We start from the raw sequence: 57,671 nt of genomic DNA on the forward strand, positions 1-57,671 counted from the left end.
GCCGTCCACCAATACTCCTGCCGCAAGCGCCCGTTCCTTAGCGGTTGGCGAAAGACGGCGGTAACGCTTGGCGCTAATGTAGTCGCCTTGCCAGTAAAGCAGTGGGAAGGCCTGCTTGCTCTGGTAGCGAATTGTCTGGGTCGGCACAAAGGGTTCCTTTCCCTTTTGGATGGCCCGTGGATTGGGCTGACCGCTATCATAGTTGATCACCGGGTCCGTGGCCTTGTCCATGAAGTAGCCAGCCGGGATTTTCGTTGCGTTCTTGCCGTTACTCTGCACGAAGAGGTATTTTACACCAAAGAAGTTGTTCATGATGCTTCGATCATCGGCCTGGCGGATGGGGATGTTCGCCTGGTACTGGTTGTTTTGCAAGCTGGTGTTGAACTGGCCCAGGTACTTATTTTGCAGGGAGTAATAGGAGTCAATATTATTAAGCCCGGACGTAAGGTCATTATCGAGGTTTGGCCCAAGGTCGTCGACACTCCCGCTGCTATTGATGATTTGGTTCTGACTGACGGTTGAAACCCGGTAGAATGGCTTTCCCGTTAGTCCCTGGTCGAGGCCGCCATAGCGGTTGGCGGTAATTGCCTGGTACTCCCCCCGGCTCAGCATATTTTTCGTGAAGTTTCCGTTATACGGGAAGGCGGAATAAACCGCGTTAAAAGCCGCGTTGAGGACGATTAAGCCGAGTAGCCAGCGGTCAGGCGATTGTGGGCGGTGCAGGTCAATCATCCACAGGGTCAGCAGTGAAACGATCAGGAAAATAACCGGCATGAAAATATCATCATTGTTCTCAAAGAAGAAGGTGACGATTAGAATCAGCAGGTAAACACCGGTGGCCCAGCTGAGGATCCAAAGGTCGCGGTGACTCAGCTGGGGAGCGTTCTGGACGAGAATGCAGACAGTCATTGCTAGTGGCAGGTAAATTAACAGTGTCCAGCGGTTGGAAGCCGACATCATTCCGTTAAAGAAGGCTCCCACAGCCGGGATGAGCAGCATGATTAGTGCCAAGGCAAGACTAATCGTCAAAAGGGGGTACTGCTTGGGCCGGCTGTAAATGTAGACTAGGGCCAGAAAGCCGATGGAGACGATCCCCAAGGCTGTCCAATACATGAAGTACCACTGTCCACCATTAATCAGCTGCTTAGGTAGAAAGAGGTAGTAGTAGAGAGGGTAGACCTTTAGACCGTTCGCAAATTCCGACCCAGTCCGGGTAGAGTTCATGACGGCAATCAGTTCCGGAACCAGCATGACCGCGGAAACTAGGATACTGCTAATCGTGGCAAAGGCCAGTTTGGCAAGCGTTTGCCAGTAGTTCAGCTTTGTCCGGTAATGGGTTGCAACGCGCAGGATCAGGTAGAGCACGGCGCCGATTCCCAGGACGAAGGCAAAGTAGTAATTACTGATCAGCATCCAGGTAAAGGCCCCCACCAGCGGCCAGGCACTTCTTCCCTGAAGGACCCGTTCTAGCTGAACCACGATTAACGGGAAGAGGATAAAGGGGGTCGTAAAAAAGGGCTGGGCAATACAAGCGTACAGGAGAAAAGCATTTACCATGTACGTTGCTGCTCCCGCTAAGATGACGTTATCACGAAAACGGAAGTGCTGGGCAAAGTAGACAAAGGCTAGGCCAACACAGTATAGCCGGATTACCGTGATTACCTGGTAGGCGAGGGTCATTTTAGCGGCCGGGAAGAGGAGGGCGAGGTAGGCAAAAACGTCACCGATTGTATAGTAGGAATAAACCTGAAAAGTATCAGTCCCCAGCCCCATCTTCCACGACCAGTACTGAAACTGCCCGGGGTGATGGAAAAAGTGGATTAAAGCTGCCCGGTAGTTTGCCATTAATGGCAAGTGCTGGTTGAGAGCATCCTTACTGAGGATAAAGGTATGCCCAGTCAGTAAGTACGTGCCAAAGATACAAACCGCCAGGAACACAAACATCACCGTGTATTTGAGGTAGAGCTGTTTTACCGACCGGCGGGTAAACGTGAAATTCATTGTTCAACTTCCCATCTTTACTTAATCAAATATCCTTATTTTAGCATTATGTCTGGCCCGTTGCGAATTTGCTTTGCTACTTTGTTGAATACTGGGCGTTTATGCTTTTTCGCTAAATTGACAGTCAACTGGCAGTGAATTAGAATGAAAAATTAAAGCAAAGAAAGGATTGAAATGATGACCAAACAAGTTCAAGGCCACTTTAGAGCAGTTACCAGCAGTCCCCAGGACTTAGCCCAGCTGGAAGCGATTATGCGGGAGACGTTTACGGATACCTTTGCTAGCGAACAGTCGGCAGAGGATTTAAACGCTTTCTTAGATAAAAATTATAATCAGCCGGTGCTGAAACGTGAATTGGCGGACCAGGACTCAGAAACGTTCTTTTATAAGGTTGACGGTCAGCCAGCAGCATATTTAAAGGTCAATTGGAACGCAGCTCAGACTGAAAAGCAATTTGAGAATGCATTGGAAATTCATATGAACATAATTTAAATGCCCAAGGTTTTTACCACCATTTTGGTTTTCAACGTGTCGGTCAGCACACGTTTACGGTGGGCATGGATCGCCAAACAGATTTTTTGCTGGCAAAGAAGTTGTAAAAGTTACGCTAACACACATTATTTATGGTTAAACAGCAAGGCAATCCAAATGACAAAAATTGCGGTTTCCGGGGGCTTTCTCAAAACAGTTGCACTAAAACTATAATTTTAATGACAGGTTGATTTTAAATGAAGGCCTGCCCTGTTTAGCTAATTATCCATAATAAAAATAAAATCCCTGGACAAAAATAACACTGTTCAGGGATTTTACTAGTTTATTCAAATGTAATGACCGGCTTGACGACCTTGCCGCTGGTGAAGTCGTCAAAGGCTTGGTTGACTTGGTCGAACGAGTAGAACTTCATCAGTTTATCAACGGGGAATTTGCCCTTTTTAGAATATTTGATGAGTTTGGGAATGGCGTCACCTTCAATCAGACCGATAATCTGCTTGGATTCACCCATGATGTCCATCCCGGTCAGGTCCAGTTTACCGGCAATCCCGATTAAACATAGCTTCTCATCGGTTCCCAACGAATGCAGCAAGTCTATGATTAGCGGCCCGTAGCCGATGGAATCAACGGCGTAATCTAAGCCAGCTGGCACGATTATTTCGCGGATGGCGGTCTCCACATCATCGACCTTAGCCGTGTTAATTACATCGGTCGTTACTTTTAGCATGAAAAAAGCCCAGCTGAGCAAGAACTCGCTGGACTTTAGAATGATTATTCTAGTGGAACTGCATCCCACCGTCGACTTCAAGGGTTTGACCGGTGATGTAATCAGAATCTGGACCAGCCAGGAAGGCAACGGCATTGGCAACGTCCTCTGGTTCGGAGAGCCGCTTCAGGGCGATATCCTTAGCAAAGGTCTGCATACCCCATTCATCACTCTTGCCGGCGTTTTGACCGACCTTGTGGGCAATGTCGTACATCATTGGCGTCTTAACGATTCCCGGAGCAAAGGCGTTCACGGTCGTCCCTTCTTCAGCCAGTTCACGAGCAACAACCTGGGTAATTCCCCGGATGGCAAACTTAGAGCTGGAGTAGACAGTCAGGTTCGGATTACCAACCACCCCAGCTTGGGAAGTGGCGTTGATAATCTTGCCGGGGTGACCGAGCTTCTTGAACATCTCGTGAGCGGCCTGGATTCCCCAGATGGTCCCGTAAACGTTGATCGTGTAAACGTAATCTAAGTCGTCCTTAGTAACGGTATCAATCGGCGTCGTTGGGGCAACCCCAGCGTTGTTAACAATTACATTGAAGTCCCCGTACTGGTCGACAGCCTTTTGAACTGCTGCGAAGACTTCTTCACGCTTGGAAACATCAGCGGTTACTGGGAATGCTTCCCCACCGTTCTTCTTAATTTCGTCGGCGACTTCCTGCAGTTTGTCCATGTGCCGGGCAACCAGCACTACTGAAAAGCCGTCCTTAGCCAACCGCTTGGCGATTGCTTCACCAATTCCTTGACCGGCACCGGTGACTAATGCTACTTTGTTTGCCATAATCAATTCTCCTTCATATGTTTGATTTTTCACTAACCGCAGTAATTATACCCTGATATGTTAAAAACTGTCAATGCGTAATTAGTGTAAATTGCCAGCACACCGCGGCAATTACTCATTGACCATGCTATAATAAGTTTTGCACTAACATGGAGGAGAGGGAAAATGGCAGAAGAAAACTATCAGAGTAATGAGCAGGAACCCGGGACGTTAGAACAGCCGGACGCTGACCGTTCTAGCTGGGAGCTGAAGAGCCTTGATTATGATGAAACACTGGCCGTCCTAAACGGTGAGCAGAAGGTTCGACCGGAATTTGCCTTTGCGGATGACGTGCTAGCGAAAATCAGAAAGGACAAGCCGGAGCTCAAAAGTGGCGAGGACCTGAACAGCGTCATTGAAGATAAGTACCAGCAAATTCTCTTGGCCCGCTACAATGTCGACCAGGAACAGAATGTTACCGTCAATAAAGATAAGTAAAGAACTCGGCACCATTGTCCCTTTAACAACTGGTGCCGAGTTTGTTCTCTCCCAAACAATAAGTGCTTTAGTAACAAAACCTCCCTAGTGTTCCCAAGCAGGCTTATTGTACACCGTTATGGGCGTTAAAGGTGCACTTTTCAGTAAATGGACGAATCTTTCAGTGACGGGCAGCTTTCATTACTTTAGCTGGTCGCACCCTCATGGTTATGTTGCCCTTCACCAACTCTAAGACAGCCACCCTCCCGCACTGCGAGTTGGTGGCTGTTTGTTATTGTAATTGGCTTAAGAAGCTGCTCCCATACCGTCCTGCCGGCAAGTTGAAGTTTTCCAGCACAGTGGCACCAAAGTCTGCAAAAGTCGCCCGGGTGCCAAGTGTCCCGTGGCCTTGCATTGATGGTGAGTACACGAGTAACGGGACATTTTCCCGTGTGTGATCCGTTCCCGTAAAGCCAGGGTCGTTGCCGTGGTCGGCGGTGATTACGAGCAGGTCGTCATCATGCAGCTGGTCCAGCACGGTTCCCAGTCGCTGGTCAAAGTCCATCAGGGCCTGACCAAAACCGATTGGATCTCGCCGGTGGCCGTGCATGGCGTCAAAGTCAACTAGATTGGTGAAGCAAAAGCCAGTAAAGTCCTGTCCCATTACCTCATCGACGTGATCCATCCCGTCCATGTTGCTCTCGTTATAGTAAACTTGTTCGAAGCCCCGACCCGAGAAAATATCGTTCGTTTTGCCGATTGCGATCGTATCCCAGCCAGCTTGGTGGAGTTGGTCAATGGCCGTTTCACCAGTCGGCTCGAGGCTAAAGTCCCGCCGGTTGGCAGTGCGAGTAAAGTGGTTCTTATCTGGGCCAATGTATGGTCGGGCAATCACCCGGCCAACAATGTTATCCGGTCCGTTCAGCAGGGTACGGGCATACTGGCAAATCCGGTATAGTTCAGCCAGTGGAATGACATCTTCGTGGGCGGCAATCTACATTACCGAATCACCGGAAGTATAAACAATCAGTGCACCGGTATCCATCTGCTGTTCGCCATAATCATGGATGACGTCCGTCCCCGAGTAAGGCCGGTTAACAATCACCTGCCGGCCGGAAAACTCTTCCAGCTTCCGGATAATCTCGGCTGGGAAACCCTGCGGAAAAGTTGCTAATGGCTGTTTGACCGGCAAGCCCATCATTTCCCAGTGACCGTCCATACTGTCTTTGCCAGCGGAAATCTTGGCAATCTTCCCCTGGTAACCAAGGGGCGCCTTTGCTGGTGCGACTCCCAAAATCGGCTGGTTACGGAGGTTGCTCATGCCGAGTCGGGCGAGGTTTGGCAAGTGCAGCTGACCATGGTAGGCCGCGCCAACGTGGCCGAGGGTGTCGGCTCCCAGGTCACCGTACTGAGCTGCGTCAGCCGCGGCTCCGGTGCCGACAGAGTCCAAGACAATGCCCAAGACCCGTTTATATTTTTGATAATCTATTACTTCGCGGTTCCCCCTTCGTTATCCGCTTCACCGCTAGCCCAGACCTTGGTAGCGTAAACGGAGTTGAACAGCAAGGCCGCTTGCAGTGCAATTTGTGACAGGTCGCCGCCGAAGGTTCCAATGTGAACCCCCATTTGGAAACGGACCGCAAGGATAATCCAGTAGATGATGTTGGCAGTGTTGACCCAAATCCACAGGGACCAGTTTTCCTGGTACTTTAGGATGTAGAGCAGTTGGGCAATGAAACTAACCACCAAATTGAAGGAGTCAAAGTATGGCAGCTGACCGTTGAACAAGCCGATGAAGTACCAGCCAATGAAGTAAGCCACCACGACCCCGGCGAAGACCCACCGCCGGACCTTTGGGCTAAACCGCTTGGTAGCATCGTCGTGTCCCCACATAAACCAGCCGATTGGTTGTGAAATAACGTAGAAGATGTCCATCACGAAAGTTCCCCAGGTGTGGCTCTGCCAGGCAACGTAGGTCATGGCAATACACTGGATAAAACCGAAGATAAAGGTGACCTTCCGCCCCTTCATCCCGTAAACCAGGGCCAGGGTACCAAAGACTCCGGAGAGCATCCCGATCCAGCTGTCGGGGGCGATGAGGTAGACCCCAACTTGCAGTAATAGCAGAATCGTGACGTAAATTACTTCAAACTTCTTCCATTTGCTGAATAGCTGGGTAAACAGCCAGCCGTGGTTACTTGTATTCGTCATTGTTTATTCCTCCTCCAGACTCTGATCGCTTAAAATATCTAACGCTAGCTTGAGTGATGCGACTTCCCCCTCGGCCATTAGGTCATCCCCGTTGACCAGGTCGTTGACCCCGGCGGCCAGATCGCCCTCATACAGGACGACGTTGTTTAGAATCGACAGGGTCTCCATTCCCCGCTGCCGGCCAATGGTCATCAAGGCCCCAGATTCCATATCGGCGCCGACGATTCCCTTACCTGACCAGAACGCCTCGTTTTTAGCATTATCGTCCATGTAGAAACCATCATGGGAACGGATAATCCCGTAGACTGCCTGGGGGGCGTACTTATGTGCCAGGGCCATTAAGCGGAATGCCGGTACTGCCGGGTAAATTCCTGGGACGTATTTTTGAGTGAGTCCGTCATCGCGAACGACCCCCTCACCGATAATCAGCTCTCCCAGGCCAATACCACTCTGCATGGCCCCGGCCGAACCGACCCGGATGACTTTCTTGACGTTGACATTGTGGAGCTCCTCGACCCCGATCCCAGCAGACGGGGCGCCAATCCCTGTCGACATCACGAGAATGCGCTTGTTTTTGTATGTCCCGAGGATGGACTTGTATTCCCGGTTAAAAGCCCATTCCTGGACGTCATCCAATAGCTGGGTCGCCGTATCTACCCGGGCGGGATCACCAACGATTACGGCACTATCAGTTCCGATTTCAGTAGTAAGCTGGGTGTGTGGCTGTTGTTCTTCTGTCATGGTAGCTAATCCTCCGTTTCCACGATTTTGCGTAGGGTTTGACAATCGGTGATTTTGATGGTGGCGTGGTCAATCTTAATAACGTCAAGGTCGGCCAGCCGTTTGAGCACCCGGTTGATATTCCGGTAAGAAGTATCCACTTCATAGGTGATTCGTTCCCGGGTAATCGGGATGTGTTCATCGGCACAGTTGAGAAGGAAGAGACCGATTTGCTGCAAAGCGGAGTGCATACTGTAGCGTTCCATTCGTTTAGTCAAGTGGTAGATTTGCGCTGAAAGATTGCTGATCAGCTGGTCGGCGAAGCGGTGGTCCTTTTGTGACCATTCGACGAAATCGGCATTGCGAATTGCGAGGACCGTAATTGGCGAAATGTTAATAATTGAGGCACTGTATGGCCGGTTGATAATCGCTTCCTGCTCGCCTAAAAACATCCCCGCGTCATAGACATCCAACACGACTTGCTTCCCACTAGGCGAATTAAGGAAAACCTTGACCCGCCCCTTGACCAGTAGATAAGTAGACTGGTACTGCTCCCCCTGGTGCAGGATAAATTGCTTGCTGTCAAAATGCTTGACCTGCATTCGCTCAATGATGTTAAGCGGCGCCGTTTTAACTAGCTGGCGAACGCGTTGGTCAGAGTTGATTGCTGTATACACTTCTTTAATATCCAAGAGTATCACCCTCACTCTATGTAATTATTATAGTTGGAAGCGCTTACGATTGACTATGTCACCTGTCCTTAATATACACGAAATTTGTGTTTTTTGTTCATTAAGTCCCTATATTTGAGGACATTTGTCCCCGGAGTTTTTTTACTAGTTGAAAAAAGCCCCGCGCTGCCGAGGGCACGGGGCTTTTTTCAAAAGATTAACGTTGTTTGTGGCGGCCTTCAGTATCAACAGCCAATAGGGCTAACAAGCAGCCGGTTCCCAGAGCAACCAGGATGGTTGAGTGCTGGCTGCCGGTTTGGGGGAGCTCTGGTTGCAAAGCGCTAACCTCCCTGGTTTTGTGACTGCCTGTGCTTGCTAGCTGGCTGCCCGCAACCATGCGGTTATTCGCCAACTGCCCGCCTGTTGCCCCTGCTTTTTTAGTTGGGGCTGTTGCCTGCGGGTTGGCGGCCTGCTTTGGCGGTAGGACTTGCGCCCGGTAGTCATTGAGGAAGCGGAACTGGTGGTGGTCTTCAAATAGTTTTCCAAGCGCTAAGAGAACCAGGTCGCTGCCGGGGGCACCCTCTAGCTGGATTCCGAGCGGCAACCCCGCCGCACTAACGTAGGTTGGCAAACTGAGCGCTGGCTCCCCTGCTACATTAGCAAGCTGAGTAAAGGGAGTTTTGCTCAGGCCATGAAGCCAGGCCGCATAAATCAAATTCATTTGGTCCTTGAAGTTTAGGTCCTTAATCTGTAGCAGCTTGGCTACGTCTGCTGGCAGGAAGGCTGGGTCACTGTTCAGTGGGGCGGTCGTAGCGGTTGTTGGAGTTAGGTAGATAGGGTACTGCTGATGAAAGGTGGTCATCCGCTGGTGAACCGTAGCCAGGCCGTCCTGGTACTGCTGGCGTACGTTTTTGGGAGCATTGCGACTGGCTTCGTAGAGCGCGTAAGTCATTGGGCTGACTAGCCCCGTCTTGACGTCTTCGGCGGTCAGGTTGCGGTGGTACTTTTGCTGGAAAAGAAAGTTGGCGACGGAGCCATCACTAAGAGCTCCCAGGTAGTAATTCTGCATTAGTTTAACGCCGTCGACGGGGCTGTCCTGCTCAACCACATTGAACCCCTGGGCGCGCAGAAATTGGACAGCATTGAGAACTGCTGCCCGGGCGTCCTGACTAACCGGGGTGCCTACTGGCGAAACTAAGGAATAGGCAATCTTGAGTGAGCGTAAGTCTTGGGGGAGAGCCTTTAGTGTCCCCGCCTGTTTGGGATTTAACAGCCCCTTTAAGAGGGTCACCGTGTCGTTAATGTCCCGTGTCTCCGCAAAGTTGACCACGGATGGCGTTGTTGAATCGCCAATGATCAACCCCTGGGTTGGCTTGAGGCCGATTACCCCCGACCAGGAGGCAGGAATCCGTAGTGAGCCCCCGGCGTCGTTTCCGGTCGCGATGGGAACAATGCCTGCGGCAACGCTTGCGGCTGCCCCACCAGAGGACCCGCCGGGATTGCGGTCCAGGCTCCACGGGTTATGCGCGGGGCCATAGAGGTTGGAGTTAGTAACGTTGATCAACCCTAGTTCGGGATAGTTAGTCTGTCCGAGAATAATAAAGCCGAGGTCCTTTAATCGTTGGACGAAATTTTTAGTATGGTGTGACTGAACACCCTGCTCGTAAGGTAAGCCATTCGTGTTGGGATAGCCCTTGTATGGCTGACCAATCCCTTTGATGAGGAGCGGAACCCCATAGAAAGGCTGCTCATTGTGCCCCGCCTTTTGCAGGTCTTGCAATTGCTGGTTAGCATCGTCTGGATTTATGTAGATGACATTATTTAGCTGGTGGTTCTGCTGGTCGATCTGACGGTAGGTATCGTTGATCAGGCCCTGGTCATTGATTTTGCCATCCCGAACCTGCTGGGCAAGTGCTCCGGCGGATTGGTTGGCGAACCGCCCCGTTTCAGCTGGATTGGTGGTTTGTGGCTGGTCGACTTTCCCCTGCTGCCTACTTTGACTAGCAGCTGCCTGGGCAGTCTGACTGGTAGTTGGCTGATTGCTAGCGGGAAGCTGATCGGCGAATGCCGGTACCGCGATGCTGAGATTTCCTGCCAGCAGAATCGCGGCAGCTAGCGTACTCCATTTTCTGCGATAATGATTCAAGGTTGACACTCCTCCTGTAAAAAACTACCGTTATTATATAAACAAATGGTACCGCTTGCAATTAATAACTATTGTCTATTTATGAGCAAGACGGACTTTGTCAATTAAGGAGTCGTTCATTTTGCGGTATAATGGGAGTATTAATTTTTACGGAACGGAGTAATGAATAAGTGCGGTACCTATTTTTGATTAACCCTAATTCTGGCAGTGGTAAGGGGATGGCAGTCTGGCAGAAAGTTCATCACTACTTGGCAAGCCAGCAGATTGACTACCGGTACGTTTTCAGCAAGTACCCGGGACATCCACGCGAACTGGCGGCCCAGTGTGGTCAACGCCGCCCTGTTATCGACTGCTTGGTCGTGATTGGCGGGGATGGGACTCTCCATGAAGCGTTTAGCGGCCTGCTAATGACGGAAGCTCCGTCTTGCCCGATTGCATATATCCCAGCCGGAACCGGGAACGACTTTGCCCGCGGTTACCGGATTTCTACGAAGCCCCTCGTCGCCCTGCAGCAAATTTTAAATAACCGGCAACCCCATCCTATTAACGTGGGGTGTTATCAAGACCTAAACGCAGGGGAAGCGGGAATCTTCCTTAATAACTTTGGCATTGGCTTTGACGCCGCCATCGTCCATGCCACGAACCATTCGCGCACCAAGGAGTGGTTGAACCACCACCATCTCGGGACCTTTTCTTATATTTTTAAGGCGGTTCATGTTCTCTTCACTCAGCCGGCATTTGAACTGCGGGTAGCGTGCCAGGGCAAGGAAAAGGTTTTTCCACGGGCATTCCTAGCCATCGCCAGCAACCACCCGTACATCGGCGGTGGAATCTGTGTGACGCCGGACCAGCGCATCGACGTGCGGCAGCTGGAGCTGGTAGTGGTAGAAAAACGGGGCTGGCTTTCCCTGCTGGGTGCAATGCTGGCCTTTGCTTCCGGCCGGATCACGAGCTCATCATCCGCCCACGTCTTTCGCGATAGTCAGCTCAGCTACCGTGTCCGGCCGGCTCAGTACGGCCAAATTGACGGTGAGGAACCAGGTCGGCGGGCATTTTCACTCGAACTTACCTGTCGGGACTACCCGGTATGGCAGGAACCGTTGGCTAAGTAAATATAAACTGCAAATGCGGTATGAAAAAGGCCGCCAAGTTCGGATTTCCGGCTTGGCAGCCTTTTAAAGCATTCTAGAGCTATAAATTTCAGTCTTCCGCCAGCAGCTGCTGGGCGACATCAACGTCAGTAACCAGGGTGTTAGCATAATTTCCTGCCAGGGCTGCCCGAATTGCGGGGAGCTTTTTGGCGCCCCCGGCGACCAGGATGGAATCATGGAGACCCCTCAGCCGGTTGATTGGGAAAGCCATTGTCCGGGCGGTTAGCTCCTGGTTGACAATTTGTCCCTACTGGTTAACAAACTGAGAAATAATATCCCCCACTGCCGTTTGCTGGAGGCTTTGCACCTCGGCTGGGCTAAGGTAGCCAAGTTCAAAGAGGGTTGCGTCAGGGGCCGTGGTACCAACAGTGAAGATTGCAACCGTGGTTTTCATCATCGTGGCGATGACGTTGTCAATAAAACGATCCTGGGTGACCATTTCTTTGACCTTCTGGTTGGCGAAGATGACTGGCAGCGGCAAAATTTGGGCTTGGGTATGGAAACACTCGTTGAAGCGTTTGGTAACCTCAACCACATAGTTATTATGGGTCGAGTTAGCGACTGTTCCCTTGAGGTAGGTAATTTGAACCCCCTGTCGTTCACTAATACTAAGGTGTTTAGCCACTGCGTCGAGGGTTTGCCCCCCAGCTAATTCCGAGGACGTCGTTGTCAGTCACGACTTGGGGGAGGTAGTCCGCAGTTGCCTTGCCCAGGGCAGCTAATAGTACTGCCTGCCCCTCCCCCGTTGGAGTAGCAATCAGCACGTTTTTGAGCTTAAACTTATTCATCAGCTGCTGACGGAGACCAGCGATGTCTTGCAGAGGGTCAGTGACCTGAATTTTGACGATGTTAGTATCGCGGGCGTACTGTAAAGCACGCGATACGGTTGGTCGGGACAGGTTGAGCTGTTTTGCAATTTGGGATTGCGTGGCCCCGTCAAGGTAGTACAGCTTGCTGATTTCAACTGCTTGTTTAATTTGCTTTTTGGTATCCATTAATTTTGCTCCCCTGGATTGGTTATTGTAGTTATTATAGCAAAGAGGAGGAATCTAAATGAGTGGGACAAAACGAGCTTGCCTAGTTCGTCGCCCCACTCCAGTTATAGATTAGAAAAGTTAAGAAAGGAGTTGCTTATTCCTTGCCGATAACCTTCATACTGTGGCTAACACCGAGCCGGGTCGCTCCGGCGTTTACCGTCGCCTCTGCTTCTTCCGCGGAGTGGATACCACCAGAGGCCTTAACTTGGGTGGTGGTTCCCGCAACCGCAGCGCTCATTAACTCAACATCGTGGACAGAAGCGCCACGGGTGGAGAAGCCGGTAGAGGTCTTGACAAAGTCGGCTTCTGTCTCGGCCACGATTTGAGAAGCCTTTGTAATTTCGTCATCGGTAAGCAGGGCGGTCTCAATGATCACCTTGACCACTTTCCCAGCGTCGTGACCAACCTTGACTAGCGCTTGGATATCATCGGCAACCTGAGTGTAATGCCCAGCCTTCATCTCACCGATATTCATTACCATATCAACTTCGTCCACCCCGTCAGCGATGGCCTGCTTAGTTTCAAAAACTTTAGCCGCCGTTGTCGTTGCGCCAAGGGGGAAGCCAATCACGGTTGCCGTGACAACATCAGTCCCCTCCAATGCCTGGTGCGTTTTAGCAACCCAGTAAGGGTTAATCATGACGGTGTGAAAGTGGTTATCAATGGCCTGCTTGATAACGGTGTCAACTTGTGCCTCAGTTGCGTCTGGGCTTAATAGGGTGTGATCAATGTACTTGTTTAGTTCCATGTTGTTCAGCTCCTTAAATTGAGTACACCATTATCACAACATATTTTTACATATGTTCAAATACACGTTTACAAATGTAAAAATAATTAGGTGAAAAAGGCCTGCGCTAGTTGCTGGTAGAAACGGCTGGCTTGATAAAAGGCTGTCAAATCCACGTATTCGTCGGTTTGGTGTTTGCTATCATTGCCCGGACCAATCAGGGCAATGTCGAATTTTCCCTTGGCATGCAAGAATTCGGAGCCATCGCTGGCGCTGGTTTGTCCTGTCGGCCGGACCGGGCTCGCCAATAGTTCCTCATGGACCTTGCCAATCAACTTGACCAGGGCGGAGTCCTTGCTACCGGGCATGGCTTCTTCGGGGTAGGAAAACTGGAGTTTAAGCTGGTGCTGCGGTTGCTGGTTCAACCGGTCAACCAGCTGGTTTAAGGCGTCAAAGATAACCTGGTTGGGGTATTCGGGAATCGTCCGGATATTCCCCTTGATAACCGCCTTGGCCGGGACACTATTGACTTGCTGGCCCCCTTGAAAAACACTTTGCACATGAGTGAGTTTGCCGAGGATGGGGTTGACCTGGTTAAAGGACGCCATCAACGGCCGAACTTGACTAGCAAAGTCAACCAACTGATCGACGGCGTTGATGCCATTCTCTGGCTGGGAGCTGTGGGCCTGCTTGCCAATTGCGGTGACACTGTAATCGATTACTCCCTTGGCCGTGTAGCCAACCTCACTCAGGCCATTCGTCGGCTCACCGATAATGAGACCGGCTAAGTCATCGGCGTAGCCAGCCTTGGTGAGTTGGGCTGCTCCGTACTCCCCCGTTTCTTCACCAATGGTAGCGAAGAGCCGAATCCGGCCGGGGATGGTATCAGTAGCGAGCATCTCGAGCATCATGACAAGCATTGCAGCGAGACCGCTCTTCATGTCGCTGGCCCCCCGCCCGTACAAGCGTCCGTTCCTGATGGTGGCGACAAAGGGATCGCTGGTCCATTGGTCGGGGTTATCGGTGGCAACAACGTCTTCGTGACCACAGAAACCAAGCATCCGGTCGCCTTCCCCGATGGTTACGACCAGGTTATCCCGGCCGGGCGCAAAGGGAACCCGGTCGATTTGGACCCGCTTGCCGTAAGGCTGAAATAGCGACTCGATGAAGTCAGCTACCTGTGCTTCGTTGCCGTTGACGCTATTAATTGAAATCAGCTTCGCCAGAATTGCGACTTGCGCTTCTTTTTTCATCACAATGATTCCTCCTTAGTCCTTGCCATTAATGATACTCTTTGCTAAAGGGTGAAGGAAGAATAAATCAAAGAAAGCAAACTGGACGTCCAAAATCGGCCGAGCCCCGTTAAAGATAAGAGAAAACCCAGCAGAATCGGCTGGCAAGCTAATTCTGCTGGGTTCCTCACGCTCTCTTGAATAGAGTTAGTTAAAATGCAGTACGTTGCTTAACGGTACTCGTTGCGAATGGTAATGGTTGAGCGGCTGATCTGCGGGATAACCGAGAGAAATACCTACGAGCACCCGTTCGGTATCGGGAATTCCTAGAATTTGACGAAGAATATTGGGGAAGCGGACACTATTGTAGGTGGGAATTGAGCCCAGCCCTCGGTTGGTAGCGGCCAGCATGAGGGTCTGGGCAAAGGCCCCGGCGTCGAAAATTGACCAGTCTGGGGATGCTTGGGGAACCGTTATAAAGAGGATCACCGGTGAATTGTATAGGCTGTCGCTTGCCGTGCTCATGGCGGTATGGGCCTCGTCAAAATTTGAAAAGTGGTGGACGATGTCGTGCCGCCACTGTTTCATATTAGCCTGGGTACGTGGTGCCCACTCTTCCCCGCTCATCACTGGGAGGTCAGGTTGACTTGCCTGTCCAGTTTGGTCAGCTTCGCGGTAGGCTTCCTTAATCTGTTGCAGGACAGTTCCCTGCGCGCAGTAGACTTGCCAGGGCTGCGAGTTGACCCAGGACGGCGTTCGCTGGGCGACAGTGACGATTTCTTTGATTAGATCTGTTTCGACGGCCTGGTCGGTAAACTGCCGGACCGAGTGCCGTTTATTGACGACTTTGGTAAAATCCATAACGGTAAATCCCCCTTACCTAAATTAAATCAATCCCTTAACGAGGAAGAATAAAATGGGAATCAATAGCGCTGGCAAAAAGTTCAGCGTTTTGATGTTCCGCAATTTTAGCAGAGTAATCCCGGTAGTTGCGATTAAGAAACCACCGACGATTGAAATCTCAGTAATGAGCTCGTTGCTGAAAAAGTCAGCTGATAAAAACTTGGCAATCAGGTAAAGCCCACCCTGCCAGCAGAAGAGCACCGGTGCGCAAACCAGCATTCCCCAGCCGAAACTGGCACCAAAAACAATTGCGGTTACAAAGTCGAGCATGGCATTGGTGTAGAGCATCGTCTGGTCGCCCTTCACCGCTGCCATTACCGGACCGACAATTGACAGGGCGCCGATGCAGTACAGGAGCAATGCGGTGGCAATCCCCTTGGCAAGCTGGGAATGACCGCCGCAGCGTTCGATAAGGTGGTTATAATGTTCATCGATCCGCCACCAGGTCCCAAGAACGGCACCAACAGCTAGGCTAACAATAAACAGTACGGGATAGTTGCTTCGCGGCATGTTCAGAATTGCGTTTTCCAGGCCGATCCCGAGTGCGGCTAAGCCCATGGCGGCAAAGAGAACCTCCTGATATTTTTCTTTAATGCCGCCCTTAATCACACAACCGGCAACGGTCCCGACTAGCACCGCTATAAAGTTAACAATGGTGCCTACCATTGTGTTCATCCTCCCTGTTCAATAGTTAACGTATCCGTACTAGAATACACTTACCAGTTTAAATTAGTTTAGGTGATTTCGCCAGTAGAAAAGATGGGGATGGTAGTCAGAAACTTGGTTCAGAATTTTAAATTGAATTATTAATGTGAAAGATTGGTTGTTTGGACAAAGTAGACTGAATTTTTGCTAGAGACCAGTTCATCTCAGCCCCGTGTTTTTTGGCCCTCCCAACCCTAATCCGCAGCAAAACGAATTACTATTATTGGCCGGATCGCTTATCAATCTATTAGCTTTTAGACGTTATTTATAACGTTTTTTAGTATATTTTGATTATTTAGCATGTTTAGACTTGATATTATTTTTAATAATCATATAATAATGGCGTTAGGTAGTTTATGGATTTGCTACTTAACTCCCCCAGAATCTAAATAATACTCTTTCCTAGAAACCATTTGAGTGTTACTTAGTGTGAGACCTCCCTATCTCACAAAAAAGCATCGGTTCTTTCCGCCGATGTCTTTTTATTTTGCTATTGATTATTTTCTTGGCTACTTGTGTTTGTGGTTACCGGACTGCTTGTTGCAACAGCTGGACTAGCACCACCCTGTCTGACGCTACTGGTTCCGGTAGTATTGGCGTTGTTAACAGAGGCAGCTCGACTGACGCTAGATTGGCTCACTGCCGTCGGTGCAGAACTAATCGCCGTTGCCCTTGCCTGGCGAACGGTTAGGTCTTTAGCAACCTGCTTGCCGTTTCGCTTCGCAACCACCTGGTAAGGTCCGGCGGAGTCTAAGCTAATGACTTTCGTGGTGGTTCCACGTCCTCGAGCGACTGTGAAGTTCTGGTAGACATGTCCCGTGTTGCGGCCCTTGACGGTGACCGTGGTACCACGGGATACAGTGATTTTGATGTTGACCTGGCCGTTATCTTCCATCGTTACGTCTGAAGTAAAGTCTAATTTGATAGTTTGCTCAGCCTGTGACGATGTTGAACTAGACGCCGCTTTGACCGGTCGGGCGGGTTTGGCGGCCTGGCGGTGAGTATTTACGCCGGTATAAATCGCTCCTCCAACGCCAACCAGGAAAACAAGGAGCAGCAGCCAATTGAAACAAATTGCTCCCCTACTGATTTCGGTATTGCCTTTTTTAGTGCGGCGGACCTGACGAATGAACTGGATTATTAGTAGTAGCAGAGCAAGCGCTGCGCTGATGATGAAAATATTCATGTGAACTCCTATCCGTTAATTATTGCCGTGTTCGTTGAAGGGATCCCAGCGGTACTTTGCCCGGGGACCACCAATGTATTTCGGCCGGGACCGGAGATAGGTAGTATGGGCATTGCCAATTTCGGTGACTGAGGTTCTGACCGGGACCTGAACAAATTTGACGTGCATGCCGATTGAAGTATCTCCAATGTCCATTCCAGCTTCCGCTTGGATATGTTCAACTTCAACTGGATCATTCATATTTTCAAATGCCGCAATTTGTCCCGCCCCACCAGCGTGGATTTGGGGGTAAACCATCACGATTTCCAGTCCCCGTTCCTTAGCGACTGAGCGTTCAACTACCAGTGCCCGGTTAAGATGCTGACATCCCTGCACTGCCAGGTGGATTCCAAGCGGTTTGATGATGTCGAGAATTGTTTTAATGATTGCCCGGCTAATTTCAATGCTAGGGAATTTACCAATCATTTTGCCCTGGACTTCACTTGTACTAAGGCCGACAACCAGGATATCTTCCTGACTAAGATTAGCCTCTGCTAGTAGTTCGTTAAGTCCCTGCTTCGTTTCTTCTTTGATCGTTTCAATATTCATAATTAATACTAAAGCCTCCTTTAGCTACACTACTAGTTTAGCATTTTTTAGGATTAAGTGGTCGTTTTAATGATTATTCTGGTTGCTATCTTCACCCTGCTAATTTTGCCTAAAAGGGTTATAATTAATTATGTGAAGCGCTCTTAGTGTAACCGGATAGCACATGAGATTTCGGTCCTCATGATCCGGGTTCGAGTCCCGGGGAGCGCATTTTTTATGATTTTTGAAGCGCATTATAAAATACTAAATCGCTATTAAATTAGTACTCTGAGTGCTTTGTTGTAGGCCATAGCCATTCGACAAGTGAGTGGTTATGACTTGTCCAAACACTGAAGACACTAAAAGCTGAAATAAATTTCTTGGGGGAATCACAATGAAGAAAATTAGCTTATTATGTTTTACTGCATTAATGGGCCTGTCACTGGCAGCATGCGGGAATAACAATTCTAATAAGAAGGCTACAAGCAGTTCCACTCATTCTTCTAGTAAAGTAGTAAAGCATCATAAGAAAAGTAGTGAAGAATCGTCATCGCAAGTCCAACAGCAAAGCCAGCAGCCACAACAGGCTACAGCACAACAATCACAAGCAGACAGTAGCAATAGCGCTGATGGTAAAACAGTAATCGCTGGTCATAGTTTTCATAGAGAAAATTTTTATGGAAATAGTATTTTAGTTGGTGACAACGGTGAAGGTGAAGCAGGAGAATGGGCCGCTAATAATCCAGCCACTCAAAATGATCCTAATGTTGAGGCCCAATTAAAGTCAGCATATGGTAATTAATTCAATTTCTCTTTACCATTTTAAAAATGAAAATGCAACAGCGCAGTAGCCGGATGGTAGTTCAAATGCTGATAAATCAGTATTTACCCCTATAAGTTAACTGCGCGTCGACGGAGGTAGGAGACGTAGTTCTGTCCCGCCTCTTTTATTATATGCAATTTTGTAATGGAAAGCTCAATTACGATTAGAAGAAGTTAAACGTATTAATTGAGCTGCAAAGAAACGAGACCTTACTAAAAGTATATTTTAAGTAGTTTTGAAAAAATTGTATCAATAACCTGCGGACGCTATGACCATTTAATGTTAAGTGCCGTAAATTTAAGCTCTCCCCGCCCCGTTATAGGATGTCAGCTTATCGTCTGGTATAATTATTAGCAATAATCAGCGTGCAATTTCAACGCTAAAAATTTTGCTCAAGGAGTATTGATTGTAATCGATAATCAAAGTACTATGGCGTCGCAAAACGATGCTAGACAATTCAAGTTCTGCCAAAACTGTGGTGCCAAGATTGATATTAACGCGGTAATTTGCCCGTATTGTGGTGTTGCGCTTCCCGCATTCACCCCCGCAAGTTCGACGCCTGCCGCTACCACCACTGATGGTAAGGAGGGGTCCTACTGGTGGAGCGTCCTCGGCTTCTTCGTTCCGGTTGCTGGACTGGTTCTTTACATTGTCTGGCGTACCAGCGAGCCAAAGAGTGCCAACGCGGCCGGTCTGGGAGCCTTGATTCACGTTGTATTGTGGACTGCCATTTTGGCGTTCTTTGTTACACTCGCTATAATGACAGCATAGGGTTGCCGGTGCTGCTCATTTGGACCAGTCCTATTCATCTTTAAGGAGGGATGCTTATGCACTATCGTTACGTTGCTGTGGATATTGACGGGACCCTGCTTGACGATCATGACCGCTACGACCAAGTGCGCCTTACCAAAGATATTTGCGCCCTCCGTCGGCAAAACGTCACCTTCTTAATTGCAAGTGGAAATAGCCTTGATGCCTTACAGACGCAGTTTGGTAAGCTGGTCAATAACTTCGTGGCAGAAAACGGCGGTCGGGTCGTAGTTGCCGGGCAGGAGATTCGTGGAGTTGCCCATCGGCCAGAGACGCTTGCTAAGCTGTTAGACTACATCCATTGTCTCCCCCAGCCAGACCTCCTCTCCCTATCTGCCGCTAGTCAGACAATGATTCCCCAGAAATTCGCGTCAGTACCGGTCCCCTACTATCCTCATCATGCCTATTTTAAACGGCTGGTTGAGATAAGGGAGCTGGTTTACAACGTCAATGTTAACTGGTATCAGCGTCAGCTGCCCTTGGATCAGATCCAGCAGATTGCCCGCACGATTAACCGGACCTTCCCAGAAGTCAATGCTACGTATAGCGGTGCCTATGGCATTGATATTCTTCCCTGCGGCGTTAATAAGGCCCGGGGACTACAAAAGTTTGTCCAGCACACTGGTGGCAGCATGGACCAGGTTGTTGCCGTGGGTGACACCTCAAACGATGTGGAAATGGTCTCAGCGGTCGGACTCGGCCTTGCTATGAGAAACGCCACCCCAGATTTGCAAAGTGCCGCCGCTGCCGTGACTGTTGCCGATAACAACCATGCTGGCCTGCTTAGAGCAATCGAAGCGCTCTTTTCTTTGTGACCAATAAATAAAGGCTCTAAAGTCCCTGAACTTCTTCAAGGATTTTAGAGCCTTTTTCGTTATTTCTTGCCAATATGCAGGGCACCCGCTCCCCAGTTGAGCTTGATGTAGTGGCAACTGTGGAAACCACTTGCCTGCATCATCTGTAACAGCTGGTCGGCCGAAACAAACTGCTGGGCCGTGGTTTGCAGGTACTGGTAATCCGCGGCCTTTCCGCCAAAGAGCTGCGCGAGGTGAGGAAAAACATGGAAATAGGCTCGCCAACCAGCTTTTACCACTGGGTTAGTCGGCTGCGACATTTCCAAACAGGCAAATTGCCCGCCTGGCTTGAGGACACGATAAGCCTCAGCGAGTACTTGATTGGCATCTGGAACGTTGCGCAGGCCAAAGCCGATGGTAACCACGTCGAATGCCCCAGCAGAAAACGGGAGTGCCATTGCATCGGTCTGGATGAGTTCAATATCTTTACCCAGCCCGGCTTTGCGAACCTTTGCTTCTGCATGTGCGAGCATGTCCTGGTTAAAATCTAGGCCGATTGTTCGGCCGCTCGGCCCCACCTGCCGGGCAAGGGCAATTGTCAGGTCCCCCGTCCCGCAGCAAAGGTCGAGACAGTCCATACCGGCTTTAAGTGTTAACTGGTCAAACAGCTTTGCCCGCCAGCTCTTTTGCGTTCCCAGGCTGATAACGTTATTAAGCAGATCATATTTTCCTGCCACCCGGGAGAACATTTCATTGACTTCATTTTCAGAGTGGTGATTGGTTAATGTCATTTATCTCCGCTGTGTCAGTACGGGAACTCGGCTAATTTCCGAGCAGAAAAGAAACACAGCACTCCCTCCATGATGAATCCTGCCGACCGGTTGGTGGAGGTCAGCATTTCTTGACGATTGGGCAGTTGTCCCGTACTTGCTCTTCACAACCAGTCCGTCATTAAATATAGCACCGCCAGACTAGAAAAGCTATCAAGGCTTGTTCGCACTTGATAGCTTTTAATCTTAACGGTCGGCGACGACGAGGTAGGTGCATTCAATTGGTCCGTGAACCCCGACGACCAGCTCCATCTCGATATCACCAGAATTGGAAGGACCAGAGATAAAGGTAATTGCGGAAGTGGCTAGACCGTCAGCGAACCGGTGCTGATACTTTTCCACTGCTTCTCTAGTAGACCGTACCAGGCCGCTTTTAGGAACGATTGCTAAGAACCGGGTAGGCAGGAAATTGAAGCCCCGCCCCTGCGCCGGACTATTAACCACGGTAACTGTCCCGGTGGAGGCAATCAGGTAGTCAGCCATCCCAACCGCCAAATCAGCCTGGTTGGCATACTCCTCGTTAGTCATGCGGTCGGCTTGCGGGGACCAAGTGTTGACCGTTGCTACGCCCGAATGCTGGTACCAGTCCCCTAGTCCATAATTATCCCATACTGCCTGGTCAACTCCCGGCAAGAGCAGGTTTTGAATGTCCTTCTTTGCTACTAACTGACGGAGGTAGTCTGCGACCTCCGCGGCCGTTTTTTCGACAACCGTCGCGTTAACCGATTCGCTATTTTTAACTGCTTCCGCGTAAAGCTCTTCGGGACTCTTGTCAGCTAAGAGCTGGTCTGGCAGGTCATTCAGCGGCTTGAACGGATGATCGGCCAATTGGTGGCGTTTTCGGCCACTGGCCTTTTGCAGGCGGTTAAGAAACTGCTCGCGGTTCTCCTTGCTATTAGCTTGTTCTAAGAGACTACTCATCTGCCTGTCCTCCTTCCTTTTTGACAATTGGTGCGGGTTCTACCGGCTGGTGGTGCTTATACCAGTGGCGGAAGTTATTCTTGGCCTTGGGCGGACGTGGAACGTCACGGGTATCGATCCAACCATGGATCAGCTTTGGCGCTGCCTTTGGTACGTAGTCGATCTTCCCGCCATCGTACATTGGCTCAACTGAATTTGGCCCGTCATCAGTAAAGAGCTTTGTCCCCGGATGGGCCATAGCTAGTGCTGAATCAAAGAGAAATGGTGAACTGGTCCCGACGCCGACCATCTTTAGAATCAGGTTGGTCATCGAGTGGTCCATGTGCTTGTCGTCCATTTCAACAATTCGATGTTCTCGAATCAAATGTTGGAGTGGAATCTTGACCGGACAGGTTTCGGTGCAGGCCGCGCAGAGAGAACAAGCGTATGGCAACTCTTGAAACTGCTCGTAACCGCCCAGGATTGGTGATAGTACCTCACCTAATGGCCCAGGATAAATCGAACCGTAGGCCTTACCACCGATCTGCCGGTAAACCGGGCAGACGTTCATGCAGGCACCACAGCGAATACACTGGAGGATGGGCTCAAATTCAGTCCCTAGGGCTTTAGAACGACCGTCATCAACGATTACGACCCAGAAGTCTTCTGGACCGTCAACCTCGCCCGCCCTTTGCTTTCCGGTAAAGGTACAGTAGGTCGTTAGCTTTTGCCCGACTGCACTCCGCGCGAGCATGTTGTCCAACACTTCGGCTTCCTTCATTGATGGCACGATTCGTTCCATCCCCATTACGACTACTTGGGTCTTAGGAATGGCCATTGTTAAGTCGGCGTTTCCTTCGTTGGTGTCCAGGTTAATCATTCCGTTGTCAGCAATAGCGAAGTTGCAACCGGTAATGCCAAAGTCAGCGTTCATGAAGTACTTCCGCAGGTAGCCACGGACGAAGCGGGCCTCGTGCTGGGGATCATTGTCACCATCATAGCCGAGTTTCTGAAACTCCTTTTGAATCTGGTCACGGTTTTTCCCAAGGGTCGGGAAAACAATGTGGGCCGGCTCATCCCAGTTGTCTTCCTGGAGGATAAATTCGGCTAGGTCACTTTCCAGCAGGTTGACACCAGGAATCGATAACAGGGTCTTGTCCAGGTCAATTTCGGTCGTGACCATTGACTTGGATTTAACGATGTTCTTCGCCTTTTTAGCAATTGCTAGTTCCTTAATGAACTGGTGAGCCTCATCTTCTGTCTGGGCAAAGAAGACGTGGCCTCCCTGCTGCTCAACATTACCAGCGAATTCTTCCAGGTAGTCCGGCAGGTATTTGAGAACGTGCTGCCGGATCTGTTCTGCTAAGTCCCGCCATTCGTTCCAGTGTCCGAGTTCTCGCCGGGACGCAGTACGCTTAACAAACTGGGCGTCCTGGGCCTTGGCGATCGCGGCACGCATAAACTGGTCTGACTCCGCTTCTTTTACCCGTTGCTTGAAGGGTTGGTTACTCGTTGCGATTCCCATTTAAAACACCCCTCCCCCATTGGCTGGAACAACCGCTTCGTCGGTATCCTTCAAATATTTGATCCTGCTTGGGTCGACATCGTGGTTGAGCACTTCCGCAATGTGCATGACCTTGATGTGTTGACCGTTCCGGTTCATATAGCCGGCAATATTCATTAGACAGGAGGTTTCCATCCCCACCAGGATATCTGCCTTGGTATCCATAATGTTCTTGGCCTTGTCGGCAACCATCGCCGTGGAGAGTTCAGGCTCCTTGGCAGAGAATGTACCACCAAAGCCGCAGCACAGCTGGACATTATGCAAGGGAATCCGCTTAATCCCCTTAACATGGTCCAGAAGGACAAACGGCGCCGTTCGTTCACCGAGCAGCCGGGTCATGTGGCAGGACCGGTGAACCGTAATGGTAGCGTCCAGCTCGGCCCCACAGTCGACGACCCCAAGCACCCGATAAATGAATTGGCTAAATTCATAAATCTTATCGGCAACCGCGGCCGCCCGTGGCCCGTACACCGGATCATCCTTTAAAATGTCCTTGTATTCCTTAATCATGAATACACAGGAGCCGGTAGGACCAACGATGTAATCCGCATCCAGACTCAACAGAGCATCAATTTCGTTTTTAAACGTCTTCAGCGATTCCTTAGCATAACCGCTGTTATAAGTTGGCTGCCCGCAGCAAACTTGCTTGCCCGGCAGAAAGGTCTGACAGCCCAGGCGTTCGAGCACCTCGACCATTGACTTGCCGACGTTTGGAAAAAGCAGATCAACTAAGCATGAAGAAAAAATACATACTCGTGGTTGATTATTCATAATAAAGCACCCAGCTAAATTTCCTAGTTGAGCTTCCTCCCTTCGTTATCTATCGCTATATTAGTCTTTTTAATATTGTAAGCGTTTTAAACAGAACTGTCAATTTTTTGATTATCAATGTAATATAAAAAGGATTATGGCAAGCTGGTCACCATAATCCTCTTCACATTAATATACGCTACCTTCGTAGAAGTTATAGCTAGGCTGGTTGAAGTTAAACTTGGCAAGGTCTGACATTTTAATAAAGTTGTCCGCGATTCCCCAGGTCATCAGGTTAATCGGCTTGCCAAAGTCCTCGTCAGGGATAACCACCATGATGTACTTGCCCAGGGCATTTGCCATCCCCAGTTCGATTCCCATTCCGACGTCTTCTTCCTCAGGAATGTAGACTGCTAAAACCATGTCCGAAGTTGAGACCCCGACCCGGTCGCCATTGTAGGTTGCAGTTGCCCACTCCCGGTCTTCCAGCAGTTCTGGGTGTTCGTCCACCCGGAGGCCCTTGTACTGGTGTTGGAGAGGAACATAGGAATTTTCAACATCAACTGTCGGGTTAGCTTCGATTGCCTTCATAGCCTCTTGGTAGGCCCGGTTTTGCTTGTCGGTGAACCAACCAGCACAGAAGTAAACGGTCTTGCTCTTATTCATAAAAAATAACTCTTCCTTTCAAAATGGGTGCTTAACGCTCTAAGGCGTCTAACGTTTGTTTGATAATTTGCTTAGCTGCCGTAGCGACCGACAGCTCGTGGGCGGCCGCGTAGTCCCGCAGCTTTTGGTACGTTGTCAAATCAGCGGCGCCCCGCCAGATTAGGCCGGTTACCTGACCATGTTCCTTCTTCACTCGGAATCATCCTTTCCCCAGAGTTGGTGTGCGACGTAGTGAAAAATTGCTTTGCGAGCATGTAGCTGGCTGTGGGTGGTGTTCGGGTAAATCTTTTGCTGGTAGCTAATCGTTGGGTGGCCCTTGACCAATGAACGCAGCATTTCAGCCTGGATCAACGGCACCGCCCCATCTGTGCGGGTGCTCCCCGGCTTAGTCCCCATGATATTATAAATCATTATGGGGTAATCAGGCCGCCAAGTCTGCATTTGCCGGCGGAGACGAAGAAAGTTTTGGTCGTGTGAGTGGTGAATTAGGTGGTAGTGATAATCCAACCGGGCCGAGAGGCTTTCCTCAACTGGTACACCTAAGAAAATTAGCTTGTGCAGTTTTAACTTGCTTTGCAGCGCCGGTGAATTCAGATAAGCATGCATAAATTCAGTTCCACCATAGGAGTGCGCGATGACATTGACCTGGTGAAGATTATAATGGTCTTGCAGGTAAGTCAAGACGGCAGTAAGCTGTTTGACCTGTGGATGGAATGTTTGATTATAGTTCCAATCGTAGAGAACTTGGATCAGCGGGTTCTTTTGGTTCTTCGAGAGGTGCCCGGACACGCGGATGCTTCCCCAGGGCGAAACCCAGATGGTCAACACCTTCTGCGCCAGGTGGTGACTCTGATAGTAGTTGATCATTTTGTCATACGTAACTGTGCTACCGCCCCAACCGGGAATCAATAAGGTGGGCGTTGTTGAATATTCGGTGTCTGCCCGCAAATCAGCTTCACGCAGGGGCCGGCCAGGTGTCCCGCGCAACAGGTAAAGCTGCACACAGCCGCCGATGACAATCACACTAGCAATAACCAGGCCCAAGCCCTTTAAAAATTTCTTGATAGTAACCATCCCTTTGTTCAACTAATCCTTAAATTAGGGATTGGTTTTAGTTTACTAGCCGAACAGCCGGGCCCAAAAGCCCTTTTTCTTCGGCTTTTCCGCCGGCTGCTGGTCGTTCTTAGCGGGTTCCGGAGCAGTTGCTGGTGCTTCGTCGGCATAGGGATTGCGCTCCCCAATCCAGTTAAAGAACTCCTTTGCCTTGATTTCTACAAACTTCCCCCGCTTGCCATTAATGCCGTTTACGCACAGTTCAATTGGCAAGGCGTTCCGGTATTTTTCGATACTGTCAGCGGTAAAGCCGTTCGCCGGATTGAGCTTGGAAATATCGAAGAGCAGGCTATCGTCGCTTTCCCGGTACTTGAAGTCGTCTTCCTGCGTAAGGTAGAGTTTGGCCCAACTGTTCCGCGAACTCTCCTTGAAGTCGTCGCAGATGGTATCCGCAAAGTATTCCGGAACATCCAGTCCAGCCATCTTGTAATAATCACGGAACAGCTGCCGGGTCTGTGCAAGGAAGTCGAGCCGCCCCGTTTCGGGGTCAAAGGACCGCCAAGGGGTCTCGTCGTCTTCTAACAGGCTGGCCATCCGGAGTACGAAGTCCTTAAACAGTGTATTGTTTAAGGTTTGCCGGACGTTGTAAATATACCGGTTGGCCTCACCCTTGAGCTTTTCGTCAATGACCTTATCAATTTGCAAGTAGTAAGTCCGTCGTGCGGTTTCCCGAAGCATCGTAAAGCCGGAGTCATAGTTGGTCGTCCCGATTAGCGGCGCGATGGCCTGCGGGTTGTTGACTAGTTCGTTCATGGTGTCAACGACCAGGTGCCGGCTGTATTGATCCTGCTGGAAGAAGTACGGTTCGATTTCGTCTAAGAGAATGGGATAGGAACTCCCCGTCTTCATGTAGTGTTCGATTGCCTCGACCGTTTTGTTTTTCTTTTGCGCGACGTCCGTTGGGTAAATCGTCCCAAAGTCGATTAGGGAGCGGTCGGTATTCCAGGTGAGCTGGTTGATGATCCGTAAAAGGGTTGACTTTCCGGAGCCCGCGGTTGCCCCAAGAATGAGGAAGTTTGGAATGTCATTCCCGTCTTCGGGGTTCAAACTGGCCTTTGTCCGAATTTCCCACAGAAACGGCGCCGTAAAGCTGTACATGATGGCTTCATAGAAACGTTTTCCGTAATTATCCGAATAGTCGACCACGTAACGCTGGTAGCCCTTTATAACGTCATCAATACTCTTTAGACTATCGCGAATCTGGCTGATTGTCGCCAGCTTGCCGAACGGGATTGGGTGGGTCCCGGCATCATTAGGAACGTATAGTCCACTGTTGTTATTAACCAGGTTGCGTTCCATCGGGCGATCATACAAAAAGGTCGTGTACTTCTTCTCCGCTGACCGCTGCTGGGGTGTCATGCCGCTTACGAGCGCCTCTTTGACCTGCTGGTAGATTTTTTGCCGGTCCTTGATCTTCGGCTTGGCCGCCCGGGGAGAAACCGAGAGCTTTTGGAGGTTGTAGATGGTATCGTGCTGCTTAGTGTCCCGTTCAATTCCCTCCTTGACCAGTGAGCGGTCAGTGGTGACGTTGCGCATTGCGATGGTCGTGTCATGAGGAATGATGGCACTGTCAATCTGCTGCTGGAGGTCGTGACTGATGATGTCGGTCATGTCCTGGGCAGCCACCTGGTCAGTGGTGTCGTTGTCCAAAATGACGACATTGTTCCCCGCAGCAGCGGCATTTTGGTCCTTCTTACTTTCGTCCAGCTGCTTTTGGGCCGCCTTTAAAAGGTTATCACTGAAGTATGGCCGCAGGACCGGCTTAATGTCGTGCTTGAAGTGTTCCAGCAGGTTGGCGAAGAGGCGCTGGTCATTATCAAAAACCAGCACTTCGCTGTATTGGTTGCGGTCCTTAGCAAACGATTCCTCGGTCAGGTCGATACTACCGAGGATTACCCGGCAGTCCCCGCTCTCCTCGTTGCTTAGCAGGTAAAAACGGGAGTAGATAGCCTGGGCGGGCGCGTATTCAAACTTAAACAGGCCGTTTAAGACGTTGGCCTGGTTGCTGCTTGAGAGGGCCTCAAACAGTTTCGCCGGCTTCTTATTCGCCACCGCTAATAAAGCGTCGGTCAAGGCAACCTTGGTGATTACTTCGCTCGCGGAATTAACGTGCTTCGCTGGGGATGCCCCGAGTACGATGTCCGCTTGGATGAATTTGCTGAGGTAGCGGTTGACAAAGTCGGCATCGGCTTTCCCAGTAATCGCCGTAAAACGGTTGAACCGGCGGGCATCAAAAAGCTGGTTGACTTTTAGCGGGGGTGTTTTCTGCCCGTTAAACACAATGTGTAATTTAGTTAAGTCTGATTCGCTTGGCATACGTGTCCCTTTTCTTTCTTCATTAGAGTAATAATTAATCTTATTTTCGTTGATTTAGGCTTATTTTGCAAGCACTGGACGAAAGATTAGCAAAGTGTTCATAAGTCATGACGATTTGGTGTTAGTAGTGTGGCAAGGTTGACGACCCTATGACTAAGAAGTAAACAATTATTGTCACCACGCCGGATGGCAAAATAGAAAAAGTGTGTTAGCTTAGTAGCTGGTTGGCAAGGTAAAAGCCAAAGGCACCGAAAATCGGCTGGCAAGCTGATTTTCGGTGCCTTTTCTTACTCTCAACAGTTAGTTATTCAATTGTGTTACTGCCCCGGTGGCGTAATTAATTTTAATATTCCGTTGCACGTTCGGCACGAAGACATTGAAAGATAAGCTACCATCGCTGGAGAGTGCCTCAATATGGGCGCCCGCTGGCACGACATCATTACCGTTGTATATATCAGTGACCCGGTACCGCACCTGCTTGCCCCGGTCAAGCGCTTTGCGGACGAGCCCTTCATAGTAGTTTTGCCCGGTTGAGATCGAACTGCGGGCCTCATTGGCCCAGGCGGTCTGCGTGGCGATGTTGGCGGGGTTAGATTCGGAGGCGTCAAAACGATTAATCCCCCCGACTAGGGCGTAGCCGAGTAAGTGCCCCCGGTCATAGGCGTGCCGGTAACCTCCAGTCAGGTTGCTGGCCTGTAAAAATCCTGCTGGGCGCCAGCTAGTAGCACCGTTACCAGTTTCATTCCGGTTGCGGTATTGACGAGTGGTGCGATTGAGCCAGGCATCCCCCCGCCATGCCCGGCCCTGCTGGTCACGGAGATTAACGGCGTATGGCGCGCTGCTAATGTTAGCGTTCAGCTGCGGCCGGTTATTGTTGACGATGAAGGCACCAGAACCATTCCAACTGATAGAGTCCCCTAACTGCTGGCGGACGGCCGGTGTTAGTACTGACTCCGCCTGTTCCTTAGTTGGCGGTAGGCTTTGCTGACTCCCGCTGTGGTAATTACCGCCCCAGGAGACCAGCCGCTGAATGCCCTGCGCCCAGGCGGTATTGCTGCCGCTGGACTGGTTGATGAAACCGCCGAACAGTAGTACCAATCCAAGGGCGAGGATGGTTCGCCAGAGTCTCTTTTTAATTCGATACATAATGCCAATCCTTTCATATAGTAAAAATCATTTTTATTTTACTATATTTAGCGAACAAATGGTCAGCTGATTCTACAAAAAAGAGGCTGGGATACCCAACCTCCTTAGATTTAACTTAGTTGGCCCGCTCTGGATCCCGCTTTAGCTGCCAGCGGAAGGCGAACCAGATAATGATGATAAAGATAACCCCTACCGAAACGGAAACCCGAGTATCTGGATTGAAGAACATGAAGACCAGGATGATTGCCAAGGCCGCCAAACTAAAGTAGTTGTACAGCGGGTAAAGTGGCATCTTGAATGGGTGGTCAACTAAGTCTTCAGGGTGCTGCCGGCGGTAATTTAATTCGGCCAGCAGGATTACGAACCACGGTACCATCCCGGGCAGGACACTAGAACTATAAACAATTACGAAGATGTTGCTTGCGTCCTTATTTACGACCGAAATGATGGAGTTAACAATGAAACCAAGGGCAATCCAGAAGGCAATCGTTAAGACAGCGACGTTTGGAACCACCCGCTTGGAAAGTTTGCCGAAGAATTTCGGTACCTGCTTGTCAATGGACAACTTGAAGAGCATCCGACTAGCACTGTAAATTCCTGAATTAGCTCCGGACAGCGCTGCCGTCAAGACAACGAAGTTAATGATTCCAGCTGCACCAGTAATTCCGACCTTAGTAAAGGTTTCGACAAACGGTGAACCAACAACGTCTAGTTTGTTCCATGGATAAATTGAAACGATTACGAAGATTGCACCGATGTAGAAGATTAAAATCCGCCAGATAACAGACTTAACAGACTTGACGATGGCGTGCCGTGGAGAAGCAGCTTCCCCGGCCGTGATTCCCAGCAGCTCGATTCCCTGATAAGACCCGGCAATCACTGACAGTGAGAACATGAAGCCCATGAAGCCACCGGTGAAGAAGCCGCCGTGCGTCCATAAGTTGGAGATACCAACAGGGTGCCAATTGTTTCCTAACCCAAGGACGATTACCAGCAGACCCAGAATGATCATCACGATAATCGTTACCACCTTAATCATTGCGAACCAGAATTCCAGCCGGCCATACGCCTTTGCTGAAACCAGGTTGGCGAGGGTCAGCATTGCAATCACAATAATCCCAGAGAACCAATCGGGCAGCTTCGGCCACCAATAGTTCAGGTATTGGGACATTGCGATGATGTCTGAAATCCCCACGATGATAAACTGGAAAATATTGCTCCACTTGGTCAAATAACCGGCAAAGGGATGAATATACTTATCACCGTAGTCGGCGAAGGACCCAGTGCCGGGGCTAATGTAAATCATTTCCCCCAGTGCCCGCATTACGCCGTAGAGAACTAAACCAACGAAGGCGTATGCCAGTAAAACTGACGGCCCGGTCCATTTAATCGTTGACGTAGCCCCCATGAAAAGACCACTACCGATAGTCCCCCCAATTGCAATCATTTCCATTTGTCCGGGCGTCATCGTCCGTCTAAGTTTGACCTTTTCTTCCGCCATTTAAAAAACCTCTCTTTCTCGACAAAAAAAGCTATCCACCTTCTCCGACCACTGAGCATCATTTTCGTTGCTGCCGTGGCTGAAGTAATTGGATAGCTGATTTATACAGTATTCAAAGGAATAAAAATTAATCCCCAACCACGCCTTAGTTTACTGTGGTTGTGGTGGAAGTAAGTTCAATTAGGATTTTAATCTTAAATAATTGCATTTTAACTTCCTCCATTCCCTTTGGTTGTTATTAGAATACTATGAGAAAATTAAAATAGCAAGTGTTTATTTAAAATAATTACCTTTTTTCTTGAAAGCAGCACTTGCTGAAAACGCTGTCCACGCTACCGCTATTAGTCCTGGGAGCATTCCACTTTTTTCTGAGTGATTCCCCGTCTGTGGGAGGGCAACGGGGCGGCTCCTTTGCTCATTGCTTTCTAATTGGTCAAGGGGTACTTGCAACTGAGCCAGGCGGTCTTTTAGGTCTGGGAAAGCAGTGGTCCCCTCACCGGCAACATTTACAGTATTGTCTGGAGTATCTGCCGGTTGACTATCCTGAGATGAGTTTGCAGCTTGGTGATCGTTTGCTGGCCGGTCTGGTCCCACGGGTCTAGTCGGCGTAATGGCTTGGTATGTAACCTCAACGACCACCGGTGCATGATCGGGATCAGCGATTAGTTTCTGAACGGTTGGCAGCGAGGGCTGGTAGCCGGTCGGGGTTGGGACATTGAATGCGGGAAACGCCGGTAGCTTCCACGGTTGCTTGCCAAACTTTGTGGCCGTGACGGTTTGCGTATAGACTTTATCGCCGCCTGGCAGGTGGCAAATAATCTTTCTCGTGACTTGCTTCGTTTGGACCTGCTCTGCTGGCCTTTTTACCAGGAAGACGTAGAACGGGTCTTTATAATCATAGCAGATGAAAGAGTCCGGCAACTGGTCGCGGTTGATGTATTCCCAACCCTTAGGAGCCTCGGGCATCTGGACAATTCCCTTTTTGTCGACCGGCTGACAAAGCATTGGTACGACTCGGTTACCATTGACATCCTTGAAGAATATTCCGGCAAAAGTATTGGTTCGAATATCATCCTGCTTGAGCGGCCGGTAGGTAATTTCGACGTTACTAGGCTGGGTTTCCGGCGTAACAACGGTGACAGGAACAAACGGCTGGGATGGCTTATATCCCTGGTAGACCGGTGGGAAATATACCTGCCAAATGTTGGTGTCAGCACCGTCCGGACCTGGCGTCTTAGTTGCAGTCTGCGTAACGACAGCTTTTTCGCCGCTGACCGGGTTGATGACCGTTATTTGGCGGTCGACCGTGGCTGCCTGCTGGTCGCCCATTAGGACAGCTTCCTGTGCTGGCGCTTCTCCCGTTGGTACTGGGTCTGCTAACGCATTAGTCGACGCGAGTGTCAGCAGGGCAAGAGTAGAACACAGGGTGAGCGTGCCCTTAATCCTAAGTTTATTCATAAGTAATCCTCCTCGTAATTGATGTTCACTAAATATATACGGGAAGATTAGCCGACTGTACTAAAAAACTCGGTAAGAATTTTACTTCTTACCGAGTTAGTGGTGCTTAAAGGGCGTGGAGGACCTTTTCAACGTCGTCGACGATCTGCTTTGGCGTCAGGTGGTACCATTCGTACAGGACGTCTAATGGCACGTTATCAGCAAATTCCCGTGGGGCACCGAAGTTTAAGACCTTCATTGACTTTGGTCCGTAGTAACGGTCAATCGTTTCTCCAAAGCCCCCGCTGAGGTTGCCGTCCTCAAGGGTCACAACGACATCGTGGTTTTCGGCCAGGTGGTGGAGAACTTCTGGGTCAATCCCCGTGACCGACTTAGGATTGATCAACGTGGCATCAATGTTGAGCTTTGCCTTTAGTTCGGCGCGGACATCCTCCCCTAGTTTCCAAAAATCACCAACGGCCATAATAGCGACTTCGCTTCCCTGGTGTGCAATGTCATATTGGATGTTGCTGTAATCATCCTGCGTGGCCCGGCCATGCAGTAACGGCTTTTCTGGCTGGCGAATGACTACCGGCTGGTCGGTCTGCTTGATGGCCCACCGGAGCATTGAAATCAACTCTTCCACGTTTGTTGGTGCCAAGTACTCAATATTCGGCAGGTCGCTGATCATTGAGATATCAAAGGACCCCTGGTGTGTGGCTGACTCAGTCGCAATCGCACCGCCCCGGACAATCATCACGACGGGCGCATCATTGAGGGCCATGTCGTGGATTAGCTGGTCGTAAGCCCGCTGCAGGAAAGTGCTGTTTTGAAAGACGACGGGCCGCGCGCCAGCAACTGCCATTGCGACGGCTGAGCTAATACATTCTTGTTCGGCAATTCCCGTGTCAAAGTAGCGGTCGGGATGCTTCTTTTGGAATTCTTTGAGATCAAAGACACCCGGAATAGCAGCATTCATAGCCACTACTGGTTCTCCGGCAGCGATTTGCTTATCCAGCTCGGCTAAGATGGCCGCACTATAAGACTCGCCATTTGCGGCTTGCTTGTCCCGGCCGGTTTTAAGGTCAAATGGTGCCCGCCAATGGTAGGCCATTTTGGCTTCTACGGCTGGTTCGTAGCCCTTTCCCTTGAGCGTATTAACGTGGAGAACGATTGGGTGGTCGATGTCCTTAACGGTTTTGAAAGCTTCAATCATTGCCCGGAGGTCGTTACCGTCCTTGACGTACCGGTAGTCCAACCCCATGAACTTAAAGATATTGTTAGCAGCCTGGCCATCGCTGTCCCGGAGTTCTTTCAGCCCCTGGTACAAGCCGCCCTGGTTTTCATCAATCGACATCTGGTTATCGTTAACCACGATGATGAGGTTAGAATTGAGCTTTGCGGCGTTGTTCAAGCCCTCGAAAGCCAAGCCCCCGCTGAGCGATCCGTCGCCAATGACCGCGACGATGTTATCTTTGGATCCGGTTTTCAGCAAGTCCCGGGCCTGCGCCATCCCCACTGCCAATGCAATCGAAGTTGAGGTGTGGCCAATTTCAAAAAAGTCATGGTTGCTCTCTTCGGGCGAAGTAAAACCAGAAATGTCCTCGTAATGATCTGGGTCAAGGAAGCCGAGCTTGCGCCCCGTCAGCATCTTATGCGGGTAACTCTGGTGGGAGACATCCCAGATTACCTTGTCGTGAGGAGAATTAAAGACGTAATGGTAGGCAATGGTCAGTTCCATCGCCCCGAGGTTGGGCCCGACGTGACCGCCAATTGCGGAATCCCGTTCCAAGACTAGCTGACGCATTTCGCTTGCCAGCTGCTTTAATTCATCAAGTGACATTCCCTTGATGTCTTGGGGCTCATTCACTTCGTTTAGTAAGAAATCTGGATGCCGATTCATTTGCCGCCACTCCTTTAATAATTATTGATTATTTATATTAGTAATTATTCGTTTCTTAATATTTTAACACTTTTCACAAGCCCGCGAAAATAAAGCCCGTGAAAATTGACGAACCGCCTGGACTTCGATACCATAAATGAGGAATAAAGATGTTAATGGGGGTGTCGTTGTCACAATGGGGGAAACTACAAATGCCGCGGTAGAAAAGCTTTCGCCGCTGAAAAAATTAACACCAGAGCAGGAAAAACTGGTCGAGGATATTCTCGCCTTTGCTGGTCAACACATTACGGGTGCGTTTCCCGCAGTTTATACGATTTACGGTGATGCGGGGACCGGCAAGAGCGTGGTGCTCTCCCAGCTATTTGACCGGCTACAGCGAGCAGCACGGCATGATCACGCCTCCCCTTTCTATGGAACGACGAACTACTTTTTGGTCAACCATCCGGAAATCTTGAAGGTTTACCGGGAAATCGCGGGAACCCGGCCCGAACTATTTAAAAAGGATTTTGCCCGGCCAACTTCCCTCATCAACCAGCTCGATAAGCGGGGGCAGACAATTGACCTGGCGGTGATTGATGAAGCCCACCTGCTCCTTTCCAAGGCCGACCATTACAATAACTTTTACCACGATAACCAGCTGGTGGAGATTATCAAACGGGCCAAGGTGGTTGTGCTTGTCTTTGATCAGTACCAGGTGCTCCGGATGAAGAGCCTCTGGACTCCTGAACGCCTCCGGGCCATTACCGACCAGTACCCGCACCGGGAATACCAGCTTCAGCGGATGTTTCGGATGACGGCGAGTCCGGAATTAGTGCAGTGGTTTAACCACTTTACGAGTGACTACCGCCTGGAAGCTCTGCCGGAAAACGCACGCCACCATTATGACTTCCGGGTTTATGATGACGCGGAAGCAATGCGGCAGGCGATCGTCCGCCGCAATCAGGAAGTCGGCTTGTCCCGAATCCTGTCAACCTCTGGCTACCCGTCAACCCTAGATGGCGGTAAACACTATATTTGTGAGGGACGCTTTAAGATGCCCTGGGATCAATATAATTACACAGTGACACCCTGGGCCGAACTTCCCCAAACGATTGACGAAGTCGGGTCAATTTACACCTGTCAAGGCTTTGATCTCAATTACACCGGCATTATTATCGGGCCACCAATCAGTCAAGTGCCAGGCAGTCGCCGCTTACAGGTCAACCTGGACAAGTATACAGACAGCGAGGCATTCAAAAAGCGGGCCGACTTGACAGACCCGACAATGATTACCAAGCTGGAAAAGAGAATGATTATGAATTCCCTTAACGTGTTGTTTAAGCGGGGTGTGTACGGGACCTATATTTACGCCCATGACCCCCTGCTGCGGCAGACCCTCAGGCAGCTCTTTGCGCAGGCTGGCCTAACCATCCCTCAGGAGTATTAATGATGAAAAGAAAACTTAATAAGACCCTGCTAATTCTAGGCGGGATTATAATTTCAGCGATCCTAATTTATTTTATCTACCGTGATTATCAGCCGGAGATCAATCTCTTGCTACACATGAATGACCATAACCGAATCGTGTTAATGCACCTGATCCGCAGCCACGGGATTAAGGACATGCTACTGTTGCTGGCGTTGATTGCCACATTCAACGCGATTCCTGGCATGTCCAATTCGCTGATTTGTATATTAGCCGGCTTGTGCTATGGCCCTGTCGTTGGCTTTTTGATTAATTGGCTGGGGAACATTTTAGGGAACTGCGGCGTGATGAGCATTATCCGCGAGGTGGACCTCTCCAAGTGTACCCGGAAGTCTAAGCTGCTAGCCGCGTTAATGCACCAAAAGCATCCCCTGATTGGGCTGACGCTCGGCTTCATGGTTCCGGTGATTCCTAGCGTCTTGGTTAATTATGCCGGGGCCCAGCTCAACATCAGCCGCTTCCGTTACCTGGCGATGGTGACTGTCGGCATGGCCCCAACGTCATTTATCTATGCCTTTGGGGGTGACGCGCTTTTCCAGGGCAACAGTCACAAGCTAATCGGGGCTGCCGTGGCAATCGTTGTGGTAATTGCCATGTATGTCCTGATTAAAAAACTTATTAAACGCGACCGGGCTGCTAAACAGCCGGTAGCATAATAAAAGAGGCTGGGAATTAACTCAACCTCTTTAATATTTTAAAGTTAGTAATGCCTCAGCGCAGTAGCTGGCTGGCAGTTCAAACGCTGATTTATCAGCGTTTGACCAACCTAGCCATCCTTGCGGAGGTTCGAAGACAAACGCCCCAAATCAGCTTGCTAGCCGGTTTGGAGCGTTTTTTCTCACTCTCGATTTTGTTTAAAGTTACAGGTCAATTTCTAACATGATTGGGGTATGGTCACGCCGCTCACCACTATCGATCATGGATGAAGAGCTAACCTTATCGGCCAGCCGGTTGCTGACTAACCAGTAGTCGATTCGCCAGCCAGAATTGTTCTGCTTACTGGTTAATACTCGCTGGGCCCACCATGAGTACGCTCCCGTCTCTTCGGGATGCAAGAAGCGGAAACTATCGGTAAAGCCAGCAGCGAGCAGCTTGCCGAAGTGTGAACGTTCCTCGTCGGTAAAACCAGCGGAGTGATGATTGTTTGCCGGGTGGGCCAAATCAATTTCCTCGTGGGCTACGTTAAAATCGCCGCTGGCAATTACTGGTTTCTGCTCATCAAGCTGGCGCAGATAATCGCGGTAACAGTCGTCCCACTGCTCCCGGTCTGCTAGCCGTTTCAGACCATTCCCGGAATTGGGCGTGTAAACCTCGGTCAGGAAAAAGTCAGGGAATTCCAAGGTAATGATCCGGCCTTCACTATCCATTGGCTCCGGGGCCCCGATTTGCGGATAAGTAACCGTTGGCTGGTATTGGTCTCGGTAGAGATACATAGTACCAGCATAGCCCTTCCGTGCCGGCTCGACCGAACTGCGCCAGGCAACCTGGTATCCCGGGAAAAGGTCAGCGAGGACTTGCAGGTGCTTCTTAGTGGGGCCATTTTTTGACAATTTGGTTTCTTGGATTGCCACGGCGTCCGGTTCCAGTGCAGAAATCTTTTTGAGGACGGCCCGAGTCTCACCCGCCCGAGTCGATGTTCCAGTTAAGGCTGCGTTAATTGAGTCGATGTTCCAAGAGATGAATTTCATAGTTCTGTTGCCGCTCCTTTATTGCTTATGCTGTCCCTTATTATACCTTTTCTCCGCTCATTTTAAAAATTAATTGAGCGGCGGTCTCGACAGCTAGTCAGCACTATGTTACGATATAGGCAATTTGAAACTATAAAAGTTACAAGGAGAACATGCAATGAAAGTTAAACAAGCGCTGATTACATCCCTAGTAGCTGCAACGGTCCTCATTTTAGGGACGGCTGCTCCAAGCGTTGCTAGTGCTGCTAGCAGTAAACCAATCATTGTCGGCTCGAAGAATGTTTCCGAGAGCAAGACCGTTAGTGAAATTTACGCCCTCGCCCTCGAACATGAAGGTTATAAAGTTACGCGGAAGCCTAATATTGCCAATAACGTCATCTTCCAAGCAACCCAAAAGGGCCAGGTTGACGTTTACCCTGACTATACTGGGACGATCGTTGAAGCCTACCTCAAAAAGCGGGCCAGCGGCAAGAGCGCCAGTGAAATTGCCAAGATTGCCCACCAAGGGGTTCAAAAGGATGGTCTGACAACCTTCGATTATGCTCCCGGTGATAATCGTCAAGGAATCGCTATGCCTACCAAGGTCGCCAAAAAGGACCACATTAGCGACCTGAGCCAGCTACAAAAGAAAGCTGATAAAATTCGTTTTGCTTCGCAGGGGGAATTTGAAAAGCGGGCCGATGCGCTCCCGGCAATGAATAAGGCGTATGGTAAGTTCGACTTCAAATCGATTAAGGACTACGACGTGAACCTGCTCTACAAAATTATGGAACAGGGTAAGGCTGACGCCGCACCGGTTTCAACGACTGATGGTCAGCTGGCAACCGGAAAGTTCACCCTCATCAAGGACAACAAAAACGTTTGGCCCCCTTATAACCTGGTTCCCGTGGCAAACCAAAAGGCTGCTAAGAGCTACCCAAAGATGGGTCGGGCCTTGAACAAGGTTGATGCTAAACTGACGACCAAGCAGTTAACGACCCTCAATCGAAGGGTGAATGTCGACGGGCAAAACTACAAAACCGTTGCCAAAAACTGGTACGAGCACAATATCAAATAGCGGTGAGGAGTGATTCTTTGTTTTCACAGGTGATTCAATACTTTCAATCTAATAGTGGCCAATACTGGCAGTACGTTGGTCAGCACCTCTTCCTCACGCTGGTGACCCTAGTAATCTCCATGGTGATTGCTTTGCCGTTAGGGTACCTAGGCTCACGGGTAAAACCGGTGGCTAGTTTCTGCGTCGCCTTTGCGCAGGTGCTGCGAATAATTCCTAGCCTGGCCCTGCTATTTTTACTGATTCCCGTTATCGGTACCGGGATGGTCCCCGCTTTAATTTCCCTGGTCGTGTTAGCCCTGCCGCCGTTGCTAATCAACACCATCCTGGGCTTCAACGAGGTCAGTCCCCTGTACAAGGAGGTCGGAACGGCCCTCGGGATGACCTCCCGGCAATTGCGTCGGCAAATTGAAATTCCCCTAGCCCTCCCCTACGTCCTTAACGGAATCAAGCTGGCAATCGTTGAAATTATCGCCAGTGCAACCCTGGCGACCTATATCGGGGCTGGCGGCCTGGGAACATTAATTTTTACGGGTCTGGGCTTGTACGATATGACCTATGTTGTAATTGGTGCCGTTAGTGTCGCGGCCCTCTCACTGGGGGCAATGCTCGGCTTCGACTTCTTAATCAGAAAGGTTCAGAAACATGACAAAAGCAGCTATTCAATTTAAACACGTTCAGAAGCGGTTTGGCGATGACCTGGTTATTCCTGACCTGAGCTTTACGATTAACCAAGGTGAGTTTGTTACTATCCTGGGGACTTCTGGCTCGGGAAAGACCACGACCCTTAAAATGGTGAATGGCCTGTTACAGCCGAGTGCGGGTGAAATTACCATTGATGGGCGGCCGCTCAGCGAGCTTGACTTAGTTCAGCTGCGCCGCCATATGGGCTACGTGGTCCAGCAAATCGGCCTCTTCCCGCACATGACCATTGCGCAAAATATCGCGGTGGTGGCACAACTGCTGCACTGGAACAAGGAGCAGACCAGCCAGCGGGTTCGTGAATTGTTACAGCTGGTCCAGCTTAATCCCAGGGAGTATGCTACTCGGTACCCCAGCCAATTATCTGGCGGCCAGCAGCAGCGGGTCGGGGTGGCCCGGGCCCTAGTCGCCAACCCGCCCTATGTGCTGTTTGATGAACCCTTTGGCGCATTAGACGCCCTTACCCGGGAGGAGCTGCAGCACGAGATTAAGCGAATCCATGAGTCGTTAGCCGACAAGACCTTTATGTTTGTGACCCATGACATTAATGAAGCTCTCTATTTGGGGAGCCGGGTCATGGTGATGCACGAAGGACGAATTGAGCAGTTTGCCACACCAGCGGAAATTGTCCGCCAGCCCGCGACACAGTTTGTTAAAAAGCTGCTGGGAACCGTCCGCCAAAATCAAGAACTGTGGGGCCAGCAAGATGATTAAGTATTGGAATGAAAATTGGACAACCATGATCACGGACAGCCAGCAGCACGCCCTCATGGTTCTCAGCTCGCTTGGAATTGCGTTGGTGCTGGCCCTTGTCATTACCTTGCTATTTCTCCGCCGGCGCAACTGGCTGAATAGTTTGGTCTATTTCTTTTCCCTCTTGTACTCAATCCCTAGCTTTGCCTTTTTTGCCCTGCTTCTGCCCCTTTCCGGATTAGGGATGCGGACCGCAATCATCGTTTTGACCATTTACGCTGAGTACGTCCTGCTCCGTTCCTTCATCACCGCCCTGCAAGGAATCGATCCCCAGTTGATCGAAGTGGCTACGGGGATGGGGATGACCCGCCAACAGGTATTCTATAAGGTCCAGCTCCCCCTGGCGTTGCCAGCAATCTTTAGCGGCTTGCAAGTGGCGTTGGCTTCCACGATGGCAATGGCAACCATTGCGGCCACCATTAACGCGGGCGGATTAGGTCAACTCCTGTTTGAGGGCTTGCAGGGACAGCAGCTTGCTCCCATTTTATGGGGGACGTTTTTGACAATGGCCTTGACCCTCATTTGTGCGGGGTTCCTGCGCTTGCTTGAATGGGGCCTCACCCATAAGTGGCGCGCGGCCCTAGCAAAGTAGTGGCTCTAATTAGAAAGGAGGAATAAAATGCGCGTTTCAACCCGTCTAAGCGACAGTATTCATATCTTGGCTCTTTTGCAGATTTACCGTGGAAAAATTCCACTGACGAGCGAAAATATTGCCGGTAGCGTTGAGACTTCACCGGTAGTGGTTCGCCGGCTGATGAGCGCCCTCCGCAAGGGCGGCCTCATTGAGACGGTCCCGGGATTTGCGGACCCCCGCTTAGCCCGACCGGCCGGTAAAATTTCACTTTATGATATTTATTTGGCTGTTGAGGGGCCTGACCGCCACCTCTTCGCAATTGATGAAAAGACTGATCCTGAATGTATTGTGGGGGGTAATATTCAAGCCACGCTGGCTGAATATTACCAGCAGGCGGAAACTGCTGCCCAGGCTAAACTAGCAGGTATTTCACTACAGGATGTGTTAGATAGCATTCTCGTAAAACAGGTACAGAAAGAAGCACAGCAGCGAAAGGAGAATTCTCAATGAAGTATTTAGTTACCGGTGCGACCGGCCACCTTGGCGGAATTATTATCACTGAACTTAGCAAGTTAGTTCCCCAAGCCGATATCCGCTTGGGTGTTCATAGAATTGAAAAAGCCACCGCCCTACAATCTGCTGGCTATGACGTAGTAGCCTTGGACTATGCCGCTGTTGACAGCATGACTGCGGCAATGACTGGGGTTGACGTCTTAATTTACGTTCCCAGCCTCACCTACTGGGTTCAGCAGCGAATCACCGAGTTTGAAAACACCCTCGAAGCCATGCGGCGGGCTAACGTTTCGACCATCGTGGCAATGAGCTTTATCGCTGATCAGTATAACAACCCCTTCCAGATGGCGAGCTATTATGCCTACTTGCCAGCCCGACTGGCCGGCAGCGGTTTAAACTATGCGGTGGTTAAAAATGCGTTATATGCGGATCCGTTAGTACCCTACCTGCCGGAACTGATTGCGCGGCATAACGTCATCTATCCCATCGGCGACCAGGCAATGTCCTTTATCAGTCGGGAAGATAGTGCGGAGGCCATGGCTAACATCGCTGTGAAACCATACCTGCGTGATTACGGTCAGAACTACCTGCTGACGATGAAGCAAAACTATAACATGGTAGAATTGAGTTCCATTATGTCCCAAGTGACCGGCGAGCAAATCGGCTATGCACCGGTTAGCCTGCAGGAATTTGCCGATATTTACCGGTCCGAGGGGGATGGCGATGAGTTAGCGTCAATGTACCATGCCGCAGCTCTAGGCTTGATGGATGAGGTCACTAACGACTTCCAACACATCACCGGTCACGCGCCGCAAGGGATGAAAGAATATTTGAGCCGCCATTATCAGAAGTAAGGGAGCGAGACAGAAGTCGGAATCGACTTCGTTTTCGAGCCCCCGTCGACGCGCAGCTAGTCTTTAGAAAGCGCAAATAGGGTTTCAGAGTTCGGCTTTGCCGAGCACTGAAACCCATTTGCGTACTGCGCCGTTCGTATTTTATCTAAGTAAGAGGACTTATGTCACAGCCTCTTTATCGCTCTTATTCAAATCTGTGAACGTAATCTGCTAGGTACCGGGTGGTCAGGCTGGTTGGCTTCTTAGCCAGCTCTTGGGGAGTCCCGGTAGCAACTACGCGGCCCCCATTCTTGCCGCCCCGCGGGCCTAAGTCCATTAGGTAATCTGCGTTGACGATTAGGTTCAGGTCGTGGGTAATGGTGAGAATGGTGGCACCACGGTCCAGCAATTGTTGCATGACCCCCAAAAGCGTCTTGACGTCTAAGGGGTGGAGGCCAATCGTCGGTTCATCAAAGACAAAGAGGGTTGTACTTTGCCGCCGGTTGAGGTGCTTAACCAGTTTCAGCCGTTGCGCCTCCCCACCCGAGAGCGAGGGCGTGCTTTCCCCGAGGTGGAGGTAGGCTAGGCCAACTTCGTCCAGCAGTTGCAATTCGTGTTCAATCTTCGGTTCCGAAGTAAAGACCTTGAGTGCTGTGCGGACATCGAGTTTGAGAAGGTCAACGATTGAATAACCGTGCCACTTGACCTCCTGAATTTCCTGCCGGTAACGGGCCCCCTCACAGCTTGGACAGGTTTGTTGCATGTCCGGCAAAAATTGGATGTCGAGGGTTACCACACCGGTCCCGCCGCAGCTTGGGCAAGCCCCCTGCTTATTGTTGTAGGAAAAGTAGCTGGCAGTGTAGTGCCGTTCCTTAGCCAGTGGCTGGGCTGCAAAGAGCTTTCGCAGGTTGTCCATAATGCTGGTGTAGGTGGCAACGGTTGACCGGGTCGTCTTGCCGATTGGTGCCGCGTCGACACTTACCACGTTTTTGAGCGGTGTTGTCAGCGACTTGACCTGCTTTGGTAAGGGACGGCCATTAGCCTGGTCCGTAATTGCTGGGACCAGGCTGTCGAGAATCAGGCTGGTTTTCCCGGCTCCGGAGAAACCAGTGATGGCACTCAGCCGGCCCACCGGGAGCTGCCCCGTAATCTTTTTGATGTTGTAGTAGTCAGCGACGGTGAAATCAATTGACTTCTTAGCTGGCACCGGCTGGCGGATCCGAGCGAGCAACTTCGCCGTTCCATTCAAATAGGGGCCGATGTTAGAATTCGGGTCGGCCGCAATTGTCTGCGGGTCGCCGCTGTTAAGCACTTGGCCACCTTCCTCACCAGAACCGGGGCCGATTTCGATAATCCAGTCGGCTTCCCGGATAATGTCGACGTTGTGGTCAACTACTACCAGCGAATTGCCCTGGGCAACCAGTTCATGGAAGACCCCGAGCAACCCCTTGATGTTGTCGGGGTGCAGACCAATTGACGGTTCGTCGAGGATGTAAAGGACCCCGGTCGTCTGGGTGCGTAGAGTCCGGGCAAGCTGGATGCGTTGTAGTTCCCCTGTTGAAAGGGTATTACCATTCCGGGATAGTGTCAGGTAGTCCAGACCAAGCTCTAACAATGGCCGCAGGTTGTCATCGAATTCCTTAAACAGTGACCGGGCCATCGTCAGCATATCATCCGGCAGCGTCTCGAGGACCGCCTTCTTCCAGTCGCTAAGTTCACCCAGTGTTAGGTCGGTCACCTGGGCGATGTTTAGCCCGCCTGCTTCCTGCTTGAGTAATTCCGGTTTAAGCCGGGTGCCGTGACAGACCGGACAGGTGGAGTAGCTAAAAAATTCACTGATCCGTTTTTGTGAACGCTCACTCTTACTCGTTTGGGCAGAACGCAGCACCGCCTCATGGGCGTTTTCATAAAGGGCGTTAAAGTCATGAAAGACCCGGCCGGTGCCGGATCGAAAGTCCATCTTAAACTTCTTGGCCGGACCGTTGAGGACAAAATCCTTTTCCTTGTCCGTCAGGTCTTGGTAGGGAACGTTAATCCGGACCCCGGCCTGCTCAGCAACGTTCGGCATGAAATTCCTGCCGGGCAGGTGCCAGGCGGCCACGGCGCCCTCGGCCAGCGTTAACGTGGAATCACAGATTAACTTGCTTTCGTCGATTTGCCGGACCTTCCCAGTACCCTGACAATTATCGCAGGCGCCAGCAGAGTTAAAGGCAAAGTCCTCCGCGCTATAGGCGCTGAACCGAACACCACAGACTGGACACGTCAACTGCCCCATCTCTTCACCACTCTTGCTCATGGCTTCCGCAATCGTCAAACTGGGTTTTAACCGGTGACCGTTAGGACAGACTGGTGACCCCAGTCGGGAGAAAATCAGGCGGATGACGTTAAACATTTCACTCATGGTTCCCACCGTGGCCCGCTCTGAGGGGATACTCGGCCGCTGCCGCAGTGCCAAAGCCGATGGAATATGTTTGACACTGGTAACTTCGGCCTGAGCACCGAGCTTGATTCGCCGGCGGGTGTAGGTCGAGAGTGCTTCCAGGTAGCGCCGGGAGCCTTCTTCATACAGAATTCCCATCGCTAGTGAACTCTTTCCGGATCCCGAAAGGCCAGAAATGGCAACGAACTTGTGGAGGGGAATGTCGACGTCGATGTTTTTGAGATTATGAACACGCCCACCCCGTACTTCTACTTGCGCTGGAATAGTACTTACTTGCTGATTAGTCACTTACGAGTGCTCCTTTTGTTGGTTTTAAAGCAGTTGCGATTAGACTAACTACCATCATATAATATTGAGCAGGAAAAGAGGAATGATTTGAATATGAAAATGCGCAGAATTGACCATATTGTATTGACCGTCAGTGACCTGGAGGAGTCGACCCGGTTCTACCACGAGGTCTTTGACATGCCAGTGCTGGACCAGCAGAGTAACGATCAGCTGGTGACTTTGCGGTGTGGTCACCAGTTGATCCGGTTACAAAAAAGTGACCGGCAAACGGAACTAAAGGCGCCCCACTTAACCACCGGGGCCGCCGACTTCTGTATCGTGGCTGGTGACCAACTGGAGGACATCCTTCACCACCTCAAGAGCTACTTCGTCGACATTGTGGCCGGTCCGGTTGAAAAGCATGGCTCCGAGGGTGCCATGACTTCGGTTTACGTTCACGACCCGGATAATAACTTGGTAGAGATTGCCGTTTACGCAAATAAGTAGGATTATGACAAACCGGTGCAGGGAAAACCTGCACCGGTTTATTTCAATAGTAAACTTTCCCCTAACATTAATATCACTAGCAAGACGGCGCCAGCAAAGCGGCGATGGTCACGGATAATTCCCAGGTAATCCCGCACCAGGGTTAGTGGAAGGTAAGGCCAAGGAGTTGGTGCGGAAAGGAAGTGCCAGTTCAGACCTAAGCGGTGGGTGTATAGCATTGCCCGTGGAACATGAAAAGAACTTGTGACCACAGTTACCCGTGGCTTCCCTTCCCCATGCCAATGCTGGTCAATCAGTTGGCGACTGTTTACCAGGTTTTGCCAGGTGTTGCGAGCCTGGCGTTCTAGCAGAATCTTCGTTGCAACGACACCGAGCCGTTGCAGGTAGTCGGCCATTGCCCGCGCTTGCGTTACCTGGTCACCATGGACGTCGCCGCCACTAACAATAACTACTGTTTCAGGATGGACCTTCCAAAAGCGGCCTGCCGAATTCAAACGCGCGGCGAGGACCGGTGGGACCTGTCCCTTACTTAGCCCTGCCCCCAAGACGACCAGGTAGTCCGTTGTCCGTGGATGGGGCCAGACCCGCAGGAGAAGTACAGATAGGCCTATCATAATCAGACCGGCAGTTGCCAGGCTATCAGTGGTTATCACCAGCAGCCACAGCTGTTGCCCTAGCTTGGGTAGCTGTGCTAGTGGTAGGCTCCACAATCCTGGTAAGAAAATTAGCATATTAAGGCCCATCATGATCGCAGTCCAACGGTTATAGGCTAAACTAAGGGTCCGGTTTTTAACCCGCCGAATCAGAATGAGGTAAATCGTGAAAGTCCACAGGAGCGTGACCAGGCCAGCTAAAATTAGTAAAATAATCAGCGTACCCATTTAAACTCACTTCTTACTATTGCGCCAGTGCTTAAAACGATGCCAGAGTTCACTTACGACCAGTATGGCAATCACGCCAAGCGAAATGGCATAGCCAAAGACCCCGAGATGATAAATGTGGGGATGACGGGTACTGCTTTCGACCAACAGCGAAGAGCCAAGAATCACTGCCGCTAACACGATAACAACCAGCAGCCGGTTAGCGACCCGTTCTACCTGTTTCAGCAGGTGCTTCTGCCCCTCATAGCGTAACTTGACTTCAATGTCGCCGTTGTTAAAAGTGTCCAAGGCGGTGTCGAGCCGTTCAGGCAACTGGCCTGCCGATTCCAGAACGGACCACAGTTTAAATAGGCTATCATCGGCAAGGTCACGCGCTTTAAGTTTACGTTTGAGGTAGGCTAAACCAAACGGCCGGACCACCGCCATCATTGAAATGTCCGGATCCAGATGGGCAACCGTTGACTCGAGCGTTCCAAAAGCCTTGATCAACATTGTTACCTCTGGTTTGATCTGCAGGTTATTATCTTCGCAGAGTTGGATGATGCGGTAGAGCATGTTGGAGAAATCGATTTGGCCTAAGCCCTCGGCCAGATACGGACGAATAAAGTTACTTAGCTCCTTGCTAAAGCGTTGCTGGTCTAACTCACCTGTTTGGTTGCAAATTCCGAGGACCGCCTGGGCAATTCGGTGCTGGTCCTTGCTGGTTAGTGCTAAAACCACCTCGGCAATGCCATCAGCCATAACGGGTGTAAGGCGTCCCATCATCCCGAAGTCTAGGTAAGTCAACCGGTAAGGCGGGAGCGGCGTCTGCTCCTGGTAGGCTAACTCTGCGTGCTTAAATGAATGCGTGAATTCCCTGCTGGTTTCTAGCTGATCCCCCGGAGCTGTCGTGAAAAGAATATTTCCGGGATGAGGGTCGGCATGGAAAAAGTAATCAACGAACACCTGCTTCATAAAGTTACGGACCAGAGACGTCGCAAGAGCTTGGTTGCGTTCTTGTTCCGCGGCGGCTGACGCATCAAACAGCTCGCGGATACTCTTCCCGGTCATTGCCTGGTTGACCAGAATTCGTGGAGCACAGTATTTGAGATAGACCTTGGGAACCACAAAAATCCCCTGCCCGTTATTGAGGCGGTAAAACTCTTCTCCATTTTTAGCCTCGTGGAGGGTGTCGATTTCACTGAGGAGGGAGGCGCTGACTTCATCCAACGTGCGATCTAAGTCAACGACCGCCGTATTGGCAGGCACGTACTTCACCATTTTAACTGCCCGGCGGAGCAAGGCGAGGTCAGTGTTTACCAACTGAGTGACGGCTGGGTGCTGAACCTTGACCACTACCGGGGTGCCGTCTAAAAGGACTGCGTGATGAACTTGGCCGATGGAAGCAGAGGCAAATGGTTCTGGATCAAAACTCTTGAACACCTGGGCGATTTGCTTGCCGCTGGCCTCTTCAAAGGTTTGCTCAACACTCGTAAACGGGTCGGCCTTGACCTGGTCTTGGAGTTTCCGGAGCGCCTGTACGTAATCGGTGGACACTAGGTCGGGCCGGGTCGAAAGGATTTGCCCCAGCTTAATAAAGGTTGGCCCTAATTCTTGCAACGCGTTGCAAATTGCCTCCGGGTCCCTTTGATGGTAAAAATTCGAAATAAAGTGATACTTGCGCATCACCGCGATAATTTCTTTTAAGCGGGTTCCCTGTTTTATTTCCGTTTGTTGCTTATTTTCCATTGATAACCTCACCCTCACTGAGTCTGCTTATCATAATTTTACCGCACTTTTTTACTAAATAGTTGGTCAGTCAAATGGGAAATTGATACAATAGGACTAAACATCAATGAAAGATTAGGTGATTTTGTAAGTTATGGATGCACTATGGTCATCTTATTGGTTCAGATTACTTGTCATTATTTTAATTCTGTTACTGGCGGCCCTCTTTACCCTGCTGGAATATTCCGTGGTTAAAGTACGGCCGAGTGAGCTGCAAGAGCTTCGCCAGACACGGAAGGTTAAGCGCGCCGAGCACATGGTCAACAACCTAAACGAGTACTTATCGACTGCTCAGGTTGGGGTTACCATGACTTCCCTGGTATTAGGGTGGATTGGTGACCAGTTTATCACCGACCTCCTCTTAAAGATTCACTTGATTCCGCGGGAAGTGCTGGCCCCACTGGCACCGGTAATTGGGGTCTTGATTTTCACCTTCTTCCACGCCGTTTTCACCGATTTGGTACCGAAGAACATGGCGATTGACCGACCGGTTCAGATCCTGCTAGCCATTGTTCACCCAATTCAGTTCTTCCACACGATTTTTTATCCCTTCGTTTGGTTATTTGCCGTAACTGCGGCGTGGATTACCAAACTACTGGGCTACAATGTTCAGCCAGAAGAGGATACTTACTCGCAAAACGAAATCATGACCCTTTCTCAGCAGTCCGAAAAGGCTGGGGAAATGGATAAGGAAGACGTTCTCTTTATGCGCCGGGCCTTTGAAATGAACGATAAGGTTGCCGAAGACATCATGATTGACCGGACTCAACTAGCCGTGATTGATATCCAGGCTTCGATTGAGGACGCGGCCAAACTCTACTTTGAGAAGAAGTTTACCCGCTTCCCAGTGGTGGCAAATAACGACAAGGACCACATCTTGGGTTACGTGTTTGCTTATGATATCATGCGGCAAAACCAGATTAATCCGCAACAATCAATTCGGACAATTATGCGGCGAATCCCGATTGTTTACGAGAATGAACCGATTACCAATGTCCTGCAGACGATGGTGAAGAAACAAGTGCCAATTGTCGTTGTTCAAGACGAGTACGGTGGAACTTCAGGAATCGTAACTGATAAGGATATCTATGAGGAGCTCTTCGGTACGGTGGGTGAAGAAATTGACCACGCCACTTCTGATATGATTGAAAAGAAGGATCCTGACAGTAAGGGGAACCCGACCTACGAAGTTTCCGGAAAGATGCCGCTTGATGACTTTGAGCGCTTCTTCAATACCAAGATTGACCAGTTTGAGAATTCCGAGGTAACAACCCTGACTGGTTTCTTCTTGGAGCGCCAATACGACATGAAGGTCGGCCAGCCAATTAGAGTCGAAAACTTCTCCTTTACCCCACTCGACCTGCAGAACGCGTATGTCAATAAGTTTAAAGTGGTTTACATTAAGCCAAAGAAGAAGGCAGCGCAGACCGACGACGGGGAAACAGATAATAAATAAATTAAAAAGCAGCCAGCGAATTTTTTCGCTGGCCGCTTTTTACGTTAATCCGTTTCTAATATGATTTCGGTCATCACTAGGCTGCCCGTGTGGCTGACCGAGGCGTGGACCCGACCAGCAAAGGGCGACCGGGTGACCACTGGTTTACCGATCCGACTGTCGAGGATTTCAACATCCTGAAAGCCGACCGCTTTACCAATCCCGGTTCCCCAGGCCTTGGCAAACGACTCCTTTAATGACCAACGCCCTGCCAAGTACTCTAGAGCGCGTTGCCCAGTAAAGCCGTGATACTGTTTCTGCTCGGCCGTTGTCAGGACTCGATCCAGAAACTGCGGGTGCTTGCTTGCGAGTTCACCCACTCGGCTAATCTCAGTTAGGTCGATCCCTAATCCCTTAATCATTGGTTGTCCTCCTCTTTTAATCCGGTCCATTGCTGTTTCTTATAACTGAATTTTAGCATGGTTAAGAAAGCTGACCAAGCTAATTTGCGTTTGACAAACCTCACTGAATTGTTAAACTGGGAAAGCATTACTGTAAACAAAGGAGAATAAACAACTAAATCACATGAAAGATCAACGAATTAGCCGGGCACTTATTATTATGGTTTTTGGGACCTTCTTCGGCCTCCTCTGCTCGACCTTAATGAACATCGCCCTGCCGACCTTTATGAAGGTTTTTAATATTTCCGAAGGTCGCGTCCAGTGGGTTATGAACGGCTACATGCTGGTGAACGCACTGATGATCCCCGTCAGCTCATACCTCATCAAGCGTTTTTCATTCCGGCGGCTCTTTATTATTTTCGCCGGTGTTTTCCTGCTGGGGACCGTTCTCGGTGCCCTGGCAACGTCCTTTAGCTTCATCGTCATTGCCCGAATGATTCAGGCAATCGGGGCTGGAATGATGATGCCATTGGTCAACGTCCTGGCGATTCGTTATGCCGTGCCGGGAAAGAAGGGCCGAATCATGGGAATAATTGGTCTTGCCTTTAACTGTGCCCCGATTCTGGGTCCGGCAGTTTCCGGCTTCTTGCTCAACTACCTTTCCTGGCGTTACCTCTTTATCTTAATCATTCCATTCGCGGTCATCACCCTGCTCCTATCATTTTTCTTCTTGCCCTATATTCCTCACAACGAATTACCGTGCTTTAATCTGCCAGGGCTAATCCTGATTACGATTGGATTGTGGTCACTTTTGATGGGACTGTCAAACGTTTCTAGCTATCCCTTGGCAACCTTTAACGTCGTTGGCTATCTTGTTATTGGTTTAGTAGCCTTAGGGTTCTTTGTCCTCAACCAGCGGCATAGTAGTCACCAGCTAATTAACTTCAAAATTTTTGCCCACCGGCAATTCGTCCTGGCAACTGTGATTAACATGCTAATCACGGCCACAATGTACGGGAATTCCATTTTGATCCCCCTGCTGGTCCAGATTGTCCTAGGGAAAGGGACGGTTACTTCAGCGATTACCGTGCTGCCCGGGGCGATTTTAACCGGTTTGCTCTCGACAACCAGCGGGCGCTGTTACGATATTTACCCGATTAAGTGGCTAGTCGGCGCGGGGCTGATTATTGACATCATCGGGACAACCTTCCAGGCCGTTGTGGGAGCTCAAAGCACGATCCTGATGATTACGATTTTCCAAACTGTCCGGCAATTTGGTCTGGTAACAATGCTGATTCCGTTACAGACGCAGGCCCTCTCACTCTTGCCAAATGAAATTGTTCCTGATGCGGTGGCGACCTTTAATACCATGCGGCAAATCGCTGCTTCCTTTGGGACCGCCTTAATTGTCGCGGTGGTCGGCATCGTCAACAATTTCCTGCACTGTCAGTCTTCCCACCTGGGAATTCAAACTGGGTTTGCCTTCTGCCTGCTCCTGCTGGTCGTTTCCCTGGTATTAAGCCAGCAGCTTTACCACAAGATCGTTCGTGCTCAGACAAGATAAAACATTGTAACGTTTTACCTAACGGCTATGGTATAATATCAACGGTAAATTTAACTGCCTACCCCGGGGTTTTAAAAGCAGCTTCCCCATTTTGTCCCCGTTCTCAACAAACAAAACGTGCACACCAAACTGCATTAATATGCTTGTAGAAGGGATTGGATAAACTAAATATGAAGTATCGTTTGCAATGTATTGTTTTTGTGCTGGTTGCATTTATGCTTGGCTGTAATGAATTTATGGTGGTTGGGGTCCTCTCCAATATTGCCGAAAGCTACCACGCTTCGCTTTCGGCGGTTGGTCTATTGGTGACGATGTACGCGCTGACCTACGCCATTTGTACGCCGATTCTAACAACCATTACGGGGAAATATGACCGCTTTAAGGTTTTAATGACACTGATGGTCGTGTTCTTCCTGGGAAACACACTGACGGCGGTGGCACCGAACCTCTTCCTCCTGTTCGTTTCCCGGATAATTACCGCAGGCGTTGCGGGCGCCATTATTTCGCTGATCCTTGTCTACGTCAGCATTATCGCTCCGATTGAAAAACGGTCAATGATGGTCGCAACGGTTTTCGCTGGCTTTAGTACGGCGACGATTATCGGGGTTCCCTTGGGGACAACGATTAGCTCCGCCTTTTCCTGGCACGTGAGCTTCGCGATTATCAGCGGGTTAGCACTAATTATTGGTGCCTTTCTTCTGGCACTGGTCCCCCGTCATACTCCGCAAACAAAGGGGTCAATTGGTCACCAGGTTAAACTGCTCAGGGATCGGCGAATTATCCTCGGCATTGTCGTGATGGTTACTCTAATGGCCGCAGAGTATACGTTCTACACTTACATTCGGCCGATTATCACTGACGTCCTGCACTTCAGCACGACGGATTTGAACTGGCTGTTGGGCCTGGTCGGCGTCATGTTTATCATTGGAAACGCCTGTGCCGGGATCATCTCAAGCCGGTACGGAATCCGCAAGCTCCCGTTGATCAGCGGTGCCTGCCTGGCGCTCCTCCTGCTGATGGGACTGAGCTTTGCCAATTCGTGGACTGGCGTGGGCCTGCTGTGTCTGATTTGTTTAGTCCTCGGAATGCCAGGGTCAATTTTACAAGTAATGTTCTTGAACGTTGCTGACAAGGATTATCCGGCAGCGATGAACCTGGCGTCGTCGCTCAATCCAATTTGTACCAACGTTGGGGTGACGGTCGGCTCCTTCCTGGCTTCGTTGAGTGTTAACTTCATTGCAATTAGCCAGATCGGGTACATTGGTGCCGTCTTAGCAGTAATCAGTACCATTGGGGCGGTTTTATTAGTTCGCCATGATTAAACTAACTGGTCTCTCGGAAAAGTCACCGGGAGGCCTTTTTGAAAAGGAGCAAGGAAACACGTTCTTTTAAGGACGTGATGAATTGCCCTTCTTTTGCGTCTAAATTGCATATGGATAACAATTATTGATATGAAAGATACACAACGTCTTACATATGGTAGAACGTCAGTCTATAATCTTAATTACCATCTCATTTGGAGAACTAAATACCGCAACAAAGTGCTGAAAGGACACGTGGAAGTTGTCTTGAAACAATCATTGTATGAGATTGCTTCAAAATATGGATTTACAATCGCTCATATGGAAATTGGTAAAGATGATTATATTCACTTGTTAGTTAGTGTACCACCAAAGCTGTCAGTAACTAATATTATGCGCTGGTTAAAAGGAATCTCAGCTTGGCAGTTGTTCCGTGAATGCCCGGAACTTCAAACTAGTTATTGGAAAAAGCGAGGACGTCATCTATGGTCGTCAAGTTACTATGTTGAAAGCATTGGTACGGTTAACGAACAAGCGGTGGCTAAATATATTGATGATCAGCGTCAAAAGGAGGTGAACTTAGAATGAGCAAAGTTATTAAAGGAATCAAACTACGCTTGTATCCAACTAAAGCCCAGCAAGATCAACTATGGCAAATGTTTGGTAATGATCGAAAAGTATGGAACTTAATGCTTGGTATGGCTAAAGAACGTTATGAGAACAACCCTAGCAGTCATTTCGTAAATGAATACGGTATGAATTACTTATTAAAGCGCCTCAAGCAGGAATATCCATACTTAAAAGATAGTGATGCCACTAGTTTCTTAGTCGTTAACCATAATTTAGCGCAATCATTTAAGATGCTATTTAAACATCGGGGTGGCTACCCCCGCTTCAAAAGTCGTCATGCTTGGAGACAATCCTATACTGGTCGGTCAGCATGCAAGGTAACTGCTAAACGGCGGATGCAATTGTCAAAATTGGGTAGCATTCGAACTAGTAAAACTAGCCAAATTGGAGAGGCTAAAATCAAACATTATACGGTGAGCTATGACTCGACGGGTCGATACTATCTTTCATTGCAAGTTGAAGCTGAGGTTAATCAGTTACCGAAAACCGGTCAGTCAATTGGCTTAGACATTGGAATCGCTGATTTAGCCATTAGTTCTGACGGAGTTAAATACGGTACTTTTAACGCTAAATGGTTAGAAAAGCAAGCAACCAATTGGCAGAGTAAGTATTCAAAGCGGTGTCATCAAGCTACTATAGCTATGCGACAGTGGAATAACAATCATAAGGATTCCAAAATGGAACTGAACGATTATCAGAATTGGCAACGGGCAAGGGTAAACAAAGCTCGCTACCAGCAAAAAATTGCGAATAAGCGTAAGGATTATCTGCATAGGCTAACCACTGATTTAGTTAGGGAGTACGATGTAATTGTAATTGAAGATTTGAAAACCAAAAATCTTCAAAAAAATCATCATCTGGCTAAGTCAATTGCCAATGCAAGTTGGTATCAATTCCGTACCATGTTGGAGTATAAATATGAGTGGTATGGTAAGCAATTAGTCGTAGTAAAGCCTAATTACACAAGCCAAATTTGTTCTCGCTGTGGATTTAATAGTGGTAAGAAACCATTAGAGATCCGTGAATGGACTTGCCCAAAGTGTGGTACGCACCACGATCGAGATATTAATGCGGCAATTAATATCTTGAATAAAGGATTAAAAGCCGTTGGCTAGGAACTAGCCGTGGTAAAAGAACAGAGTTATGTAAGTTAGGTCTCTGGAATACCAGACGAACAATCCTAAATACTACTCTGTGTTCCCAGAAGCTCGGTCATTTACGGCCGAGTAGTTCACCAATGCTATACTTGATTACAAGAAGGTGTTAAAAAATGGATGAACAAAGGAATGTGAAACTAAATAATGGTATTGTGATGCCCCGGGTCGGCCTGGGCGTCTGGAAATCATTGAACGGCGAGGCGCAGCAGATGGTTGCAACCGCCTTACAAAATGGCTACCGCTTGATTGACACGGCTAAGCAGTACGGCAACGAAGCTGGTGTGGGCGCCGGGCTGCAGGAAGGCATGGATAAGGCTAAGCTCAAGCGGGCAGACATTTTCCTGACGACCAAAATTTGGAACGGGGACCAAGGCAACTACGATCAACTACGCAAGAGCTTTAACGAACAATTAGGGAAGCTGCAGACGGATTACGTGGACTTACTCCTCCTTCACTGGCCGGTATTTGACAAGTACCTGAAAAGCTGGCAGGCGTTAGAGGATATTTACCGGGACGGTCAGGCCAAAGCAATCGGGGTCTGCAACTTCAACGTTGACCACCTGACTAACCTACTCGACCATGCTGAAGTGAAGCCGGCCGTTAATCAGATTGAATTTAACCCCCGGATCCACCAGCCGGATACGGTGGCACTTTGCCAGATGCAAAAGATTCAGCTGGAAGCGTGGTCACCACTGGGAAATGGGCAGACGCTGAACGAGCCGGTAATCAAAGAGATTGCGGCCAAGCACCACAAGAGTGTTGCCCAAGTTGAATTACGTTGGGAACTGCAACAAGGCTTCATCGTTATTCCAAAGTCCAGCCACGTTGCCCGGATGCGTGAGAACCTGGATGTCTTTGACTTCCAATTGGATGCCGATGAGATGGAAGCAATTGCGGAACTAGACCAGGAAAAGCATTCTATCTGGTACGATAAGTTCAAGTGGTCCGGTAACCCGGACGGTGTTGATGACTACATCGCTGATGGGAACGGCTTTTAAGCACTCTATATTTGATGTAAATATCATACCTACCACTTTTGTGCCAGTCATTTAAAATATACAAAACTCGCAGGCTCAACGAGGGCTTGCGAGTTTTTAGTTAGCGATTACTTTTCCCACAGGAACTTTATCAGTGCTTGGTCGACCTGGTGGTTGTTATTATGCAGGCGGCTGTGCTGGGCACTCTTCCCGTGCAGTTCAATTTCTTGGTAAGACTTGGCCCGGTTGCCAACCAGATATTTTAGCGACTGTGCAGAGGTGACAGGAACGTCACCATCAGAGTTGCTGCCGTCGTCAAGGTTGCCATAAATGTTCAGTACTGCGGTGCCAGTTGGAAAGTGCTGGCGCAGGCCTAAGAGTTCTCGGTAAGACGGGTCCATGCTGCTTGGCTCTCCCGTTTTACGGTTGATGGTGGCTCTTTCACTGCTCAGCTGTCCCACCAGGCCGTTATAGTGACCAGCAATGGCAACCAGGTGGGCAACCTTTGGCAGGTTCGCGTTGTCATAATTATAATTGATGTAGTTGATGATTTCTAGGTTTCCCATCGAGTGACCGACCAGGTTGATTTGTCGGTAGTGGTGCTGCTTTTGCAGGGCTTGCACAACGTTCCGAACGTAGGTGCCGCCGTGGTGGTAGCCGGCCGTGTAGTCGCTCTGGTAATTTGCCAGCTTATTGTCTTCGAGGTTGACCTCAACGATTGGGTTAACAGCGTGCGCTGGAATCTCCCGGTTAAAACTTACCCGCCCCTGCTTATCCACGTTTGCCTTGACAATAGTTCTGGTGACGCCAGCATTACGAGCGGCATTTGCCATCTTTTCTTCCGCGTGGGAGCTGCTCCCCCAGCCGTGGACGAAAATGGTTGGCGTGGATGATTGGACATAGTGTGTAATGGCATGAACTGGCTGATTGGCGGTCAGAATTCCACCGACCACGGCGCTTAGTGCCAATAATGTTTTGACTATTCTGTTCATTTAACTTTCCTCCTCATCAAGGTGTTTGATGACCCGTGCTGGTATACCAGCCACAACGGTATTTGCGGGGACATCCTTAGTAACTACCGCTCCTGCCGCGACAATTGCGTTCTTGCCGACGGTTACTCCTGGCAAAATAGTGGCGTTGGCACCTAGCCAGGCATTTTCTTCAATATGAACGGGGTTCAGCTCTACCCCATGACGCTTGTGGGGATTTAAGGGATGGTTAACGGAAATGATGGTGACGTTGGGCCCGACAAGGACGTCATCGGCCAGGCTAATCCCGCCCAAATCAGTTAACATTACACCGCTATTAATGAAGACGTTTTTGCCGATTTTTAGGTTGGCCCCGTAATCGCTCCTGATGGGAAGCCGGATTTCAACTGAATCGTCAATTGGGTGTCCCGTCACATTAGTCAAGACCTGACGGATTTGTTCTTGGTAGTGTTAGTCGCTGAATAATAAAGTACTAAGGTCTTTGCCATAGTGAATTCCTCTTTTCTAATTATTTGTTAGTTAAATTATAGTAGCTGGCAGGACAAAAGGAAAATACTTATTACTTGTACATAACCATGCTAAAAATGAATAAATCAATTTGTTATAATAGGGACAAGACATCGTTAATGAGGAGGAAATATTAATGATTCGCGCAATTGCTACTGATATTGACGGTACTTTTTTAACCACCGATCGCCACTATGACCAGCAGCTCTTTAAACAGCTTTACCGACGGATGGCCCAGCAAGGGATTCGCTTTATCGTTGCCAGTGGTGATCAATATTACTTCCTGCGGTCCCTCTTCCCAGATATTGCGGACGACTTGGCCTTTGTGGCTGAGAACGGCGTACTGACAGTTGACCGCAACCAGGAAATTACTTGTGGGCAGTTGAAAACAGCTGATGTTACCAGAATTATCGCCTATCTGGAAACTCTTCCGCAAACTAATTACATTGTCTGTGGCCGGCAGTATGCCTACGTCAAGGACACCATGCCAGATTACTTTATTCAGAATATGGATAAATTCTATACCCGGACAAAGGTCGTGCCTGAATTTGACTTTACGGGAGACAAGATCTTTAAGTTTGCCTTGACCGTCCCAGCTGAAAGAATGCGGGCAATCTCTCATAATATTAATACGAAGTTTGCTGGGATTATCCGGGCAACGGCCAGCGGGAACGGCGCGATTGACCTGATTATTCCCCACATGGACAAGTCATACGGGTTGAAAAAGCTGTTAAATCGTTGGCAGGTTGACCCAGCCGACCTGGTAGTCTTTGGCGATGGCGAAAATGACCTCGAAATGTTTGAACTTGCTGGGACCAGTTATGCCATGGGCAACGCACCGGCTAACGTAAAAGCGGCAGCGAGCCAGACGATTGGAACTAACGATGACCAGGCAGTATTGCAGCAATTGGCAAAGATGCTCAAATAGTCTCGTTGATCAGGAGCTACTGCGCTGGGG

The 57,671-nt window shown here is 49.8% G+C and carries 55 protein-coding genes, 1 tRNA gene and 2 pseudogenes (1 of these 58 running past the window's edge); 23 read left to right on the forward strand and 35 right to left on the reverse strand.

All coding sequences use genetic code 11. The annotated features are described in order from the left end of the window. Positions 1-2,001 carry the 5' portion of a YfhO family protein gene (locus tag N4599_RS01445; RefSeq protein ID WP_260901472.1) on the reverse strand. It extends 912 nt beyond the left edge of the window, so 2,001 of the gene's 2,913 nt are visible here — the first part of the coding sequence; it begins with the start codon at positions 1,999-2,001; the stop codon falls past the left edge of the window. A gap of 174 nt (positions 2,002-2,175) precedes the next feature. Here N4599_RS01445 and N4599_RS01450 point away from each other — a divergent pair, with 174 nt between their 5' ends. Next, positions 2,176-2,493, forward strand: a complete 318-nt coding sequence (locus N4599_RS01450; RefSeq protein ID WP_419719951.1) for a hypothetical protein — start codon at positions 2,176-2,178, stop codon at positions 2,491-2,493. A gap of 322 nt (positions 2,494-2,815) precedes the next feature. Here N4599_RS01450 and N4599_RS01455 read toward each other — a convergent pair whose 3' ends face one another. Together N4599_RS01455 and N4599_RS01460 are read right to left on the reverse strand one after the other, a co-directional pair. Beyond that, on the reverse strand, positions 2,816-3,220 hold the full coding sequence (locus N4599_RS01455) for an MDR/zinc-dependent alcohol dehydrogenase-like family protein (RefSeq protein ID WP_260901475.1): 405 nt from the start codon (positions 3,218-3,220) through the stop codon (positions 2,816-2,818). Positions 3,221-3,269: 49 nt separating this feature from the next. Continuing rightward, positions 3,270-4,043, reverse strand: coding sequence for a (S)-acetoin forming diacetyl reductase (locus N4599_RS01460; protein ID WP_003714897.1), 774 nt, complete (start codon positions 4,041-4,043; stop codon positions 3,270-3,272). 165 nt (positions 4,044-4,208) lie between these two features. On the opposite strand from N4599_RS01460, the gene N4599_RS01465 reads away from it, so the two are divergent. Beyond that, positions 4,209-4,520, forward strand: a complete 312-nt coding sequence (locus N4599_RS01465; protein ID WP_260901478.1) for a hypothetical protein — start codon at positions 4,209-4,211, stop codon at positions 4,518-4,520. Positions 4,521-4,791: 271 nt separating this feature from the next. Here the strand turns inward: N4599_RS01465 and N4599_RS01470 are convergent. From N4599_RS01470 to N4599_RS01490, 5 genes and pseudogenes are all read right to left on the reverse strand, one after another. After that, a pseudogene (locus tag N4599_RS01470) lies at positions 4,792-5,988 on the reverse strand (phosphopentomutase). After that, entirely contained in the window at positions 5,988-6,710 is a 723-nt protein-coding gene (gene pnuC, locus N4599_RS01475) for a nicotinamide riboside transporter PnuC (protein WP_007123172.1), read from the reverse strand. The pseudogene N4599_RS01470 and the gene pnuC overlap by 1 nt, the downstream one beginning before the upstream one ends. A 3-nt stretch (positions 6,711-6,713) precedes the next feature. Beyond that, a complete protein-coding gene (locus N4599_RS01480; protein WP_260901482.1) occupies positions 6,714-7,451 on the reverse strand; it encodes a nucleoside phosphorylase in 738 nt (245 codons plus the stop codon). A 5-nt stretch (positions 7,452-7,456) separates the two neighbouring features. Beyond that, the gene (locus tag N4599_RS01485) at positions 7,457-8,131 is read right to left on the reverse strand and encodes a Crp/Fnr family transcriptional regulator (RefSeq protein ID WP_260901484.1); all 675 of its coding nucleotides are present in this window, start codon (positions 8,129-8,131) and stop codon (positions 7,457-7,459) included. Between the two features lie 187 nt (positions 8,132-8,318). Next, positions 8,319-10,247 carry an amidase family protein gene (locus N4599_RS01490; RefSeq protein ID WP_260901486.1) on the reverse strand — a complete coding sequence of 643 codons (1,929 nt, stop codon included), beginning with the start codon at positions 10,245-10,247 and terminating at the stop codon, positions 8,319-8,321. 170 nt (positions 10,248-10,417) lie between these two features. On the opposite strand from N4599_RS01490, the gene N4599_RS01495 reads away from it, so the two are divergent. Next, positions 10,418-11,359 (forward strand): diacylglycerol/lipid kinase family protein, encoded by a 942-nt coding sequence (locus tag N4599_RS01495; RefSeq protein ID WP_260901489.1) that lies wholly within the window; start codon positions 10,418-10,420, stop codon positions 11,357-11,359. Between the two features lie 88 nt (positions 11,360-11,447). On the opposite strand, the pseudogene N4599_RS01500 reads toward N4599_RS01495, so the two are convergent. The 8 genes and pseudogenes from N4599_RS01500 to N4599_RS01535 all read right to left on the reverse strand — a co-directional run bounded on the left by N4599_RS01500 (position 11,448) and on the right by N4599_RS01535 (position 17,776). Then, positions 11,448-12,023 (reverse strand): annotated as a pseudogene (locus N4599_RS01500) (sugar-binding domain-containing protein). Further along, a complete protein-coding gene (locus N4599_RS01505) occupies positions 12,016-12,393 on the reverse strand; it encodes a sugar-binding domain-containing protein (RefSeq protein ID WP_260901494.1) in 378 nt (125 codons plus the stop codon). Before N4599_RS01505 ends, N4599_RS01500 begins: the two are co-directional and overlap by 8 nt. A gap of 136 nt (positions 12,394-12,529) precedes the next feature. Next, positions 12,530-13,183, reverse strand: a complete 654-nt coding sequence (gene deoC, locus N4599_RS01510) for a deoxyribose-phosphate aldolase (protein WP_260901496.1) — start codon at positions 13,181-13,183, stop codon at positions 12,530-12,532. 86 nt (positions 13,184-13,269) lie between these two features. Then, positions 13,270-14,415, reverse strand: a complete 1,146-nt coding sequence (locus N4599_RS01515) for an ArgE/DapE family deacylase (protein ID WP_260901499.1) — start codon at positions 14,413-14,415, stop codon at positions 13,270-13,272. A 186-nt stretch (positions 14,416-14,601) separates the two neighbouring features. Next, positions 14,602-15,255: a nitroreductase gene (locus N4599_RS01520; RefSeq protein WP_260901501.1), complete on the reverse strand. Its 654-nt coding sequence runs from the start codon at positions 15,253-15,255 to the stop codon at positions 14,602-14,604. Between the two features lie 24 nt (positions 15,256-15,279). Next, positions 15,280-15,963 (reverse strand): DUF554 domain-containing protein, encoded by a 684-nt coding sequence (locus N4599_RS01525; RefSeq protein ID WP_062812914.1) that lies wholly within the window; start codon positions 15,961-15,963, stop codon positions 15,280-15,282. A 529-nt stretch (positions 15,964-16,492) separates the two neighbouring features. Further along, complete coding sequence (locus N4599_RS01530) at positions 16,493-16,897, reverse strand: hypothetical protein (protein ID WP_260901503.1); 405 nt, start codon at positions 16,895-16,897, stop codon at positions 16,493-16,495. A gap of 306 nt (positions 16,898-17,203) precedes the next feature. After that, entirely contained in the window at positions 17,204-17,776 is a 573-nt protein-coding gene (locus tag N4599_RS01535; protein WP_260901506.1) for a TIGR01440 family protein, read from the reverse strand. Positions 17,777-17,913: 137 nt separating this feature from the next. Here N4599_RS01535 and N4599_RS01540 point away from each other — a divergent pair. From N4599_RS01540 to N4599_RS01555, 4 genes are all read left to right on the forward strand, one after another. After that, positions 17,914-17,986, forward strand: a tRNA-Arg gene (locus N4599_RS01540). Positions 17,987-18,149: 163 nt separating this feature from the next. Then, positions 18,150-18,557, forward strand: coding sequence for a hypothetical protein (locus N4599_RS01545; RefSeq protein ID WP_062812911.1), 408 nt, complete (start codon positions 18,150-18,152; stop codon positions 18,555-18,557). Positions 18,558-18,980: 423 nt separating this feature from the next. Continuing rightward, complete coding sequence (locus tag N4599_RS01550) at positions 18,981-19,349, forward strand: zinc ribbon domain-containing protein (RefSeq protein WP_260901508.1); 369 nt, start codon at positions 18,981-18,983, stop codon at positions 19,347-19,349. Between the two features lie 56 nt (positions 19,350-19,405). After that, a complete protein-coding gene (locus tag N4599_RS01555; RefSeq protein WP_062812910.1) occupies positions 19,406-20,203 on the forward strand; it encodes an HAD-IIB family hydrolase in 798 nt (265 codons plus the stop codon). A 59-nt stretch (positions 20,204-20,262) separates the two neighbouring features. Here N4599_RS01555 and ubiE read toward each other — a convergent pair whose 3' ends face one another. From ubiE to N4599_RS01615, 12 genes are all read right to left on the reverse strand, one after another. Then, positions 20,263-20,973 (reverse strand): bifunctional demethylmenaquinone methyltransferase/2-methoxy-6-polyprenyl-1,4-benzoquinol methylase UbiE, encoded by a 711-nt coding sequence (gene ubiE / locus N4599_RS01560; RefSeq protein ID WP_062812909.1) that lies wholly within the window; start codon positions 20,971-20,973, stop codon positions 20,263-20,265. Between the two features lie 225 nt (positions 20,974-21,198). Next, positions 21,199-21,933, reverse strand: coding sequence for a LutC/YkgG family protein (locus tag N4599_RS01565; RefSeq protein ID WP_260901513.1), 735 nt, complete (start codon positions 21,931-21,933; stop codon positions 21,199-21,201). Next, on the reverse strand, positions 21,926-23,437 hold the full coding sequence (locus N4599_RS01570) for a LutB/LldF family L-lactate oxidation iron-sulfur protein (protein ID WP_260901515.1): 1,512 nt from the start codon (positions 23,435-23,437) through the stop codon (positions 21,926-21,928). The genes N4599_RS01565 and N4599_RS01570 overlap by 8 nt, the downstream gene beginning before the upstream one ends. Continuing rightward, positions 23,438-24,247: a (Fe-S)-binding protein gene (locus tag N4599_RS01575; protein ID WP_260901517.1), complete on the reverse strand. Its 810-nt coding sequence runs from the start codon at positions 24,245-24,247 to the stop codon at positions 23,438-23,440. Positions 24,248-24,415: 168 nt separating this feature from the next. Then, positions 24,416-24,892, reverse strand: a complete 477-nt coding sequence (locus tag N4599_RS01580) for a nucleoside 2-deoxyribosyltransferase (protein WP_260901519.1) — start codon at positions 24,890-24,892, stop codon at positions 24,416-24,418. Between the two features lie 31 nt (positions 24,893-24,923). After that, on the reverse strand, positions 24,924-25,085 hold the full coding sequence (locus N4599_RS01585) for a hypothetical protein (protein WP_260901521.1): 162 nt from the start codon (positions 25,083-25,085) through the stop codon (positions 24,924-24,926). Next, the gene (locus N4599_RS01590; RefSeq protein ID WP_260901523.1) at positions 25,082-25,978 is read right to left on the reverse strand and encodes an alpha/beta hydrolase; all 897 of its coding nucleotides are present in this window, start codon (positions 25,976-25,978) and stop codon (positions 25,082-25,084) included. Before N4599_RS01590 ends, N4599_RS01585 begins: the two co-directional genes overlap by 4 nt. A 33-nt stretch (positions 25,979-26,011) precedes the next feature. Continuing rightward, positions 26,012-28,321, reverse strand: a complete 2,310-nt coding sequence (locus N4599_RS01595; protein WP_260901525.1) for a P-loop NTPase family protein — start codon at positions 28,319-28,321, stop codon at positions 26,012-26,014. Positions 28,322-28,621: 300 nt separating this feature from the next. Continuing rightward, on the reverse strand, positions 28,622-29,467 hold the full coding sequence (locus N4599_RS01600; RefSeq protein WP_062812629.1) for a DNA/RNA non-specific endonuclease: 846 nt from the start codon (positions 29,465-29,467) through the stop codon (positions 28,622-28,624). 115 nt (positions 29,468-29,582) lie between these two features. Beyond that, positions 29,583-30,968, reverse strand: a complete 1,386-nt coding sequence (locus N4599_RS01605) for an amino acid permease (protein ID WP_260901528.1) — start codon at positions 30,966-30,968, stop codon at positions 29,583-29,585. Positions 30,969-31,241: 273 nt separating this feature from the next. Beyond that, entirely contained in the window at positions 31,242-32,426 is a 1,185-nt protein-coding gene (locus N4599_RS01610; RefSeq protein ID WP_260901531.1) for a mucin-binding protein, read from the reverse strand. Positions 32,427-32,532: 106 nt separating this feature from the next. Further along, positions 32,533-34,308, reverse strand: coding sequence for a 1-deoxy-D-xylulose-5-phosphate synthase (locus tag N4599_RS01615; RefSeq protein ID WP_062812632.1), 1,776 nt, complete (start codon positions 34,306-34,308; stop codon positions 32,533-32,535). A gap of 175 nt (positions 34,309-34,483) precedes the next feature. Here N4599_RS01615 and N4599_RS01620 point away from each other — a divergent pair, with 175 nt between their 5' ends. Both N4599_RS01620 and N4599_RS01625 read left to right on the forward strand, forming a co-directional pair. Next, positions 34,484-35,734: a DUF2075 domain-containing protein gene (locus N4599_RS01620; RefSeq protein ID WP_260901535.1), complete on the forward strand. Its 1,251-nt coding sequence runs from the start codon at positions 34,484-34,486 to the stop codon at positions 35,732-35,734. Next, a complete protein-coding gene (locus N4599_RS01625) occupies positions 35,734-36,429 on the forward strand; it encodes a TVP38/TMEM64 family protein (RefSeq protein ID WP_062812634.1) in 696 nt (231 codons plus the stop codon). The genes N4599_RS01620 and N4599_RS01625 overlap by 1 nt, the downstream gene beginning before the upstream one ends. Before the next feature lie 204 nt (positions 36,430-36,633). Here N4599_RS01625 and N4599_RS01630 read toward each other — a convergent pair whose 3' ends face one another. After that, positions 36,634-37,461, reverse strand: a complete 828-nt coding sequence (locus tag N4599_RS01630) for an exodeoxyribonuclease III (protein ID WP_062812635.1) — start codon at positions 37,459-37,461, stop codon at positions 36,634-36,636. A 157-nt stretch (positions 37,462-37,618) separates the two neighbouring features. Here N4599_RS01630 and N4599_RS01635 point away from each other — a divergent pair, with 157 nt between their 5' ends. The 6 genes from N4599_RS01635 to N4599_RS01660 are packed head-to-tail and all read left to right on the forward strand — an operon-like array spanning position 37,619 to position 41,911. Further along, the gene (locus N4599_RS01635; RefSeq protein ID WP_062812636.1) at positions 37,619-38,518 is read left to right on the forward strand and encodes a glycine betaine ABC transporter substrate-binding protein; all 900 of its coding nucleotides are present in this window, start codon (positions 37,619-37,621) and stop codon (positions 38,516-38,518) included. A gap of 2 nt (positions 38,519-38,520) precedes the next feature. Then, positions 38,521-39,186, forward strand: a complete 666-nt coding sequence (locus tag N4599_RS01640) for an ABC transporter permease (protein WP_260901542.1) — start codon at positions 38,521-38,523, stop codon at positions 39,184-39,186. Further along, positions 39,161-39,931 carry an ABC transporter ATP-binding protein gene (locus N4599_RS01645; RefSeq protein ID WP_260901546.1) on the forward strand — a complete coding sequence of 257 codons (771 nt, stop codon included), beginning with the start codon at positions 39,161-39,163 and terminating at the stop codon, positions 39,929-39,931. The genes N4599_RS01640 and N4599_RS01645 overlap by 26 nt, the downstream gene beginning before the upstream one ends. Then, positions 39,924-40,562 carry an ABC transporter permease gene (locus tag N4599_RS01650; protein ID WP_260901548.1) on the forward strand — a complete coding sequence of 213 codons (639 nt, stop codon included), beginning with the start codon at positions 39,924-39,926 and terminating at the stop codon, positions 40,560-40,562. Before N4599_RS01645 ends, N4599_RS01650 begins: the two co-directional genes overlap by 8 nt. Before the next feature lie 27 nt (positions 40,563-40,589). After that, positions 40,590-41,054: an Rrf2 family transcriptional regulator gene (locus tag N4599_RS01655; protein WP_260901550.1), complete on the forward strand. Its 465-nt coding sequence runs from the start codon at positions 40,590-40,592 to the stop codon at positions 41,052-41,054. Beyond that, positions 41,051-41,911, forward strand: a complete 861-nt coding sequence (locus tag N4599_RS01660) for an NmrA family NAD(P)-binding protein (protein WP_260901551.1) — start codon at positions 41,051-41,053, stop codon at positions 41,909-41,911. The genes N4599_RS01655 and N4599_RS01660 overlap by 4 nt, the downstream gene beginning before the upstream one ends. A 184-nt stretch (positions 41,912-42,095) precedes the next feature. On the opposite strand, the gene N4599_RS01665 is transcribed toward N4599_RS01660, so the two are convergent. Further along, entirely contained in the window at positions 42,096-44,618 is a 2,523-nt protein-coding gene (locus N4599_RS01665; protein ID WP_260901553.1) for an excinuclease ABC subunit UvrA, read from the reverse strand. A gap of 93 nt (positions 44,619-44,711) precedes the next feature. On the opposite strand from N4599_RS01665, the gene N4599_RS01670 reads away from it, so the two are divergent. Then, entirely contained in the window at positions 44,712-45,104 is a 393-nt protein-coding gene (locus N4599_RS01670; protein ID WP_260901555.1) for a VOC family protein, read from the forward strand. A gap of 38 nt (positions 45,105-45,142) precedes the next feature. Here the strand turns inward: N4599_RS01670 and N4599_RS01675 are convergent, their stop codons facing one another. Continuing rightward, positions 45,143-45,985, reverse strand: coding sequence for a YdcF family protein (locus N4599_RS01675; RefSeq protein ID WP_260901558.1), 843 nt, complete (start codon positions 45,983-45,985; stop codon positions 45,143-45,145). Positions 45,986-45,991: 6 nt separating this feature from the next. After that, positions 45,992-47,713, reverse strand: coding sequence for an ABC1 kinase family protein (locus tag N4599_RS01680; protein ID WP_260901560.1), 1,722 nt, complete (start codon positions 47,711-47,713; stop codon positions 45,992-45,994). Positions 47,714-47,846: 133 nt separating this feature from the next. Between N4599_RS01680 and N4599_RS01685 the strand changes: the two genes are divergently transcribed. Continuing rightward, the gene (locus N4599_RS01685) at positions 47,847-49,208 is read left to right on the forward strand and encodes a hemolysin family protein (protein ID WP_260901562.1); all 1,362 of its coding nucleotides are present in this window, start codon (positions 47,847-47,849) and stop codon (positions 49,206-49,208) included. Between the two features lie 44 nt (positions 49,209-49,252). Here the strand turns inward: N4599_RS01685 and acpS are convergent, their stop codons facing one another. Then, positions 49,253-49,609 carry a holo-ACP synthase gene (acpS, locus tag N4599_RS01690; protein WP_260901564.1) on the reverse strand — a complete coding sequence of 119 codons (357 nt, stop codon included), beginning with the start codon at positions 49,607-49,609 and terminating at the stop codon, positions 49,253-49,255. 163 nt (positions 49,610-49,772) lie between these two features. Here acpS and N4599_RS01695 point away from each other — a divergent pair, with 163 nt between their 5' ends. The 5 genes from N4599_RS01695 to N4599_RS01715 all read left to right on the forward strand — a co-directional run bounded on the left by N4599_RS01695 (position 49,773) and on the right by N4599_RS01715 (position 55,238). Next, positions 49,773-51,152: a DHA2 family efflux MFS transporter permease subunit gene (locus tag N4599_RS01695; RefSeq protein WP_260901566.1), complete on the forward strand. Its 1,380-nt coding sequence runs from the start codon at positions 49,773-49,775 to the stop codon at positions 51,150-51,152. 170 nt (positions 51,153-51,322) lie between these two features. Continuing rightward, complete coding sequence (locus N4599_RS01700) at positions 51,323-52,474, forward strand: MFS transporter (RefSeq protein ID WP_260901568.1); 1,152 nt, start codon at positions 51,323-51,325, stop codon at positions 52,472-52,474. Between the two features lie 129 nt (positions 52,475-52,603). After that, a complete protein-coding gene (tnpA, locus tag N4599_RS01705) occupies positions 52,604-53,041 on the forward strand; it encodes an IS200/IS605 family transposase (RefSeq protein ID WP_260901570.1) in 438 nt (145 codons plus the stop codon). Then, positions 53,038-54,198: a transposase gene (locus N4599_RS01710; protein WP_260901572.1), complete on the forward strand. Its 1,161-nt coding sequence runs from the start codon at positions 53,038-53,040 to the stop codon at positions 54,196-54,198. Before tnpA ends, N4599_RS01710 begins: the two co-directional genes overlap by 4 nt. Before the next feature lie 155 nt (positions 54,199-54,353). After that, entirely contained in the window at positions 54,354-55,238 is an 885-nt protein-coding gene (locus N4599_RS01715) for an aldo/keto reductase (protein ID WP_260901574.1), read from the forward strand. Between the two features lie 107 nt (positions 55,239-55,345). On the opposite strand, the gene N4599_RS01720 is transcribed toward N4599_RS01715, so the two are convergent. Beyond that, on the reverse strand, positions 55,346-56,209 hold the full coding sequence (locus N4599_RS01720) for an alpha/beta hydrolase (protein WP_260901575.1): 864 nt from the start codon (positions 56,207-56,209) through the stop codon (positions 55,346-55,348). Continuing rightward, positions 56,210-56,641: a DapH/DapD/GlmU-related protein gene (locus tag N4599_RS01725; protein WP_260902445.1), complete on the reverse strand. Its 432-nt coding sequence runs from the start codon at positions 56,639-56,641 to the stop codon at positions 56,210-56,212. Positions 56,642-56,849: 208 nt separating this feature from the next. On the opposite strand from N4599_RS01725, the gene N4599_RS01730 reads away from it, so the two are divergent. Beyond that, the gene (locus N4599_RS01730; protein ID WP_260901577.1) at positions 56,850-57,641 is read left to right on the forward strand and encodes a Cof-type HAD-IIB family hydrolase; all 792 of its coding nucleotides are present in this window, start codon (positions 56,850-56,852) and stop codon (positions 57,639-57,641) included. Positions 57,642-57,671 lie beyond the last annotated feature (30 nt).

Source organism: Limosilactobacillus oris (assembly GCF_025311495.1).
Classification (GTDB): Bacteria; Bacillota; Bacilli; order Lactobacillales; family Lactobacillaceae; genus Limosilactobacillus; species Limosilactobacillus oris_A.

Bases quoted from the DNA above. Each gene is read 5' to 3' on its own strand.
- N4599_RS01450 (WP_419719951.1), top strand. From the start codon at position 2,176: ATGATGACCAAACAAGTTCAAGGCCACTTTAGAGCAGTTACCAGCAGT.
- N4599_RS01455 (WP_260901475.1), bottom strand. From the start codon at position 3,220: ATGCTAAAAGTAACGACCGATGTAATTAACACGGCTAAGGTCGATGAT.
- N4599_RS01460 (WP_003714897.1), bottom strand. From the start codon at position 4,043: ATGGCAAACAAAGTAGCATTAGTCACCGGTGCCGGTCAAGGAATTGGT.
- N4599_RS01465 (WP_260901478.1), top strand. From the start codon at position 4,209: ATGGCAGAAGAAAACTATCAGAGTAATGAGCAGGAACCCGGGACGTTA.
- pnuC (WP_007123172.1), bottom strand. From the start codon at position 6,710: ATGACGAATACAAGTAACCACGGCTGGCTGTTTACCCAGCTATTCAGC.
- N4599_RS01480 (WP_260901482.1), bottom strand. From the start codon at position 7,451: ATGACAGAAGAACAACAGCCACACACCCAGCTTACTACTGAAATCGGA.
- N4599_RS01505 (WP_260901494.1), bottom strand. From the start codon at position 12,393: ATGGATACCAAAAAGCAAATTAAACAAGCAGTTGAAATCAGCAAGCTG.
- deoC (WP_260901496.1), bottom strand. From the start codon at position 13,183: ATGGAACTAAACAAGTACATTGATCACACCCTATTAAGCCCAGACGCA.
- N4599_RS01515 (WP_260901499.1), bottom strand. From the start codon at position 14,415: ATGAAAAAAGAAGCGCAAGTCGCAATTCTGGCGAAGCTGATTTCAATT.
- N4599_RS01520 (WP_260901501.1), bottom strand. From the start codon at position 15,255: ATGGATTTTACCAAAGTCGTCAATAAACGGCACTCGGTCCGGCAGTTT.
- N4599_RS01525 (WP_062812914.1), bottom strand. From the start codon at position 15,963: ATGGTAGGCACCATTGTTAACTTTATAGCGGTGCTAGTCGGGACCGTT.
- N4599_RS01530 (WP_260901503.1), bottom strand. From the start codon at position 16,897: ATGGAAGATAACGGCCAGGTCAACATCAAAATCACTGTATCCCGTGGT.
- N4599_RS01535 (WP_260901506.1), bottom strand. From the start codon at position 17,776: ATGAATATTGAAACGATCAAAGAAGAAACGAAGCAGGGACTTAACGAA.
- N4599_RS01545 (WP_062812911.1), top strand. From the start codon at position 18,150: ATGAAGAAAATTAGCTTATTATGTTTTACTGCATTAATGGGCCTGTCA.
- N4599_RS01555 (WP_062812910.1), top strand. From the start codon at position 19,406: ATGCACTATCGTTACGTTGCTGTGGATATTGACGGGACCCTGCTTGAC.
- ubiE (WP_062812909.1), bottom strand. From the start codon at position 20,973: ATGACATTAACCAATCACCACTCTGAAAATGAAGTCAATGAAATGTTC.
- N4599_RS01565 (WP_260901513.1), bottom strand. From the start codon at position 21,933: ATGAGTAGTCTCTTAGAACAAGCTAATAGCAAGGAGAACCGCGAGCAG.
- N4599_RS01570 (WP_260901515.1), bottom strand. From the start codon at position 23,437: ATGGGAATCGCAACGAGTAACCAACCCTTCAAGCAACGGGTAAAAGAA.
- N4599_RS01575 (WP_260901517.1), bottom strand. From the start codon at position 24,247: ATGAATAATCAACCACGAGTATGTATTTTTTCTTCATGCTTAGTTGAT.
- N4599_RS01580 (WP_260901519.1), bottom strand. From the start codon at position 24,892: ATGAATAAGAGCAAGACCGTTTACTTCTGTGCTGGTTGGTTCACCGAC.
- N4599_RS01595 (WP_260901525.1), bottom strand. From the start codon at position 28,321: ATGCCAAGCGAATCAGACTTAACTAAATTACACATTGTGTTTAACGGG.
- N4599_RS01600 (WP_062812629.1), bottom strand. From the start codon at position 29,467: ATGTATCGAATTAAAAAGAGACTCTGGCGAACCATCCTCGCCCTTGGA.
- N4599_RS01605 (WP_260901528.1), bottom strand. From the start codon at position 30,968: ATGGCGGAAGAAAAGGTCAAACTTAGACGGACGATGACGCCCGGACAA.
- N4599_RS01610 (WP_260901531.1), bottom strand. From the start codon at position 32,426: ATGAATAAACTTAGGATTAAGGGCACGCTCACCCTGTGTTCTACTCTT.
- N4599_RS01615 (WP_062812632.1), bottom strand. From the start codon at position 34,308: ATGAATCGGCATCCAGATTTCTTACTAAACGAAGTGAATGAGCCCCAA.
- N4599_RS01620 (WP_260901535.1), top strand. From the start codon at position 34,484: ATGGGGGAAACTACAAATGCCGCGGTAGAAAAGCTTTCGCCGCTGAAA.
- N4599_RS01625 (WP_062812634.1), top strand. From the start codon at position 35,734: ATGATGAAAAGAAAACTTAATAAGACCCTGCTAATTCTAGGCGGGATT.
- N4599_RS01630 (WP_062812635.1), bottom strand. From the start codon at position 37,461: ATGAAATTCATCTCTTGGAACATCGACTCAATTAACGCAGCCTTAACT.
- N4599_RS01635 (WP_062812636.1), top strand. From the start codon at position 37,619: ATGAAAGTTAAACAAGCGCTGATTACATCCCTAGTAGCTGCAACGGTC.
- N4599_RS01645 (WP_260901546.1), top strand. From the start codon at position 39,161: ATGACAAAAGCAGCTATTCAATTTAAACACGTTCAGAAGCGGTTTGGC.
- N4599_RS01650 (WP_260901548.1), top strand. From the start codon at position 39,924: ATGATTAAGTATTGGAATGAAAATTGGACAACCATGATCACGGACAGC.
- N4599_RS01655 (WP_260901550.1), top strand. From the start codon at position 40,590: ATGCGCGTTTCAACCCGTCTAAGCGACAGTATTCATATCTTGGCTCTT.
- N4599_RS01660 (WP_260901551.1), top strand. From the start codon at position 41,051: ATGAAGTATTTAGTTACCGGTGCGACCGGCCACCTTGGCGGAATTATT.
- N4599_RS01670 (WP_260901555.1), top strand. From the start codon at position 44,712: ATGAAAATGCGCAGAATTGACCATATTGTATTGACCGTCAGTGACCTG.
- N4599_RS01675 (WP_260901558.1), bottom strand. From the start codon at position 45,985: ATGGGTACGCTGATTATTTTACTAATTTTAGCTGGCCTGGTCACGCTC.
- N4599_RS01680 (WP_260901560.1), bottom strand. From the start codon at position 47,713: ATGGAAAATAAGCAACAAACGGAAATAAAACAGGGAACCCGCTTAAAA.
- N4599_RS01685 (WP_260901562.1), top strand. From the start codon at position 47,847: ATGGATGCACTATGGTCATCTTATTGGTTCAGATTACTTGTCATTATT.
- acpS (WP_260901564.1), bottom strand. From the start codon at position 49,609: ATGATTAAGGGATTAGGGATCGACCTAACTGAGATTAGCCGAGTGGGT.
- N4599_RS01695 (WP_260901566.1), top strand. From the start codon at position 49,773: ATGAAAGATCAACGAATTAGCCGGGCACTTATTATTATGGTTTTTGGG.
- N4599_RS01700 (WP_260901568.1), top strand. From the start codon at position 51,323: ATGAAGTATCGTTTGCAATGTATTGTTTTTGTGCTGGTTGCATTTATG.
- tnpA (WP_260901570.1), top strand. From the start codon at position 52,604: ATGAAAGATACACAACGTCTTACATATGGTAGAACGTCAGTCTATAAT.
- N4599_RS01710 (WP_260901572.1), top strand. From the start codon at position 53,038: ATGAGCAAAGTTATTAAAGGAATCAAACTACGCTTGTATCCAACTAAA.
- N4599_RS01715 (WP_260901574.1), top strand. From the start codon at position 54,354: ATGGATGAACAAAGGAATGTGAAACTAAATAATGGTATTGTGATGCCC.
- N4599_RS01720 (WP_260901575.1), bottom strand. From the start codon at position 56,209: ATGAACAGAATAGTCAAAACATTATTGGCACTAAGCGCCGTGGTCGGT.
- N4599_RS01730 (WP_260901577.1), top strand. From the start codon at position 56,850: ATGATTCGCGCAATTGCTACTGATATTGACGGTACTTTTTTAACCACC.